The sequence below is a fragment of the Herpetosiphon sp. NSE202 genome, assembly GCF_042688385.1.
In the GTDB taxonomy this organism is placed as follows: domain Bacteria; phylum Chloroflexota; class Chloroflexia; order Chloroflexales; family Herpetosiphonaceae; genus Herpetosiphon.
On record NZ_JBHUPY010000010.1, the window covers coordinates 115,343 to 173,013 of the forward strand.

41 protein-coding genes (2 of these 41 running past the window's edge) are annotated in these 57,671 nt (G+C 50.0%); 20 read left to right on the plus strand and 21 right to left on the minus strand.

The genetic code is table 11. The features are described 5' to 3' along the window. Together ACFMKP_RS12665 and ACFMKP_RS12670 are read left to right on the plus strand one after the other, a co-directional pair. Positions 1-83 carry the final stretch of an SIMPL domain-containing protein gene (locus ACFMKP_RS12665; protein WP_382292342.1) on the plus strand. It extends 580 nt beyond the left edge of the window, so 83 of the gene's 663 nt are visible here — the last part of the coding sequence; its start codon lies off the left edge, out of view; its stop codon occupies positions 81-83. A gap of 100 nt (positions 84-183) precedes the next feature. After that, positions 184-600 carry a cyclic nucleotide-binding/CBS domain-containing protein gene (locus ACFMKP_RS12670; RefSeq protein WP_110514802.1) on the plus strand — a complete coding sequence of 139 codons (417 nt, stop codon included), beginning with the start codon at positions 184-186 and terminating at the stop codon, positions 598-600. Between the two features lie 141 nt (positions 601-741). Here ACFMKP_RS12670 and ACFMKP_RS12675 read toward each other — a convergent pair whose 3' ends face one another. Further along, complete coding sequence (locus ACFMKP_RS12675) at positions 742-951, minus strand: hypothetical protein (protein WP_382292345.1); 210 nt, start codon at positions 949-951, stop codon at positions 742-744. 270 nt (positions 952-1,221) lie between these two features. After that, positions 1,222-1,650 (minus strand): hypothetical protein, encoded by a 429-nt coding sequence (locus ACFMKP_RS12680; RefSeq protein ID WP_382292347.1) that lies wholly within the window; start codon positions 1,648-1,650, stop codon positions 1,222-1,224. A 194-nt stretch (positions 1,651-1,844) separates the two neighbouring features. Here ACFMKP_RS12680 and ACFMKP_RS12685 point away from each other — a divergent pair, with 194 nt between their 5' ends. The 3 genes from ACFMKP_RS12685 (at position 1,845) to ACFMKP_RS12695 (ending at position 6,078) form a co-directional block, all read left to right on the plus strand. Beyond that, the gene (locus tag ACFMKP_RS12685) at positions 1,845-2,408 is read left to right on the plus strand and encodes a Uma2 family endonuclease (protein ID WP_382292348.1); all 564 of its coding nucleotides are present in this window, start codon (positions 1,845-1,847) and stop codon (positions 2,406-2,408) included. A 784-nt stretch (positions 2,409-3,192) separates the two neighbouring features. Beyond that, complete coding sequence (locus tag ACFMKP_RS12690) at positions 3,193-5,028, plus strand: 2-oxoacid:acceptor oxidoreductase subunit alpha (protein WP_382292350.1); 1,836 nt, start codon at positions 3,193-3,195, stop codon at positions 5,026-5,028. 3 nt (positions 5,029-5,031) lie between these two features. After that, positions 5,032-6,078, plus strand: a complete 1,047-nt coding sequence (locus ACFMKP_RS12695; protein WP_382292352.1) for a 2-oxoacid:ferredoxin oxidoreductase subunit beta — start codon at positions 5,032-5,034, stop codon at positions 6,076-6,078. Here the strand turns inward: ACFMKP_RS12695 and ACFMKP_RS12700 are convergent. Next, the gene (locus ACFMKP_RS12700) at positions 6,075-6,329 is read right to left on the minus strand and encodes a hypothetical protein (protein WP_382292354.1); all 255 of its coding nucleotides are present in this window, start codon (positions 6,327-6,329) and stop codon (positions 6,075-6,077) included. The two genes, ACFMKP_RS12695 and ACFMKP_RS12700, sit on opposite strands and share 4 nt — an antisense overlap. Before the next feature lie 236 nt (positions 6,330-6,565). On the opposite strand from ACFMKP_RS12700, the gene ACFMKP_RS12705 reads away from it, so the two are divergent. Further along, positions 6,566-7,633 carry a type III polyketide synthase gene (locus ACFMKP_RS12705; RefSeq protein ID WP_382292356.1) on the plus strand — a complete coding sequence of 356 codons (1,068 nt, stop codon included), beginning with the start codon at positions 6,566-6,568 and terminating at the stop codon, positions 7,631-7,633. Between the two features lie 14 nt (positions 7,634-7,647). Then, a complete protein-coding gene (gene xseB / locus ACFMKP_RS12710; protein ID WP_382292357.1) occupies positions 7,648-7,854 on the plus strand; it encodes an exodeoxyribonuclease VII small subunit in 207 nt (68 codons plus the stop codon). A 364-nt stretch (positions 7,855-8,218) separates the two neighbouring features. Here the strand turns inward: xseB and ACFMKP_RS12715 are convergent, their stop codons facing one another. Next, a complete protein-coding gene (locus tag ACFMKP_RS12715; protein WP_382292359.1) occupies positions 8,219-9,523 on the minus strand; it encodes an alpha-L-fucosidase in 1,305 nt (434 codons plus the stop codon). 526 nt (positions 9,524-10,049) lie between these two features. Here ACFMKP_RS12715 and ACFMKP_RS12720 point away from each other — a divergent pair. Next, entirely contained in the window at positions 10,050-10,631 is a 582-nt protein-coding gene (locus ACFMKP_RS12720) for a TetR/AcrR family transcriptional regulator (RefSeq protein WP_382292361.1), read from the plus strand. A 32-nt stretch (positions 10,632-10,663) separates the two neighbouring features. After that, positions 10,664-11,782 carry a DUF418 domain-containing protein gene (locus ACFMKP_RS12725; RefSeq protein ID WP_382292363.1) on the plus strand — a complete coding sequence of 373 codons (1,119 nt, stop codon included), beginning with the start codon at positions 10,664-10,666 and terminating at the stop codon, positions 11,780-11,782. Between the two features lie 53 nt (positions 11,783-11,835). Here ACFMKP_RS12725 and ACFMKP_RS12730 read toward each other — a convergent pair whose 3' ends face one another. From ACFMKP_RS12730 to lysA, 4 genes are all read right to left on the minus strand, one after another. Then, positions 11,836-12,822: a TerC family protein gene (locus tag ACFMKP_RS12730; protein ID WP_382292365.1), complete on the minus strand. Its 987-nt coding sequence runs from the start codon at positions 12,820-12,822 to the stop codon at positions 11,836-11,838. 447 nt (positions 12,823-13,269) lie between these two features. Continuing rightward, a complete protein-coding gene (gene rpoD, locus ACFMKP_RS12735; RefSeq protein ID WP_382292367.1) occupies positions 13,270-14,472 on the minus strand; it encodes an RNA polymerase sigma factor RpoD in 1,203 nt (400 codons plus the stop codon). Positions 14,473-14,487: 15 nt separating this feature from the next. Next, positions 14,488-16,425 carry a DNA primase gene (gene dnaG, locus ACFMKP_RS12740; protein WP_382292369.1) on the minus strand — a complete coding sequence of 646 codons (1,938 nt, stop codon included), beginning with the start codon at positions 16,423-16,425 and terminating at the stop codon, positions 14,488-14,490. Positions 16,426-16,510: 85 nt separating this feature from the next. Further along, entirely contained in the window at positions 16,511-17,842 is a 1,332-nt protein-coding gene (lysA, locus tag ACFMKP_RS12745) for a diaminopimelate decarboxylase (RefSeq protein ID WP_382292371.1), read from the minus strand. Between the two features lie 186 nt (positions 17,843-18,028). Between lysA and ACFMKP_RS12750 the strand changes: the two genes are divergently transcribed. The 6 genes from ACFMKP_RS12750 (at position 18,029) to ACFMKP_RS12775 (ending at position 24,453) form a co-directional block, all read left to right on the plus strand. After that, the gene (locus tag ACFMKP_RS12750) at positions 18,029-19,891 is read left to right on the plus strand and encodes a hypothetical protein (RefSeq protein WP_382292373.1); all 1,863 of its coding nucleotides are present in this window, start codon (positions 18,029-18,031) and stop codon (positions 19,889-19,891) included. 585 nt (positions 19,892-20,476) lie between these two features. Further along, positions 20,477-20,773 carry a hypothetical protein gene (locus ACFMKP_RS12755; RefSeq protein WP_382292375.1) on the plus strand — a complete coding sequence of 99 codons (297 nt, stop codon included), beginning with the start codon at positions 20,477-20,479 and terminating at the stop codon, positions 20,771-20,773. Positions 20,774-20,995: 222 nt separating this feature from the next. Beyond that, on the plus strand, positions 20,996-21,661 hold the full coding sequence (locus ACFMKP_RS12760) for a pyrimidine 5'-nucleotidase (protein WP_382292376.1): 666 nt from the start codon (positions 20,996-20,998) through the stop codon (positions 21,659-21,661). A gap of 86 nt (positions 21,662-21,747) precedes the next feature. Continuing rightward, entirely contained in the window at positions 21,748-22,233 is a 486-nt protein-coding gene (locus ACFMKP_RS12765; RefSeq protein ID WP_382292377.1) for a PaaI family thioesterase, read from the plus strand. A 47-nt stretch (positions 22,234-22,280) separates the two neighbouring features. Further along, entirely contained in the window at positions 22,281-22,862 is a 582-nt protein-coding gene (locus ACFMKP_RS12770; RefSeq protein ID WP_382292378.1) for a macro domain-containing protein, read from the plus strand. 145 nt (positions 22,863-23,007) lie between these two features. Continuing rightward, the gene (locus ACFMKP_RS12775; protein ID WP_382292379.1) at positions 23,008-24,453 is read left to right on the plus strand and encodes a hypothetical protein; all 1,446 of its coding nucleotides are present in this window, start codon (positions 23,008-23,010) and stop codon (positions 24,451-24,453) included. 238 nt (positions 24,454-24,691) lie between these two features. Here ACFMKP_RS12775 and ACFMKP_RS12780 read toward each other — a convergent pair whose 3' ends face one another. After that, positions 24,692-25,381, minus strand: a complete 690-nt coding sequence (locus tag ACFMKP_RS12780) for a CvpA family protein (protein WP_382292380.1) — start codon at positions 25,379-25,381, stop codon at positions 24,692-24,694. A gap of 132 nt (positions 25,382-25,513) precedes the next feature. Then, positions 25,514-26,956, minus strand: a complete 1,443-nt coding sequence (locus ACFMKP_RS12785) for a tetratricopeptide repeat protein (protein WP_382292381.1) — start codon at positions 26,954-26,956, stop codon at positions 25,514-25,516. Positions 26,957-27,189: 233 nt separating this feature from the next. Between ACFMKP_RS12785 and ACFMKP_RS12790 the strand changes: the two genes are divergently transcribed. Further along, entirely contained in the window at positions 27,190-28,389 is a 1,200-nt protein-coding gene (locus ACFMKP_RS12790) for a M20 family metallopeptidase (protein WP_382292382.1), read from the plus strand. Further along, positions 28,386-29,333 (plus strand): M28 family peptidase, encoded by a 948-nt coding sequence (locus ACFMKP_RS12795; protein ID WP_382292383.1) that lies wholly within the window; start codon positions 28,386-28,388, stop codon positions 29,331-29,333. Before ACFMKP_RS12790 ends, ACFMKP_RS12795 begins: the two co-directional genes overlap by 4 nt. Positions 29,334-29,381: 48 nt before the next feature. Here ACFMKP_RS12795 and dnaA read toward each other — a convergent pair whose 3' ends face one another. The 4 genes from dnaA to ACFMKP_RS12815 all read right to left on the minus strand — a co-directional run bounded on the left by dnaA (position 29,382) and on the right by ACFMKP_RS12815 (position 38,680). After that, entirely contained in the window at positions 29,382-30,800 is a 1,419-nt protein-coding gene (dnaA, locus tag ACFMKP_RS12800; protein ID WP_382292384.1) for a chromosomal replication initiator protein DnaA, read from the minus strand. Between the two features lie 345 nt (positions 30,801-31,145). Beyond that, positions 31,146-31,343: a hypothetical protein gene (locus ACFMKP_RS12805; protein WP_054536618.1), complete on the minus strand. Its 198-nt coding sequence runs from the start codon at positions 31,341-31,343 to the stop codon at positions 31,146-31,148. A 275-nt stretch (positions 31,344-31,618) separates the two neighbouring features. Then, the gene (locus tag ACFMKP_RS12810) at positions 31,619-37,012 is read right to left on the minus strand and encodes a beta strand repeat-containing protein (RefSeq protein ID WP_382292385.1); all 5,394 of its coding nucleotides are present in this window, start codon (positions 37,010-37,012) and stop codon (positions 31,619-31,621) included. Between the two features lie 663 nt (positions 37,013-37,675). After that, complete coding sequence (locus tag ACFMKP_RS12815) at positions 37,676-38,680, minus strand: class I SAM-dependent methyltransferase (RefSeq protein WP_382292386.1); 1,005 nt, start codon at positions 38,678-38,680, stop codon at positions 37,676-37,678. Positions 38,681-39,226: 546 nt separating this feature from the next. Here ACFMKP_RS12815 and ACFMKP_RS12820 point away from each other — a divergent pair. Then, on the plus strand, positions 39,227-42,451 hold the full coding sequence (locus tag ACFMKP_RS12820) for a type ISP restriction/modification enzyme (protein ID WP_382292387.1): 3,225 nt from the start codon (positions 39,227-39,229) through the stop codon (positions 42,449-42,451). Between the two features lie 284 nt (positions 42,452-42,735). Here the strand turns inward: ACFMKP_RS12820 and ACFMKP_RS12825 are convergent, their stop codons facing one another. Further along, positions 42,736-43,035 (minus strand): PspC domain-containing protein, encoded by a 300-nt coding sequence (locus tag ACFMKP_RS12825; protein ID WP_382292388.1) that lies wholly within the window; start codon positions 43,033-43,035, stop codon positions 42,736-42,738. A 126-nt stretch (positions 43,036-43,161) separates the two neighbouring features. Between ACFMKP_RS12825 and ACFMKP_RS12830 the strand changes: the two genes are divergently transcribed. Then, a complete protein-coding gene (locus ACFMKP_RS12830) occupies positions 43,162-45,624 on the plus strand; it encodes a penicillin acylase family protein (RefSeq protein ID WP_382292389.1) in 2,463 nt (820 codons plus the stop codon). Positions 45,625-45,687: 63 nt separating this feature from the next. Beyond that, complete coding sequence (locus tag ACFMKP_RS12835) at positions 45,688-48,120, plus strand: hypothetical protein (RefSeq protein ID WP_382292390.1); 2,433 nt, start codon at positions 45,688-45,690, stop codon at positions 48,118-48,120. 212 nt (positions 48,121-48,332) lie between these two features. Here the strand turns inward: ACFMKP_RS12835 and ACFMKP_RS12840 are convergent, their stop codons facing one another. From ACFMKP_RS12840 to nuoL, 6 genes are all read right to left on the minus strand, one after another. Then, positions 48,333-48,803 (minus strand): hypothetical protein, encoded by a 471-nt coding sequence (locus tag ACFMKP_RS12840; protein ID WP_382292391.1) that lies wholly within the window; start codon positions 48,801-48,803, stop codon positions 48,333-48,335. Next, positions 48,800-50,713 (minus strand): protein kinase, encoded by a 1,914-nt coding sequence (locus tag ACFMKP_RS12845; RefSeq protein WP_382292392.1) that lies wholly within the window; start codon positions 50,711-50,713, stop codon positions 48,800-48,802. Before ACFMKP_RS12845 ends, ACFMKP_RS12840 begins: the two co-directional genes overlap by 4 nt. Positions 50,714-50,904: 191 nt before the next feature. After that, entirely contained in the window at positions 50,905-52,524 is a 1,620-nt protein-coding gene (locus ACFMKP_RS12850) for an NADH-quinone oxidoreductase subunit N (protein ID WP_382292393.1), read from the minus strand. An 11-nt stretch (positions 52,525-52,535) separates the two neighbouring features. Continuing rightward, entirely contained in the window at positions 52,536-54,050 is a 1,515-nt protein-coding gene (locus ACFMKP_RS12855) for a NuoM family protein (protein ID WP_204753619.1), read from the minus strand. A gap of 18 nt (positions 54,051-54,068) precedes the next feature. After that, positions 54,069-55,766: a NuoM family protein gene (locus tag ACFMKP_RS12860; RefSeq protein ID WP_382292394.1), complete on the minus strand. Its 1,698-nt coding sequence runs from the start codon at positions 55,764-55,766 to the stop codon at positions 54,069-54,071. Between the two features lie 12 nt (positions 55,767-55,778). Next, positions 55,779-57,671, minus strand: partial view of an NADH-quinone oxidoreductase subunit L gene (gene nuoL, locus ACFMKP_RS12865; RefSeq protein ID WP_382292395.1) — the 3' portion only. 318 nt of this gene lie beyond the right edge of the window; 1,893 of the gene's 2,211 nt are visible here — the last part of the coding sequence; its start codon lies off the right edge, out of view; the stop codon is at positions 55,779-55,781.

Sequence of the window (57,671 nt, forward strand, 5' to 3'; positions counted from 1 at the left end):
TGGCAATGGTGCATCGCCAACAAATTGAAGTCCAGGTACAAGTTACTTTTATTATTAGCCAAAATGAGAATTTTTCAATTTAGCGAATATTCGCTAAAAAGGACTTGATAATGCAGTGCGTCATGCTATAATAGCCAGCAATCGAACCTCGGCCAAACCTCAGAAATGCAAAGGAGCATGGCAATGACTGCTCAATTAACCGTTGGCGACACCATGAACGCAGCCGTAATCTCCTGTCGTACCGAAACCAGCCTGCGTGAAGCGATCACGCTGCTGCAAAGCAATCGCATTCAAGCCTTGGTTGTGGTTGATGGCCCAGGTTCTCTAGCGGGAGTCTTTTCGCAAACCGATGCGCTGGGCGCGTGGAGTCGCGGCCTCGATTATGAGCGCTCGATGGATAGCCCAGTTGGCGAGTTTATGACCCGCGATGTTATTACCTGTATGCCCCATGTTGATCTAAGTCGCGCCGCCAATCTGCTGACCAACAACCGAATTCATCGTTTGGTCGTGGTCGAGGAGCGCAACGATGGCCGAGTTTGGCCAATCGGCGTGCTTTCACAAACTGATATTGTGCGCAAATTGGGTCAAGAAGGGCAGTAACCAAAAGTCAGAAATCAAAAGTCAAAAGTCAGAACATTCGACGAGAGGTTTGTAGGAGAAATCAGAAACCACATTTTTAACCACGAAGAGCACGAAGGATCTCTAAGATTGATTACTTCGTGCTCTTCGTGAATTTGATTTCTATCTCTTTTTGATATTTCTAAATAACGCTTCAACAAGTTTTTTCTTTTCCGTAGCGTTTCTAATATCATATATCTTATCAACTGTAAATATTTTTTCTATTCGAGGGTAATCTTCTAATAATTTATTATCGCTAATAAAATTCTCTTGTAGTTTATCATTATTTCCCTTTCTTCCGTTATTATCATAATGTGGAATAAATACCGTCATCCCATCAAGCCACTCCTTTACAACTTCGTCTGGAATATACCCTTGTTGAAAATAAAATATCTCCTCATTACAAAGATCAATATACTTTTTATAGCCTCTAATTTTTGTTTTTCCTCAGAACTATCGATTAAATCAAGGATCTCTTGAAAACGTGTAGTACAGCTTGTGATGATCTCAAAGTTAAACTGTTTTTTGGATGTTTGATACTGGAAAATGGCATATAGGATACCAATAATTTGGACAAACCATACTCCAATTTCGATACAATCTTTAATTGACATAAAAATCCTTCAGTAAATGTATCTTTTGAGCAAATGATTCATCACCATAATCATCATACGATGGATGTGAGCCAAAACGGCCAGATTCGCGAAATTGCCAATAGTCGCGAGATCCATCTAGTTCACGCTGAGCACGATTATACTGAATTGTTTGTTCTTGCGCCTTGGTTGGAGCCATTGAACGCAAACTAGAATTGCGTTGTGCCTTGGGACGGTTAGAAGGTGGGGTAGTCGGTTTAGTAATAACTTTTTTTTGGTTTATTGTCATCAATTTTGATGGATTGCGTGCTTGAGTTGAGGCTGAATTTCCAATCGGATGTACCTTTCTCAAGTGCTTAGGTAGATTTTTATTTTTTACGTGCGCAGAACATTGAGGACATTTTGTGAGGAGATCTTTGTTGGTAGTGGATAAAGACATCAGCAACCTCCATATTGAGTACTATGGCTTTATTGTGGGATTTATAGATACAGAAATTGAATCTATGTTGCGATTAATCATAGCAATTCAATACAAGGAAATAAAGTAGCCTAAACGTCAGGATTCTTGGTTAGTACCGATCAAAACCATGTGCTATGATGCAAGGGCAATTGAATTTAGTGGATGGCAAGCCTATGAGTGCCGAATCAATTAGCCCAGTGACAATTGAGGAATATTTGGCTGGTGAGCGAACCAGCCCTGCCAAACATGAATTTCTGGATGGCCAGGTTTATGCCTTGGCTGGGGCAAGCCGCAACCATAACCTGATTGTGGCCAATCTGATTGCCGAATTACATAGCCAGTTGAAGCAGCGGTCTTGTACAGTCTTCCCCAGCGATCTCCGCATCAAAATTTCGGCTACAGGCTTGTATACCTACCCTGATGTATCGGTTGTGTGTGGCGAAACCTGGTTTGACGATAGCCATCAAGATACCTTGCTTAACCCCACGCTGCTTATTGAAGTGCTCTCGCCTTCGACTGAGCACTATGATCGAGGCCGAAAATTTCAGCATTATCGCCAAATTCCATCGTTACGCGAATATCTCTTGGTTGCGCAAGATCCCTATCATATTGAGCATTATAGTCGTCAGGCAGCTAATCAATGGCTTTTAAGCGAAATCAACGATCCGCAAGCGATGCTTGAGTTACGCTCAATTCAATGTATGCTTACAGTTCAAGAGGTTTATGCCAAAATTTAGAACATAGAACAAAGAGCATAGAACATAGGATTGGGGAGCAGGCTATAGGCTTTGGGCTAGCGGAACATGCTTCGTGTAATTCGTGCAATTCGTAGCGAAAAAGGCTCGCTTGTAACGCAGCGGCGCAGAGGAACGATGGCTATTGGCTATAGGCTTTAGGCTAGCAGGAATAAAATCCAAATAATCTGTGCCAATCTGTGGCTAAAAACTCAGCCTTTGCGCGCTTCGCGCGCTTCGCGGTTGCAACCTTCGTGTTCTTCGTAGATCAATTAATTCTTATCAATACCGCTGGCTGTTATTTTGATTTTTGCCTTCTGACTTTTGCTTTTATTTGCTACTTGACAAATAGCTCAACCTTGGATACACTACGCCCATCAATAAAAACTGATTTATCCGATAAAACAGTTTTTATTATGACGCAGTTCTGAAGCACTGGACATGCATCATTGGCAAAGCGTCAGCATTGATACGAGGGCGTAGCGGCAACTGCGCATCTCGGTGCTCCTCTCTCCCCTCTCCAGTTGGCACACCAGCCGCTCATGGCACAGAGCGGCTGGTTCTTCTTTTAGTGCTAAAATACAAAAGTGTGTTAAAAATCGGCTAAAACCCCTGTTCTCATAGACACGCTCTATGGATATAATAGATAGAATACATCGCAGCTAAAGTAATCACGGCGTACAATTATGGTTTAGAGACCGGCTTTGGTTGGTTGACGAACCATTGGGTTCGCAGTATCTTTAGAGGCTATAACCTGGCAAAGAAGCCAATTAAGGAGAATACGTTCATGGCAGTCGTAGATTATCAGACGGAGCAACAGCCCGCTGAAATCGCCCGTGAGGACGTGAATATTAACGACTTCGCGATTATTGTGGCTACTCCCAATGGTTCCGGGAGCCAAACCGCCAATAATACCATCCTCCGTGCTTGTTTCAACATGGGTATTCCGGTAACAGGCAAAAACCTGTTTCCATCAAACATCAAAGGGTTACCCACGTGGTATTCAATTCGCTTGAGCAAGGATGGCTATCAAGCTCGCCGTCACAAACGCGATGTTTTGGTGGCCATGAATCCAGCAAGCTTTGGCGATGACCTTCAATCGCTTGAGCCAGGTGGGATTTGTCTGTATCCTGATGATTCGCGCCAAGAGCTTTCGCGCAGCGACGTGACCTACTTCCCAATGCCAGTCAAGGAATTGGTGAAGAACTCAGGGGTCGATGCGAGCTTGCGCGATTATATTGCCAACATGGTCTATGTTGGGGTTTTAGCCCATTTACTTGGCATTGAAGTTGCCGAAATCGAAAGTGCTTTGAACAAGCACTTCAAGGGCAAGCAAAAAGCCATTGCCTCGAATATGAATGTGGTCAATGCGGCTGTGGCTTGGGCTGCTGCCAACATCACCACTCAATCACCATTCCGCGTTGAGCGCATGGATAAAACCAAGGGCATGATTATGCTCGATGGGAATGCAGCTGGCGCGCTTGGCTCGGTCTTCGGTGGCGTTTCATTCGTCGCTTGGTACCCAATTACGCCTTCAACCAGCTTGGTCGATGCCCTCAACGACTACTTGCCAGAACTGCGCATCAACAAAGAAACCAATAAGCCAACCTATGCAGTGGTGCAAGCAGAAGACGAATTGGCAGCAATCGGCATGATTATTGGTGCTGGTTGGGCTGGCGCACGCTCAATGACCGCAACCTCAGGCCCTGGGCTTTCGTTGATGGCTGAGTTTACCGGCTTGGCCTATTTTACTGAAGTTCCATGTGTGGTTTGGGATGTGATGCGCATGGGTCCAAGCACCGGGATGCCAACCCGCACCGGCCAAACCGACTTGATCTCAGCCTACTTCTTGAGCCACGGCGATACCCAACACGTTTGTTTGTTGCCTTCAAGCATCAAAGAATGCTTTGAGTTTGGCTGGCGCTCATTCGATTTGGCTGAACGCTTGCAAACGATTGTGTTTGTGCTCAGCGACCTCGACTTGGGCATGAACCAATGGATCTCTGAACCATTCGAATACCCAACCGAGCCAATGGATCGCGGCAAGGTGCTCGATGCCGATGCTTTGACCGCCGTCGGCGATTGGGGCCGCTATCGCGATGTTGATGGCGATGGCATTCCCTATCGCACGCTGCCTGGCACCAATCATCCTAAAGCAGCCTACTTTACTCGTGGTTCAGGCCACAACCAAGATGCCAAGTATACCGAACGCTCAGACGAGTGGGTCGCCAACTTGGATCGCTTGGCTCGTAAGTTTGAAACTGCGCGCACCATCGTGCCAACCCCAATCACCGTCAACGAAGAAAACGCCACGATTGGGATTCTCTCGTATGGCTCGAACGATCCTGCAATTATCGAAGCCTTGGATCGCTTGCGTGAAACCAACATCAACGCCGCCTACCAACGGGTGCGGGCATTGCCTTTCACCAAAGAAGTTGGCGAATTTGTGGCCAAGTATGAACGCATCTATGTAGTTGATAACAACTACAACGGTCAAATGGCACAATTGTTGCGGATGGAATACCCAGAATTAGCTGGCCGGATTATTGCTGTTGCAAGCTGCGATGGCTTGCCATTAACCGCCCGCTGGGTTACCGAATCAGTACAAAAAGGGGAAGCATAGGCCATGGCAACGACCAAAGCGACTCCCAAGCCAAAAATTAACCTGCTTGGGTTTGAACAAGGTGAATACAAAGGCGCACCTTCGACGCTGTGTCCAGGGTGTGGCCACGACTCAATCTCATCACGGATTGTGTCGGTCTGTTTCGAATTAGGTGTTCAGCCCTACCAAGTTGCTAAATTCAGCGGCATTGGCTGTTCATCGAAAACTCCGGCCTATTTCTTAGGTCGCTCACATGGTTTCAATAGCGTTCACGGACGCATGCCCTCAGTTGCAACTGGGGCAATCGTCACCAACCGCAATTTGGTTGGCTTGGCTGTGAGCGGCGACGGTGATACTGGCTCAATCGGGATGGGACAATTCAAGCATTTGGTGCGCCGTAACGTGCCAATGGTCTACATCGTCGAAAACAACGGCGTTTATGGCTTGACCAAGGGTCAGTTCTCAGCAACCGCCGATATCGGCCAAAAGCTGAAATATGCTGGCTTGAATGAACTGCCCCCAATTGATCTCTGTTCAGAAGCGATCATCGGTGGCGCAACCTTTGTTGCACGCTCGTTCGCTGGCGACCCACGCCAAGTTGAAGCCTTGCTCAAGGCTGCCTTGAGCCACCGTGGTTTGGCGATTCTCGACATCATCAGCCCATGTGTGACCTTCAACAACCACGAAGATTCAACCAAGAGCTATGCTTATGGCAAGGAACACGAAGAACGTCTGCACGACATGACCTTCATCCGCGCCCAAGAAGAAATCACGGTTGACTACGAAGAAGGCGAAGCAATTCCAGTCAAGATGCACGACGGCTCGACAATTGTGCTCAAAAAACTTGAGACCGATTACGACCCAACCAATCGGGTTGCTGCCTTGTCACGCTTGGATGCCGCTCGCGAAAACCAAGAGTTTATCACTGGCTTGATTTATGTGAAGCAAGACAACAATCGCACGATTCACGATTTGTTGCACATGGACGAACAGCCATTGAGCCACCTCTCAGCAGATCAACTCCGCCCAACCAAAGAAGCCCTCGATTCAGTCTTGGCTGACTTGTACTAATTTGGTTTTGGCCAACCACCCCAGTTCTGGCATTCGCTCAGGGCTGGGGTGGTCTTTTTTAAGGATGAAGGATGAATGCCAGAACATAGAGCAAAGAGCATAGAGCATAGGAATTTAACCACGAAGGTTATTTTAGCCACAGATTGTTTTGATAATGCTCCGATAGCCAAAACCCCATAGCCCATAGCCATTATTTCTCTGCGCCTCTGCGCTAAATACAAATCCTTTTTCTCCCCAAATAATATTCCCATAGCCATCGTTCCTCTGCGCCGCTGCGTTAAATACAGAGCATTTTTCGCCACCAATAATATTCCGCTAGCCAAAAGCCCATAGCCTCATTTTTGACTTTTGACTTTCATCCCTCATCCTTCATACTTCGCTTATGTTCTATGCTCTATGTTCTTTGCTCTATGTTCTGGTCTAGCCCATGCTATAGTTAAGCAGCCAACTGCTTCAGCAAATAAGCAGCCACTAGTAGATAGGAACGATGATGCCACGAATCCAAGCAATTGGGCTAGGCGTGCCACAATATTGCGTGCCCCAACGAGCCGTGCAAGATATGGTTGCCCAACGCTTTGCCGCAGCTTTTCCCGAAATTCAGCGCTACCTGACGATCTTTCGCCATGCCCAAATTGATACGCGCTACTTGGTACGCCCATTGGAATGGTGGCACGAACCACGCAGTTTTGCCGAATGCAACGCGGTGTTTATTGAAGCAGCGCTCGATTTGAGTTGCCAAGCAATCGAAACATGCTTACAACCGCTGGATCTTACGCCCAACGATATTGACCATATTGTGGTTGTCACGACCACTGGGCTAGCGGCTCCCAGCCTTGATGCCTTGCTGATGCAGCGGCTTGGCATGCCGCCCCAAACGCGTCGCACACCAATTTGGGGCTTGGGCTGCGCTGGTGGCTTGGGTGGCCTCAACACGGCCTTCGATTATTTGCGCGCCGAACCAACCCAACGCGTTTTGTTGCTCAATGTTGAATTTTGCTCGCTGACCTATCTCGCCGATGATTTCTCCAAACGCAATTTGATTGCAACTTCGCTGTTTGGCGATGGCGTAACGGCGGTATTATTAGAAGGCGATCAGGTAAAGCCACGCAATCAAGCCTTTGGCGAGATTGTCGCGACTCGCAGCCATCTCTACCCCGATAGCGCCGAAATTATGGGCTGGAATATCGTCAATTCGGGCTTTGAAGTTGTGTTTTCATCGCGGATTCCCTCAATTGTGCGCGAGCAGTTTCGGCCTTTGCTCGAACAGTTTCTGGCTCAACACGGCCTCAATCGAGCCGATCTTGGGCGCTATTTGCTGCATCCAGGCGGAGCCAAAGTTGTGCAAGCCTACCAAGAATCGTTGCAACTCAGCGATGCCGATTTGGCAGTTTCGCGTGATGTGTTGCGCACCTATGGCAATATGTCTTCAGCGACGATTTTCTTTGTGATGCAACAAGCTTTAGCCGCCAAACCGCTCGCAAAAGACGAATTTGGTTTGCTCGCGGTGTTTGGGCCAGGCTTTAGTGCCGAATTAGGGTTAATTCGCGGCGTGTAAAAAGGAGTGTCTATATGCCAACCAATCAAGCATACGAAACGGTGTTTCACGAGCTAGAGCAAACCGTCAATGCCTTGGAAGCAGGCGATTTGCCCTTGGAACAAGCTTTGAGCCATTACGAACGCGGCATGGCGCTCGCAGCCCAGTGCAATCAATTACTGCAAAATGCCGAGTTGCGCGTTCAACAAATTATCAACGGCCAGTTGGTTTCAGTCGAATAGTGGCGAGGGATGAGGGGCGAGTGGTCAGGGGTCAGGTTCTAAGCTGAAGTAGCTGTTTTGCCACAGATTTGGATGATTTTTCTTCAGTACCTAGAACCTGATCCCCGAACCCTGACCGTTATGATCTATGTTCTATGATCTATGTTCTATGTGTACTGGTACAATAGGTTGACCACCGCCTGATCCCCTCACCCCAACCCCTCTCCCGTGGCGCGGGCGAGGGTCTTTAACCTGTAGTTTTACCGCACGGCGTTGGTAAAAACGGCTGCTCCCCCTCGCCCGCGTTTTCGTGGGAGAGGGGGCTGGGGGGTGAGGGAACATGGTTGCTAACCCAATGAACTATTACATCTATGCTCTGTGTTCTTTATTCCAATTCTAAAGCTACGACGGTCGCGGTTTCGTTGGGCAATTTGGCTGAGGGCCAGTTCAAAAACAGGTCGTCAGCATAATCTTTGGCAATCCACGGCAGTTCAAGTTTTACTTCCGAATGATCGGCGAGCAAACGCGCCCGTTTAACGTTGCCATTCAGCCCGCGAAAGTTAATTGGGCCAATTCCACGCTCGTAAATGTGGGCATAGATGGTCGAGCCACGCTGGGTATAACGACCCCACTCTGGCTTCTCAAGCTGGCTGCGGCCACAGCCATAGATGCTTGCACTATGCTCAGCCATCCACGCCCCAACTTCGTGCAAAATCTGTTGGCAGGCTTGCGGAATGCGGCCTTTGGCATCTGGCCCGACATTCAGCAGCAGATTGCCATTTTTGCTCACACACTCGATAAGGCCATGCACAACCTGGCGCGCCGATTTGAAATCGCGGTCGCTGGCAGAGTAGCCCCAATGATGATTAAGCGTGATGCAGGCTTCCCATGGCACTGAGCGACCAAGCGCATCAACCAAACCAGCAGGCGGAATCAATTGCTCAGGGCAGGCAAAATCGCCAGCATAAATTTCGGGTGTTGACGTGCCAAAGCTCGCGTTGCCCTCGCCGCTAGCAGCCAAACGATTATCAATAATTAAATGTGGTTGAATTGCCCGCGCTTGATTGATTAGCTCGCTGGCCCGCCACGCCTCGCCACTTAGCTCGCCATACGAAAAATCAAACCACATAATATCGATTTTGCCGTAGTTAGTTAGCAATTCCTTGATTTGGCCATGCATATAATCCAGATAGCGCTGAAAATCCCTTGGCTGGTCGCGATAGGCCTCATTGCCCCGCATTGGGTGATACTCATCGTCAAAGGCCGGATAATCGGGGTGATGCCAATCGAGCAGCGAATAATACAAACCAACCTGCAAACCCTCGGCTCGAAAGGCCTCGACATACTCACGCACCAAATCGCGCTTGGCTGGCGTATTGGTCGATTTATAATCGGTCAATTGGCTATCGAAGAGGCAAAAGCCATCGTGATGCTTGGCAGTCAGCACGGCATAGCGCATGCCAGCAGCCTTGGCCAGTTTGGCCCATTCGCGCGGCTGATACTCGGTTGGGTTAAATTGCTCAAAATAGGGTTGATAATCTTCGTTGCTGATTTTCTCAAGGCTGCGCACCCACTCGCCTCGCGCAGGAATTGCATACAACCCCCAATGGATAAACATGCCAAAGCGCGCATCTAAAAACCATTCGGTGCGTTGATTGCGCGCCGTAATCAGCGGATGTTCATTGCTCATTAAACGTGTTTCCTTTGCTACTCACATTCGTGTGATAGCGTTATCATAGCTAATGTTGGGCTTTGGTTACAGCCGCAAACATGCAGAAATAGTTGATAAAGTCAGAAGTCAAAAGTCAGAAATCAAAAAATGAGGCTATAGGCTGTAGGCTATCGGGGAGCAGGAACAGAACCCTAAAAGTCAAAGTTCAAAAGGCAGAAAAGAACATAGAACATAAGGATAGAAGATGAGCTTTGAGCTAGCAGGAATAGAATCCAAATAATCTGTGGCAAAACAAAGGATGAGGGATGAATTATGAAGGATGAAAATCAGAAATCAAAAGTCAAAATGATCAGGCTATGGGCGTTCGGGCCATCATGGAATATTCTCACCATGTTCCGATAGCCAAAAGCCCATCCTTCGTGCCTCTTCGTGCTCTTCGTGGTTACACATAGCTTTGTAGATCACCCTAGACAAACATGATTTTTTCTTTTAGAATGCGAATGAACGTTCATTCGCATTTTCCTAGCTAGGAGTTTACGAGGGTATGAGCACAAAAGCCGAGGCACGGCAGCGCCAAATATTAGCAGCAGCAGCAATCTGTTTTGCTCGCAAGGGCTTTCACCAGACCACCATGGACGATATTTGTCGCGAAGTTCAGCTGAGTCCTGGCTCGGTCTATCGCTACTATCGCAGCAAAGAGGCGATTATCGCGGCCTTTGTTGAGGACGATAGCCGCGATTTAAGCGAACTCTTGCAGCACGTTAGCCAGCAGCCAGATGTTTGGCAAGGGCTTGATTGGCTGATCGACCAATTGTTAGCAGCGATTAGTTCGCCGTTATATGCAGAGCTTAGCGCCGAAATTGGCGCGGAAACCATGCATAATCCAACGATTGCAGCCTTGATGCGCCAAAGCGATCAAGCAAACCTGCAAGCACTCATTGAAGTTTTTCGCTTAGCCCAACAACGCGGCCAACTTAGCGCAACGCTTGATTTGGCAAATACAGCCAATTTAATCATTGCGCTGATCGATGGCCTAACTTGGCGCAAAGGGCTTTACCCTGATGATGATTTAAGCAGTTATGCCACGAGCATTAAATCCATGATTAAGCAGCTCCTGAGCGCTTAATTCGGGGAATTTGCATTGGCTGGAGAGGTACTATGGCAGTTACAACAACATATAAGACCACAAATGTGGTCAATCAAGCACAGCGAATTATTGGCTATGATGTTGCCCGCGCTTTGGCGATTTTGGGCATGGTGATTGTACACTTTAGCCTGACGTTGGTGGTAAGCGACCAGCAGAGCGGTTGGTTGGGCTTAATTGTGGAATTTTGCGAAGGGCGGGCAGCGGCCTTATTTGTGGTGTTAGCAGGCGTTGGCTTGAGCCTCATTGGCCGCAACAACCCAGACGCTGAGGCTGCGGCAATTCAAGCTAAACGCTGGACATTGACCAAACGGGGCTTATTTTTGTTGGTTTTGGGCTTGATCAATCTCACAATCTGGCCAGGCGATATTTTGCGGGTTTATGGCATTGCGTTTTTGCTGATTGCATGGCTATTTCAAGCCTCAAATCGCGTTTTGCTTGGCCTAGCACTTGGCTTTGTACTAGCCTTTGTAGGCTTGATTCTGCGGTTCGATTTTAACCAAAACTGGAACTGGGCTACGCTTGAATATCATAATTTATGGACGCTTGCAGGCTTGCTACGCAACCTGTTGTTTGATGGCTTTCGCAGCGTTTTTCCATGGGCGGGCTTGATTTTCTTTGGCATGTGGCTGGGGCGGCAAAACGTGCAGGCTGCCCACGTTCGGCGGCGCTTGTTTTGGCTTGGGATAGGTATGGCGCTTGCAGCCCAACTTGGATCAATTGGCTTAACCCATGTTTTCAGCCAAACATGGCCGATTTTGGGTAAGCCCGATGCAGCAATGTTGTTCAGCACCGCGTCAATTCCACCGATGCCGTTGTTTATGCTCTCGGCAGCTGGCCTGAGCTTAGCAATTATTATGGGCTGTATTCAACTGAGCCTTGGATTGAGCACCAGCCGCATCATCAATAGCTTAGCAGCAACCGGCCAATTGGCCTTGACCTGGTATATTGGGCATATTGTGCTTGGTTTGGGTGGCCTGACCAGCCTTGGCTTGTATCAAAATAGCAGTTTGGCAACGGCCCTGTGGTTGGCGCTTGGCTTTTTCGGCGTAGCGGTTGGCTGTTCGGTCTGGTGGAAAAAACATTTTAATCATGGCCCATTAGAAGCACTGCTGCGTTGGGCAACACGCTAAATCAACAAAGCCCCCAATCGCTTACACGATCAGGGGGCTTGAATTCAAACATTTTAGATTTGATTATCGGGCTTGATCACTGGTTTATTGGTCACTGGATTATCCAAGGGGGTATCGACCCCTTCGAGGCGTTTGGCACGGCGCAACGAAGCGATAACCGAAATAGCCAACACGCCGAGAATCACCGCCAACGAAATATAGGTTGGCATATGATAGCCCAAAGCAATAACCAACATCTTGGCACCAACGAAGGTCAAGATCACGGCCAAGCCAAACTTGAGATAGTAGAATTTATCGACAACCCCAGCCAAAACGAAGTAGAGCGAGCGCAAGCCAAGAATTGCAAACACATTCGAGGTATAGACCAAGAAGGTATCAGTCGTTACTGCGAAGATTGCAGGAATTGAGTCAACGGCAAAAATCAAGTCGCTAGCTTCGACCAAGACCAAGACCAAGAACAATGGCGTGGCCATCAATTTGCCAGCGTGGCGGGTAAAGAAGTGCTCGCCATCATACTGGGAAGAAACCGGCAAAACTTTGCGTACCAATTTGACCACTGGGTTATTATCGGGATCAAGGTGAGTTTCACCTTGGCGAAACATCCGAATCCCGGTATAAATTAAGAATGCGCCGAAGACATAGATGATCCATTCGAAGCGTTCAATCAAGGCTGCCCCGACGAAAATCAGGATGGCCCGCATGACCAATGCGCCGAACACACCCCAGAACAAAACGCGGTGTTGATATTTAGCTGGCACTTGGAAGTAGGAGAAGATCAGCACAAAGACGAAGATATTATCAACGCTGAGCGATTTCTCAATGATATAACCCGTTAGGAATTTGAGGGCAACATCGCCGCCCTGCCAGAAATACAACCCAACGTTAAAGGTAAGTGCCAGCGAAATCCAGACCACACTCCAGATTGCTGCTTCTTTGACTGAGACTTCGTGCGAATTGCGGTGGAACACGCCTAAGTCGAGTGCCAACATCGCGAATACAAAGACGGTAAATCCAACCCACGGCCAAATTCCAATGTCCATTCGTGTCCTCCGCTGCTTGCTTTAGCCTGTGGTGCGGGGCATAAAAAAACGCCGCGCAAGATCCACACGGCACGGTTAAAAAGAAACGTGTCGTAATGGTCTTGCCGACGTGAACATTGATTGCTCACGTGCAAATAGCCGGGAGCTGTTTGGCTCCGTACTGACGACTATTTGCCCCGAAAGGCGGGTGGCTACTCCCCATGCAGTTCGTTATTTAGCTACTCAACAACTCTACATTGAGTTTTGGTTGATGTCAAATTGGCTATGCAAGCGCTATGCCATCAAAAGAGCATAGAACAAAGAGCAAAGAACAGAGGATTGGGGATTGGTTGATGGGGGCTGGGGATTGGGAGTAACCGACGAGATTTTTTTAACCACGAAGAACACGAAGAGCGCAAAGTACTTATCTTCGTGTTCCTTCGTGCTCTTCGTGGTTAATATTTCAATTTATTCGAGGTAATCGCGCAGTTTTTTGCCAAAGCGAGGGTGGCGCAGCTTGCGCAGAGCCTTGACCTCGATCTGGCGAATCCGTTCGCGGGTTACCCCAAACTCTTTGCCAACTTCTTCGAGCGTGCGTTGCGTGCCGTCTTCTAGGCCAAAGCGCAGTTTCAGCACCCGCTTTTCGCGTTCGGTCAACTGATCGAGCACTTGGGCCACTTGTTCGCGCAACATCTGGTGCGAGGCCGCATCGGAAGGCGCTTCAAGTTTCTCGTCGGGCAAGAAGTCGCCAAGCTGGCTATCTTCCTCTTGACCTACAGGCGTTTCCAAAGAAACTGGCTCCATCGAGGTTTTGCGAATTGCCCGCACCTTCTCGACGGTCAGGTCGAGTGCTTGTGCCAGTTCTTCATCGCTTGGCTCGCGGCCATTCTCTTGGGTCAAACGGCGGGCAGTACGCATCATGCGGTTGATCGTCTCGACCATGTGGACGGGAATCCGAATTGTGCGTGCTTGGTCGGCGATGGCCCGCGTAATTGCTTGGCGAATCCACCATGTCGCGTAGGTTGAGAACTTAAAGCCCTTCAAGTAGTTAAACTTCTCGACCGCACGAATCAAACCAACATTGCCTTCTTGTATCAAGTCGAGCAATGAAAGCCCGCGACCGATATATTTTTTGGCGACGCTGACCACCAAACGCAAATTGGCAGTGGTCAGATGTTCGCGCGATTGATGGCCGCGATCAATGCGGCGGCGCAAGGCAAGGCGTTCAGCATCGGAAAGCATATGATCATGTTCGATCAATTCCTGTTGCGCTTTATCGCCATCTTCCATGGCCTTCGCCAACTCGACCTCTTGCTCGCCCTTGAGCAAAGGCACTAAGCCAATTTCGCGTAAATACAAGCGCACCGTGTCGTTGACACTAATGCCCTCGTTGGAAAAATCGGCTTCGGGGTTTTCGCTGACAGTGATTTCATCATCGTCATCGCCGGTTTCCTCGACCCGAATATTGGCTTTTTGCAGGCTATCGCGAATTTCTTCGAGTTGTTTATCTTCATCACGTTGTGAATCGATAATTTGTTGAATTTCGCCCGGCGTAACATAACCGCGTTTTTTACCGGTGGCTAAAAGATCGCTGAGTGTGCGTAAAGCGGGAAAATCGTCCGTTTCATCGCCCGCAAGCTCAGAGTCGAGGACTTCATCGTCAAGAGCCATCTGTTCCTCCTCTAATTATTTGAGCGAATCACGGGTATCAAGAAAATAGCTGCTACGGCGTGGTTCTGATGTTGCACGCAAATAATGTTGTAAAGCCATGGCTTGCTCCAGCAATCGTTCCTGTTCACCAGGTTCGGCGGCGGCAATCATCTGTCCAAGGCGTTCGCTCCAGCGCTTACCCAACCGGTAGCGCAATGGGCGCAAACATTCCTCGGCCTCACGAGTCACACGGAAACTACGGGTTGGTGGAGCATGATCCCAATTAAGTAGGCGTTCGCCATGGGCTTGCAGTTCGGGTGGTACCGTTTCAAGCCATTCAATAGGATTGGGAGTAGCCATCGCCTGGGCTGAGCGCCACAGATCCCATAATACACGATTTTCGACTCGTTCAAATAGTTCGCTCACATCGCCATTCCACAACTCACGCAGGGTTGGCGCTGCGGCTAAATCATCACGTAACTGTTCGCTCACCACCGCATGCACCTGCGGAAAGCGAATTAATAACGATAAGAGAAAATCTTCGCGCCGTGCCTCCTGCTCGAGAATTGAAAATACTGGCGGTGGCGCTGCGGGGCGGCTTTGGCGTTGATTAGGCTTGCGCTGACGCTCTGGTTGTTCACCGCTAATCGTGCCTTCAATTAGCCGCTGATCAACCTTGATTTGGTTGGCGAGCCGCTGAATATAGTGGGCGCGCTCAACTGGGTCGGCAATTTGATTGAGCAATGGCGTAAGCCGCTCGACTGCTGCCGATTTGCCCTTGGCACTTCCCAAATCTAAGCCCCTGGTTAAGGTTGCAAGATAAAAATCCATCAACGGCTGGGCATTGGCAATCAGCGCCCGCCAATCATCAGGATTGTTGCGCACAATATCGTCGGGGTCGCGGCCATCGGGCAGCAGGGCAATCGCGATTGTTGCATCAAGCTCACGCTCCCAACGTAGCAAACCAGAAGCAGTTGGCACAGGCCGCACATGGGTATCGAGGGTTTCGCGCAAGGTTTCAAGGCCACGCAAAGCCGCCGATTGACCAGCAGCATCGCCATCCATCGCCAAGGTAATGCGCTTGGTCATTTTATTTAACTGACTGGCGTGAATATCGGTTAACGCAGTGCCCATTGGGGCAATCACATTGCGAAAGCCAGCCTGATGAGCCATAATCACGTCCATATAGCCTTCGACCACAACCACGCTATCGCTGCTGCGAATAGTTTCGCGGGCTTGATACAAGCCATACAACAGGCTACTTTTATCAAAGAGCAAGGTTTGGGGCGAATTGATATATTTGGGGTGGCCATCGCCCAAAATCCGCCCGCCAAAGCCCACAACCTCGCCCTTGGGATTATGAATTGGGAACATCAAGCGCCCGCGAAAACGATCGTAATAGCCACCATTCTCACGCTCCAAGGCCAAGCCAGCCTCGGCAACTTCGCTTGGCTTTGCACCATGGCGATCGTGCAAATAGCCCAACAAGCTCGACCAATCGTCGCTGGTATAGCCCAACTGAAATTGCTCGACGGTTTGCGGCAGTAGCCCACGTTGCTCAATATAGCTGCGAACATGGGCGGCCTTGGGCGATTGTAAGAGCTGATGGCTCCAAAACTTGGCAGCGGCAGCATTCAACTCGAACATTCGCGAGCGCAGCACATCTTCCTGTTCGTCTTGGACGGTGCGTTGGCGCAATTGTACGCCAGCCCGCGCCGCCAGTTGGTTCAGCGCCTCAGGAAAATCGATGCCCTCGCGTTGCATCAAAAAATCAAAAATTGTGCCGCTGGCTTTGCAGCCAAAACAGTGATAGCTGTTGCTTTCGGCAAACACCGTAAACGCTGGCGTGCGGGTATTCGAATGGAATGGGCAAAAGCCCACCCAATTGCGCCCCGCCTTGCGCAACGGCACATAATCGCTGATGAACGACACAATATCGATGCGTTCTTTGATGTCTTCAATTACTGAGTTCATAAGTATTTAGAGCATAGAACATAGAGCATAGAACATAGCCAAGCCACTCTCAATCTCTGCGTTAAAACCCAGCCCCTGACCCCAATCAAATATCCCGCGCCATCAAATCGGCGTAGGTTTCGCGGCGTTGCAGCAGCGTTGCTTGGCCTTGATCGAGCAGCAACAACGCTGGGCGTGGCACTCCATTATACGCGCTTGCCATACTTAGGGTATACGCGCCAGCGACAGGCACTGCCACAAGCTCACCAACCTCGGCGGCAGGCAAGGCAACCTCGCGAATTAAGACATCGCCAGACTCACAAAACCTTCCGGCCAATTGCACAGGCGCAATCGGCGGAGCAAGCGGACGGGCAACCAACGCAGCGGTATACTGAGCATTGTACAACGAAGGCCGCAAATTATCGCCCATTCCGCCATCAATATGCAAATAATTGCTGCCGCCAGTCACCGTTTTGTGGCCAGTAACACTATAAATTGCTACGCCAGCCCGAGCCACCAACGATCGGCCTGGCTCGATAATTAGTTTTGGCAGGGGAATCTGATAGCGCTCACAGCCAGTTCGCACTGCATTGGCAATCGTATTGGCGTAGGTTTCAATATCGCCAGCCTGCTCGTTGGGCATGTAGGCCACCGCCAAACCGCCACCTGGGCTTAATTCAGTTAATAGCCAACCGCGCTCGCGGCGTTGCTGATCAGCAAATATCAACAAGCGACTGATCATCTCGCGCAAGGCTGCCCAATCGCGCATTTGCGAACCAATATGGGCATGCAAGCCAACCAAATTCAAGCCAGGCGCTTGCAAGGCGAGGCGCACAGCTTCGGCGGCGCTTCCATCATCAAGCGGCAAGCCAAATTTAGCGCTGGCTGCACCGGTGCGAATATGGGCATGCGCGCCAGCAGCCACATCGGGCGCAATCCGCAATAAGATTGTTTGCGGCGTAGCGCGGTTGGCGCAAAACTCGGCCAAAAAATGCAGCTGATCAAGATTATCGACCACAATTCGGCCAATGCCTGCCTCAACCGCTTGAGCTAATTCGGCTGGTGGTGTACCATTGCCGTGCAAATGAATATGATCAAGCGGCATTCCGGCTCGTTGCGCAATCGCCAACTCACCACCAGACACCACATCCAACCCCAAGCCCAAGGAATGCACCAAGCGGGCGACCCCGACATTTAGTAAAGCTTTGCTGGCATAGTGAATGCTGACAGGGCCACCATAGGTATGGCGCAAGGCGGCACTATAGCGCATTGCAATCGTGCGAATCGTCTCAGCATCCAAGACATAGAGCGGGGTTCCATATTCAGCAGCAAGCGCCGATAGATCGCAACCAGCAATCTGCAAGCGATCGTGAATAACGCTGGCACTCATTGGCCAAATATGGGCATTGGGCATGCGGCGAACTTCGGCGTGTTCCATTGGCTAATCCTCGTGGCATGGTTAGATGAATTTTAGGCGGTTAAACTTTATCAGGTTTAACAAGCATTTATGACATATATCTCAGATCTGTACAATTTGGTTCACACGATGACCATTGTATAGTAGAGCCAGATACCGCAGATGACGGATCGAGAAACTGGTTCTTTTGCTTAGGAGGAAGTCGCAATGTCTCGATTGAAGGTTCGCCTTACTGGTTTGCTTAGTGCTTACGTGATGGTCAGCACATTATTCCAAGGAACGGCTAGTGCTGCTCCTTGGGCCAATCGTTCGGCCTTCGTCTCACCCAAATTCGAAGAAGTGTGGCGACGTTCGGATGATCCACGGGTTCGTGATGGACGCTCATTGTATTGGGGTTTCGGGCCATGGTTTGATTATAACGAATATTACCGTGAATCGCCAAATGGCCTGCGCCGCGTGCAATACTTCGATAAAGCCCGCATGGAAATCAACGGCATCAACGGCAATACCGACGTAACCAACGGCTTGTTGGTGGTCGAATTGGTTTCTGGTCAATTGAAAACTGGCGATAACGCCTATGACAACGCTTTTCGCAACGCCGCCGACCGCGTGCCAGTTGCCGGCGATGGCTATCAAACCAATAGCAATTCGCCAACCTATGCATCGTTCGCAGCAGTTTCGACCTTCAACAATAACGGCTACCGCGATGCAGACCGCCGCGATCAATCGGTTGCCGATGCAATCGACAAATCGGGCAACAAATCAACCCGCAACGATTTACGCGATGCCTACAAAGATCAAACCAAACTTGTGGTCTACAACGCCACAACTGGCCATAACATTCCCCAAGTCTTTTGGGATTTCTTGAACCGCACCGGCCCGATTGTGGTCAACGGTCAACGCACAACTGGCTCAATCGTCGATTGGACGAGCGCAATGGGCTTGCCAATCAGCGACCCATACTGGGTCAAAGCAACGGTTGGCGGGGTTCAAAAAGATATTTTGGTGCAATTGTTCGAGCGCCGAATCTTGACCTACACCCCAACCAACGATGCAGCCTATCAAGTTGAAATGGGCAACGTCGGCCAACACTACTTCCAATGGCGCTATACCCACCTTGGCACGCCATGGAATAGCTCAGAGCCAAGCTTACCAATTGCCTTTGGTTCAAAACGTGATGGTGGCGCAGAATGGGATACCTACACCATGAACGGCGACGGCACCAGCCAATTGTTGTATGGGAGCAACGATAGCAAAGAAACCGTGCCATACTCGTGGGTACGCTCGTGGGACCCAAGCAAAGTCAAATTGTTCGTCGATTCACGCCGTGGCAATGGCGCAAATCGCCAAATCTGGACGGTCGGTGCTGATGGCGCAATGACCCGCGTGACCTACACCGACGGTACGCCCACCCCTCCAGGTGTGCCATACCAAGGCTATGTTGGTACTCCATCGAACGATTACAATGCTTCGGTTTCGCCCGATGGCAGCAAATTGGCCTTTGTTTCAGACCGTTCAGGCAAGCCCCAAATTTTTGTGAGCTATACCAACGGAGCCAGCCAAACCCAAGTGACGCTTGATGATTGTGTTAATGAAACGCCAAGCTGGAGTGCTGATGGCCGCTATCTCTACTGGGCAGCAAACTGTGGCACCAGCGCCAAGTACAACGTCTATCGCGCCGAATTGAACTGGCTGGCCGACCAACCAACCAACGATTATCCATACCTTTCGTTGGAATTGCGCAACAAGGTCAATTTGACCAACAGCACGACCAGCGATAACGGTTTCCCACGGGTCTCACCCGATGGCAGCAAGATTGTCTTCACCTCAAACCGTGATGGCAACAGCGAAATCTATGTGATGAATGCTGATGGCAGCAACCAAACTCGTTTGACCAACAGCAGTGCCGAAGATGGCGCTCCATCGTGGAAGCTCGACGGCACTAAAATCGCCTTCGATAGCAACCGCGACGGCAACTGGAACATCTATGTGATGAACACCGACGGCACTGGCCAATCGCAATTGACCAACAACAGCGCCGACGACCGCTGGAATGTTTGGGGCCAATAAGCTTGAATCGTTTCTAACCCGAACCTCTCTCCTGTAACGGGAGAGAGGTTTTTTTGTGCGGATTAGGTGAGTGATTCCCTCACCCCCCAGCCCCCGACTTACGGGGGTAGGTTTTGAGCGATTGGTCGGCGGTGGAGCGTTCCCTCACCCCCCAGCCCCCTCTCCCACGAAAACGCGGGCGAGGGGGAGCCGACCAGTGTTTCCCAAGAACTGCGTCAGAACCACCCGTTTAAAGCCCCTCACCCACGCCACGGGAGAGGGGTTGGGGTGAGGGGATGTTTCACCACTTACCCGTATAAGCCCACTGAACGCGGGCGAGGGGGAGCACCTGTTTTTAGCAACGCATTGCGCAAGAACCATGCTATTAAAGCCCCTCGCCCACCGAGTGGGAAAGGGGTTGGGGTGAGGGGCCATGAGCACGTAGGCTTTGGCGGAATGGCACTTGCTATAGCTATTGCAGGTTGAATTATTGGCATTGAGGGTCAATTGGGTTGCCATGATAGGCAAAAATAGGCTACTATACCCAATGCAATACACGTTTGCACCCTCTGGCCAATCCTCAACCCTATGCATAAGGAGCAACCAATGATGCAAGAATATGATTTAAGCTATCAACGCCAGCACGATCTGCTCGATCATTTGGCGGAGCTAGCAACTTGGTGGCGCGCTGCAAATATCGCCCGTCGCCCAATGTTGGTTGAGGCTTATCATGAAACCCTCGATGAATTGTATGGCGCTGGCTGGAACGCCGAATTAGCGCCACAGCAATTGTTGCCACCGTGGCTCATGCCCGATTGTTATCTGGCCAAATATCCTCACCCATGTGCCACCGATGCCCAATCTCTCCACGATTTGTTTGGCGAGCGCGATTGCGCTGCCTAACACGGCTTTGGTAGGACGTTAATCTTCTGCACCGCTGCAACTCCACGCTTCATCAGTAGCATGGCAAGGTTTAGCCAAACCAATGCCAATTCTTAACATGCCATTTACACAAGCCTCTTGATCTGCGTGCTAGACTATTAAAACCCTCTGAGCGAGGGTAGTAGATGATCGCTTATCGTTGAGGTATTGAAACCAGCACTGATGTTGTCGAAGGAGGCTCCAATGACGCTTCGTTTTGCTTTGTACGATTTAGATAACACCCTTTACGCTGACTCATCGGGGCTGATGGAACAGATTAATGATCGGATTGGGTTGTTTTTTCAGGAACATTTGCAGTTAGATGCCGCCGAAGCCCATCGCTTGCGCCAAAGCTATTATGAGCAATATGGCACAACCTTGGCGGGCTTGCAAAAACACCACGGCGTGGTCGAAACCGAAGATTATTTGACGTTTATTCATCAATTGACGCTTGATGTGTTGTTGCCTGATGATGGCACGTTGCACGTCGCGTTGCAAGCTTTGCCACTGCAAAAAATCATCTTCACCAACTCGCCACGCGAACATGCGGTACGCGTGCTCAATCAATTGGGCTTGCACGACCATTTTGAGCAAATTTTTGATATTCGGGCCTTTGAATTTTTGGCCAAGCCCGATCTCAATGCCTATCATACGGTGTTGCACGCGCTCAATGCCCAAGGCCACGAATGTGTGCTGTTTGAAGATACCATGGCCAACCTTGCTCCGGCCAAAAGTTTGGGCATGACCACGGTGCTGATTGCGCCCGAAGGTACGCAGCATCCATTTGCCGATATTATTGTGCCAAACGTCCTCGCAGGCACGTTAGCCATCCACGAACGTTGTGGCGTGCCACTCAATCTTGCGGCCTAGCTCACGCATTCTGTGCTACATTAATCAGCAAATCTTGGAATATTTCAAGCCTATGGGAGTGCCATAGGCTTGTTTGAGGTTGTGCAATGACAACATTTTTGGAGCAAGCTCAGCAGCTTTTGGCCCAAATGGACGAACGCGAACAGCAATTGGCCTTGACCATCATTCAGCGCATTAGCAAACATCAAGGCTATGGCGCAGCCTTTACCTGGAGTTTGGGCGTGGTCTACGAGGATGTGCAGCCAGGGCGCTCGCGCTGCTCAATGCAAATCGACCCTGGCCATTACAATCCTGCTGGCATTGCCCATGGCGGCGTTGCCTACAGTTTGCTCGATACTGCGATGGGCAGCGCATTTTGGACGGCGCTGGAACGACCATTGGGTTGTGCCACGCTCGAATTAAAAATTAATTACCTGCGGCCCATTGTTGACGGCAATATTATTGCTAGCGCCGAACTGGTCGAACGCACGACCCGCTTTGGAATTTTGACTGGGCGGGTCGTCAACGAAGCTGGTGATTTGTTGGCATTGGGTCAAGGCACATTTGCAATTATTAATTATCCTAAGGAGTAACCGATGCAGATTATCTTGGCCGATGTGCAACCAGCTATGGTCGCCGCATGGCAACAAATTTGTGGCGATTGCCGAATGTTAGCATTCAGCATGGCTCAATTCTCGATTGCACAACTGATGCCGTGGTTAGCCCCGCCAATAGCTTTGGCTTTATGGATGGCGCCATCGATATGCTATACAGTCGCTTTTTTGGCTGGCATGTGCAAGAGCGCTTGCAAACAATCATTCAACAGGAGCATTTTGGCGAGTTGTTGATTGGCAAGGCGGCGCTGGTGCCAACCGATCATGCCAAAATTCCATTTGTGATTGCCGCGCCAACCATGCGCGTGCCCATGATTTTGCAAGGCACGGTCAACCCATATCTGGCCTGTCGAGCGGTATTACTGCTGATCAAACATGGGCAATTTGCTGGCCAAGCAATTGCTGAATTGGTCAAAACTGTGGCGATTCCTGGCTTGGGAACGGGGGTTGGGCGGGTTGCGCCACAAGTTTGTGCGCGCCAAATTCGGGCCGCAATCGAGGAGGTTTATGGCGCAGGGCCGCAATTTCCCAGCAGTTGGTGGGAGGCGCAAGCCCGCCATCAATGGTTGTATGGGGCCGAACCGCGCGATTTACAACGTGAAGGCTAAGCAGCATCCTCACCAAGGATGAGTGCAAATCACCCGAAAAAACACCCATGCAGGTTCCCCCAAAAGTTTTTCTTTTTAATCTCTTTATGCTAGCATAGGGTCAATCTTTACGACCGCTATTCGTATTCTTGGAAAGGACGTAGCAATGTCGCGAATCCGCGCTTCATTCCGTATCGCCATTGTTCTATTGGCACTGTTGTTCCTAGTTGGGCCTGTTTTTGTTGCCCGTGCCCAAACGAACCCAGCTCAAGCCCCAGTTCAAAGCGCAGCAATTCCCAACGATACCCAGTATCTTTGGATTGCAGGCAGCTCGTTTCAAACCCGCGACTCAACCACGGCCTTTGAAACAACCCGCAACACCAATAATCAACCAACTGGTTGTATTTATGCCACCAGCAGTGGCGAATTTACGGCTCCGGTTGCAGTGCCCAACGGCGCAACCATCTTAGGCTTGGATTATTATCTCAACGACACGGGCACCAGCCAAACCAAAGCTGAGTTGACGCTTAACGACAGCGATATGATTATGCCTCGTGAATTGATCACGGTGGAAATTTCAAGCTCGATTGGTTTGACCAACACCTATGCGCCAATTCGCGCGCCATATGCTCCGTATGTGGTCAACATGCAAAATCGCGGCTTGTTCTTGGAATGGTTTCCCCGCGTAACCAATGCCTCGATGCAATTGTGTGGCGTGCGGATTGCCTACACCGCGCCAGCAGAGCCACGCCCAGCGACCGATTATTTGTTTATCGTTGGTAGCACCTTGGTCAACACCAACTCAGCCACCGAACATGGTTATGCTGGGGCTGGCTGTACCTTTGTTAAAATCAATGGTCGCACCTTGAATGCTGATGTCGACTTACCTCAAGGCAGCCAACTAACAGCGGTGCGCACCTATTTCCGTGATGTGAACAGCGCTGATCTGACGGTAAAACTGATCGCCTCAAATGGCCAAGGCGTAACCAATACGCTTGCCACCTTGACTAGACCAGTTTCCGATACAGCATTGGTCAACGCCGATCAAAACTTGAATTACACCGTCAATGAAAGCAACGAATCGTTGAGCGTGGTTGCTGATTTTGCTGGGGTTTTGAGCAATCAACTGCGCTTGTGTGGGGTTCGGTTCCAATATAGCAACCCTACGACCGAGCCAACCCAAGATAGCCGCTTCATCACCGGCAGCACCTTCGTGCCACGGCGCTCGAACGTCAACTACAGCAGCGATGCTAATGGCTGTGTCAACGTCAGCAACGAAATCGAAGATTTGACCGCCAACGTCACCGCGCCAGAAGGTGCGAAGGCCGCCCGCGTCACCTTCTACTACAAAAATGCTGCTGCTGGCCCAACCCTCAACTTGTATAGCTTTGTTGGCAGCGGCGAATTTACCCAAATCACCAGCGTCCCAGTGATGGGTACAGGCACGCAAAACTCAGTCAGCATCAACTACCCAATTGAGAACACCGATCAAGGCTTAGCCTTGGTGTGGGATGCTTCATCGGCGAGCAGCGAATATGCCTTGTGTGGAGCCAAGATTGACTTCCTCTACACCCAACAAGTGTTCTTGCCAATTGCCTTGAACAACTACTAAAGCAACCCTTAAACAGCATTTGTACTGGTTCGTTGCGTTAACGACGGTTTGCCACCTCACCCCCTAGCCTCCTCTCCCGCCCGCGGGAGAGGGGGAAAACCACGAGACCAGCGCTCCCCTCGCCCGCGTTCAGTGGGAGAGGGGCTGGGGGTGAGGGCATGCCGCTGGTTGCCAATCCAATGAACCAATACAACGCTTAAACAGCAATGGCCGAAGTAATTTCGGCCATTGTTGCATTTTAGGCAGGTGGTTTATCTTTTTTGATCTCAGCCAAAATCAAATCGCGCAAGATCGGGTTGTTGACCGTATCGGGGGCTGGTGGTTTTGGTTCTGGTGGTTTTGGGGGATCTGCTGGTTTTTCTTCGACCTTCTTCGTTGCTTCTTTTTTAGTTTCCTTGCCATGGATTTTGAAAATCAAGCGTTGCAAGAGCCGCAAATTGACCAGCACAGCAATCGCCACAACGCCAAACAGCAACATTGTGGGAAAGCGCTCGATAAACACCATTGCCACGCGGCTACTCGCCGCCCACGGGCTGAGCATCAGATCATTATTATAAACATTGCCATAGCGCAAAATCAGGCTGAGCAGCAAGATGCCATTGAACAAGCCAGCGCCAGCGCCAAACCAACGCGAGCGACCCAAGGCCAATTGCTTGCGCGAAGGCAAAAGCAAGGCCCCGCCATAGCCGATAAAAATCGTGCAAATAAGCAGCAGAATAATCGAGATCCACGCAGTCGTATCGGCAATATCTTGATTGAAGCGGGTGGCATTATTTGGCCCCCAAATTGGCCCCCAAAGCTCAGCCAGCAACGCTCCCAACAAAATGCCGATTAATGTCATGGCCTCGCGCTGAATCCCCCGACTCGCGCCTAAAATGGTCAAACCCAGCGGGACACCCAGCAACAATCCATTGAAGACTAGACCCACAACAACCTTCCTTTTGTGCTGATGGTTTTGCTACGAGCTATGATAGCACAGCCCTTGCCTGATTCGCACAACCAAAAGCGGCCTTTCGAACCTCGAAAGACCGCTTTTGTACCGCTGATTGATTAGGTTTACTTATTGCGAGTTAGCTCGCACATAGTAGCCTTGATCGAGATATTGTGGGCTGAACAACACCAAATCGGTTGCATCAGGAGCCACATCAAAGACCAACGCCGTGGTGAAGTTGCCACCTGGCGCGGTTTGTTTTTGGTTGATGTATGGGAAACCACGATTAACAAAATCGGGGTAGACATTGGTTACTGCTTCGGAAGCATCAAGGTTGGCGCGATACACGCGGCCTTGTGCATCTTTCAACACAACCAAATCGGCAGGAATGTTGCGACCACCAGCAGTGTCGGCCATCAACAAGCGCACCGCAATCCAACGGCCTTGAGGCTGAAGGTTAATCGCATTGCCATCGGCAACCAAATTGCCACCAGCATAGTTGAAGAACCAACCATCAACATTCAATGGAATCGTGCCATCAGAAGGCAACAAGGCTGGTTGAGCACTGCCCAATTGTTGATCGACTGGGAAGGTGTTGGGATCAACGATTGGTGGTACTGGGGTTGGCTGTGGCACATTTGGATCTGGCGTTGGCTCAACGATTGGCGTTGCCAAGGCCAAATCAGCGGTTGGCGAAATTGGCTGGGTTACGCCGCCACCAATTGCGGTTGGCTGTGGGGTGTTCAAATTGGCAACTGGATCAGGATCGCCTGAGAAAATGAACTTCCAAGCCAAGAAGCCCAACAAGAACAACAGCACAACCCCAACCACAGCGCGGATTAAGGCGCTGTTGCCTTGGTTGGTTTTGCGTTTGCCGCCACGGGGCGTAACATTATTGCTTTCTGCAGTTGCAGCCGACAAGGTTGGTGAACGGCGAATTGGTTTTTTCGCTTCTTCGGGCTTGACTTCGATTTGCGAAACATCGACCCGTTCGCGGTTCATGTAGGCATCGAGGTCGAGATCATCGCCAAAATCTGGAATATCGAAATCGACCGATGAATCGTTGCCACTCTTTTGGCGATCGCTCATGGCGTTTGAATAACTGCCCAGCGAATCCAACGACATGGCAAATTCTTCATCTGGCGTTAGTTCGCGGGTTCGTGCAGGCTCTGCTTTGGCAGCAGGTGCAGGAGTTGGTTCAACAGCACGCGGGCTTGGTTGCCCCCAATCGACATCAAAATCATCTAATGCGGTAGTGGTTGCTGGCTCCACAAAAACTGGTGCAGGTTCTGGGGCAGGCGGTGGTGTTTGAACAGCAGGCTTAGCCGTAGGGCCACCAAGTGCCTCTAAACCTTGACGAGCCAATTCATTCGACGGATCGAGTTCGGTGACTTTCTCCAGCGCAGCACGCTTTTCCTCGCGATCCTCGGCAACCCCAGCCAACCACAGCCATGCTTGGGGGTCAGATGGAGTTTCGCGGGTCAGCAAACGGAAAAGTTTCCGCGCCTCTTCTTTGTCACCCGCACGCGCAGCTTCGATACCGAGCTGCAGGATGCTCTCTTTGTCTGCCATGCGGTCTCCTTGCCTGCACGTATTGTTCCAGGCACTAGCGCACAATTTGTGCCATAAGAGAGGGATACAACGGTATTGGGCGTTATTGTATCACACGCCTTAGATGCGGGCAAAGCCTATTATTCAGCGTTATGGGTGATTTTTGGTAAACTAGGGGTTTTGTCAAAGATCAAAATCTGTGTAGCATGACGGTAGTGGTCTTTTCACCCAAGCTCAGCATGAAGGAGTTGTCTATGGCTAGTCGTCCAGATTTTCGTTATGTTGCCCACACGTTGGTGGAGCAATTGATCACTGATCGCCGTGATTTACACCAGCACCCTGAACTTGGCTTCGAAGAATTTCGCACTGCCAAAATTGTGGCCGATCGCTTACGCGAACTGGGCTACGAGGTGACGGAAGGGCTGGCCACAACTGGCGTTTTAGGCCATATTCGAGCCCAACCAGGCGGCAAAGTTGCCATGCTGCGCTTCGATATGGATGCCTTGCCAATTCACGAGCAAAACGATGTTGATTATCGCTCAACCATTGATGGCAAAATGCATGCCTGCGGCCACGATGGCCACGTTGCAATCGGCTTGGGCGTTGCGGCAGCCTTGATGCAAAACTGCGAAGCCCTTGGCACTGGTGGGATCAAATTGCTGTTCCAGCCAGCAGAAGAAGGTGGCGGGGGCGCGCAAAAGATGGTCGAGGCTGGCGCGATGGAAAATCCTCGGCCTGATATTTCGCTGGGCTTGCATATTTGGGCACCAATGCCCTTGGGCACGGCCAATGTGCGTTCTGGGCCAATTATGGCTTCTGCCGATACGTTTAATGTGGAAATTACCGGCAAGGGCGGCCACGGCGCACAACCAGAAACCACCGTCGATTCGGTCTTGGTGGCTTCGCATATGGTCGTGGCCTTGCACTCAATTGTCAGTCGCAATATTCACCCTGAACAACCAGCAGTGCTATCGGTTGGCTCGGTGCAAGCAGGCACAGCTCACAACATCATCGCCCACAGCGCCACCCTGACTGGCACGATTCGTAGCTACGACCCAGAAGCCCGCGAGCGTTTGAAGCAACGGGTGCATGAAGTCGTACAAGGTGTAGCCGCAACTTTTGGCGCAAGCGCAGTTCTCAAATACGATGAAATGTGCCCAGCGACGATCTGTGATCCTGCGGCCACCGCCTTGGTACGCGGCGCAGCCGAAGCAATTTTGGGTGCTGAAAATGTCGATGATAGCATCCGCACCATGGGTTCGGAAGATATGTCGGTCTTGTTGAATGAAGTGCCTGGCTGCTACTTCTTCTTGGGTGGCCAAACCTTGGAGCGTGAATTGGGCGCGCATCCCCATCATCACCCAGCATTTAGCTTTGATGAAGGGGTTTTACCCTTGGGTGTAGCGATTTTATGTGAAGCTACCACCCGCTATCTCAATGGGGGCAACCAATGAGACAGCGCGTTTGGTTACAACGCTTCTTTCAAATTGGCATGATCTTTAGTTTGGCTGGCTGTGGGGCAACTGCCAGCACGCCAGTGCCCGAGCCGGTTCAAACTGTCACGCCAACAATTGTGCCCTTGCCCAAGCCAAGCCTCAGCGATAGCCCGCAATTCAACGGGGCCAATGCGATGGAATTTGCCAAAACCCAGATGCAATGGATTCCCCGCGACACTGGCACGCCTGGCTGGCAAGCCAACGGCGATTGGATTATCCAAACCTTACTTGAATATGGCTGGGATGTTGAAGAGCAATTTTTCAACGTGCCCGAAAATAAAAAAGGCCGCAACATTATTGCCAAACGTGGCACAGGGCCACTGGTGTTGCTTGGCGCGCACTACGATGCCCGCCGCTACGCCGATAATGATCCCGACCCCAATAAGCGGATGCAGCCAGTGCCAGCCGCCAATGACGGAGCCAGCGGGGTTGCCGTGCTACTTGAATTGGCGCGCGTGCTCAAGCCAGAACGGCTGAACGAGGAAGTTTGGCTGGTGTTTTTCGATGCTGAGGATAATGGCATCATTGGCGAGTGGGGCTGGACGCTTGGCTCAATCGACCTTGCACCCAAGCTCGAAACAGCACCTAAAGCAGTGGTGATCGTCGATATGATTGGCGATGCAGACCAGCAAATTTACCTTGAGCAAAGCTCTACGCCAGCGTTACGGGCCGAAATTTGGCAACAAGCAGCAGATTTGGGCTATACAACCTTCATCTCGGAAACCAAACATCATGTGCTTGATGATCACACGGCCTTCTTGCAGCAAGGCTTTAGCGCTGCCGACCTGATCGATTTTGATTACCCGCATTGGCACACCACCAATGACACAATCGATAAACTCAGCGCTACGGCACTAGAAGCAGTTGGGCGCACGCTTGAAGAGTGGCTGACCAAAAATTAACCATGATTAAACCCAAAGGCCACGGTTGCTCGACCGTGGCCTTTGGGTTTAACGGGCGTTTTCGCCGTAGAGCCGTTGGCGCAGCGAGGTGATGTCGTTGCGCAAACGAGCATCGCTATTAATTTCGTCGTTGATTTTGTTATAGCCATGCATCACGGTGGTATGGTCGCGACCGCCGAGCAATTCGCCAATTTCCACCAGCGAGGCATCGGTTTCTTCGCGCAGCAAATACATCACAACTTGGCGCGGCAAAACGACGTTGCGCGAGCGGCCACGGCCACGAATCGCGCGTTGGTCGATGCCATAATGCTGTGAAACTTCGCGAAAAATATCATCAGATGTGACCCGTTTGCGGCGACTGGTATCGAGCAAATCGGCCAAGGCCGCAGAAGCAACCTCAACCGTCACTGGCGTGCGATTAAGATTGGCATAGGCAATCACCCGATTTAAACAGCCTTCCAGCTCGCGAATATTGCTTTGAATGCGTTGGGCCAAAAAGTCGATCACATCGGATGAAACTGGCACCTGCAAAGTTTCGCCTTTGGCGCGCAAAATTGCCGTCCGCGTTTCGAGATCCGGGTTTTGCACATCGACAATCAAGCCCCATTCAAAGCGCGAGCGTAAGCGTTCTTCGAGGGTTAAAATCGCTTTTGGCGGGCGATCGGAGCTGAGTACGATTTGCTTGCCAGCGCCATGCAAGGTGTTGAAGGTATGGAAAAACTCTTCCTGCGTGCCTTCTTTACCAGCGATAAATTGAATATCGTCGATTAGCAAAATATCGATATTGCGGTAGCGAATGCGAAACTCTTCGGTTTGTTGGCGACGAATAGCGTTGATCAAATCGTTGGTGAATTTCTCCGACGACACATAGAGCACATTCACTTCTGGATTGCGATCCAAGGCATAGTTGCCAATTGCCTGCAACAAGTGGGTTTTGCCCAACCCAACGCCGCCATACAAAAACAGCGGGTTATAGGCTTGGGCGGGGTGTTCGGCCACCGCCATACAAGCGGCATGAGCCAAACGGTTGGAGCTACCAACAATAAACGACGAGAAGGTATAGCGCGGGTTGAGCACCGATGAGCGATTAGGATCGCCCAAGGGCAATTGGTTGAGCATCGGCGCAGGTTGGTTGAAACTGGCAAAACTTGGCTCAACCACCTCGGCTGCTTGGCTGGGTTCGGCTGGCGTGGGCGTGGCAGGCTCGCTTGGCGCAGCAGGAGCACTGCTGATAATCACCCTCACATTCACTTGATAGCCCAACACCTCGCCTAAAGCACGGCGTAACACACTCATAAAACGATCTTCGATCACCTGCTTGGTCGTGACATTCGGCGCGCCAATCACGGCTAAATCGTTGGCAAGCGAAACCAGGGCTGTGGTTTTGAGCCAGGTATCATAATCGTAACGAAGTATTTGGTTTTGCAAAGTCCCGAGGGTTGTCAACCAAATCTGTTTTGTATCCAAAATTAAAAGCTCCTCTGTGCTGGTGGGTCGTCCAACTCGCCGTTGAGTTCATCAGCCCACAGGAGAGTAAATCGTATCGATGTAGGCATAAATGTAGCTTGCATGATAGCGGATAGTAGCGTTTCTTGGCAAACTCGCATGGGTGCTGCCAACAGGGTGTGGATAAGCAAATTTGTGGATATGTGGAAAACCATGTCTAGCACTAGAGTAATAGCCATATTTTGCTGATTAGAATGGGCTATTTGCTGCCTACAACGCTCTTGAATAGCATGTTGATAAGCAGTGGAACGCTGTGGAAAACAGCCTAAAAACGGAGACATTATAGTCTCCGTTGATCATGGTCGTTTAGGCAGCGCGTTGATCATTTTTGCTACGATTGGGGTTATTGCGGCGCGCAAGATTGGTTGAGCCACAGGCATGGCATTTGGCATTATGCGGCAACGGCCCTGAGATTTGCATTTCATGATTGCATTTTTTGCAGACCAAGGCCTCGGTCGCGAAATCGCTCACATCTTCGTAGCGGCCTGTTTTGATCATCTTCATTGAATGCCTCCTTCGGCATGTGAGTTGCTGCTTTTCACTATAGCTAGCTACCCGCCGCAAGGCGACCCTTGAAGATGACAAATCAAGGACATTTGCGAATGAATTGGTTGTTAATGATGAAGATACGTTCCCTCACCCCAACCCCTCTCCCGTGGCGCGGGCGAGGGGCTTTAACAGCGTGGTTCGCTCCCAATTCCTTGGTGCATGAACCATGGATGCTCCCCCTCGCCCGCGTTCAGTGGGAGAGGGGGTTGGGGGGTGAGGGATCTTTTTCCCTATTTCACGACGTATGGCAAATAGACCAGCCACTCGTCGTCGTCGACAATCGTGACTTCGATGCTGGCAGTGCCAAGCGTGAGGTTGCTTGGATTGCTCAAGCCAATGCTAAAGGTTTCGTTTGGCTCTTTAATGCGATCGCCAACAATGCTGATGCTGACCACTTTTTGGGTTTCGCCAGCAGCGAAGTTGAGGGTCAGGTTTTGGCCAACGAAGTCGCTGCCAGCGCTAGCAGTGCCCGCAGTTGTGGCTATTTGCACGCTGCTTGCGCGACCGCTGGCCGTCGAAAGGGTCACGGTAAATTGCAAGGTCGTGGTGATGCCACTGCCTTCAATCACGCTGTTGAGGCCACTCAAAGCCACACTTGGCGTTGGGTCGTTATCAACAATCGTGACTGCGCCAGCAGTGCCGAGGGTTGCGCCACCTGTTGCGCTGCTCAGTACGAGGGTAAAGGTTTCATCGGCCTCATCCAAGAGATCGCCAAGCACCACGACGGTTACGGTTTTGGTCAGTTCGCCTGGCGCAAAATTGAGCGTGCCAGCGGCAGGCGTAAAGTCGGTGCCGCTCAAAGCTGTGCCCGCCAAAGTTGAGTAGTTGACGCTCACAGCGGTCGCGCTAGGGTTGGATAAGCTGACGGTGAAGGTTGCATTGACGCTGTTGGCATCGCCTTCGGTGACGCTGATAGTGTTGGCGTTGATCGTTGGCGCACCATCGTCGTCAATAATCGTGCCAATTGCATTGGAGTTCAACAAGCTCGCATTTTGCGGGTTGCTGACGGTGACGGTAAAGGTTTCGTTGCTTTCGTCGATCAGATCGCCATTGACGTTTACAAAGATGTTTTGGCTCAACTGACCTGCGGGAATTGTTAAGGTGCCGCTGATCGCGGTGTAGTCGCTACCAGCGGTTGCGGTGTTGTCGAAGGTGGCGTAATGCACGGTCACAGCTTGGCCGCTCACTGCTGAAAGGGTTGCAGTCACGGTCAAAGGCTTGCTGCCCGTATTGCCTTCGAGCACTGGAAAGCCAGTAAGATCGAGCATTGGCGCTGCGTCATCATCGAGAATAACGACCGTGCAAGCACTGCCAGCTGTGGCGTTGCTTGGGTTGCTCAACTCAACAGTAAACGATTCATCAGTTTCATCGATCAGATCGCCCAAAACTTGCACATCGATGGTTTTGCTGGTTTCGCCTGGGGCAAAGCTCAGCGAGCCATTGCTGCTGGTGAAATCAACATTGGCGGTGGCCGAACCAGCGACGGTTGCATAATCAACCGTGATCAGGCTGCTGCTTGGGTTGCTCAGGCTCACATTCAGGGTCACGGTTACGCTGCCGCTGTTGCCTTCGCTCACTTCGCCATTCGCCACTGTAATAACTGGCGTTGCATCATCGTCGAGAATCGTGGCAACTGCTTCATCGTTGCTAATCGTGGTGTTGACAGCGTTGCTCAGCGCCACGTTGATCGTTTCGTCTGGCTCGTCGATCAAATCGCCAACCGTAGCAATATCGATGGTTTTGCTGGTTTCGCCTGGGGCAAAATTGAGCGTGCCAGTAATTGTGGTGTAATCGCTGGGAGCGCTCGCCGTGCCATCGATGGTCACAAATTCAACGCTGATTGGCAGATAGCTAGCATTTGAAAGCGTGACTGGCACAGTAATTTGGCCAGGTGTGCCACTACCTTCATTCGTGCTAGCAGCATTCACGCTGATGGTTGGTGCGCTGTCGTCATTGGTAATGGAGCCAATGCCTTGGCCATCGCCAATTGCGGCGTTGGTGGCGCTCAACAAATTGATAAAGAAGCGTTCGTTAAGTTCAAATTGGCTATCGCCATGAACTTCAATCGTCACTGGCACGCTCAAGCTATTAGCTGGAATCGTGGCGGTGCTGCTGGCGGCGGTGTAGTCTGCTGGCGCAATCGCCGTATCATCAGCGGTTACATAGCTCACAACCACTGGGCTGGCACTGACCGCCGATAAGCTCAAGGTAAAGTTCAGATTGGTCGTGCCACTATTGCCTTCGACCACCGTTACATCGTTGACGCTGACGCTTGGCAAGTTGCCAACCGACGAACAGCGTGAGAATTCCGAGGTGTTGCCGTTGGCATCAACCGCCGTTGCGGTCACCCGTTGGCCCAAAGCCACGGTCGTGGTCAAATTGGCAGTGTAGGAAATTGCGCCTGTTGCGCCGGTATTGATCGCGTAGGAGCCGATGTAGGTTTGGCCTTCGCCAAAGTTGCTTGGATCGCACGCACCTTGGCCATAGAAATCGAGGGTCAAGGCCGCATTTGGTGCGCCAATATACGAGCCAATAATTTGGGTTAAGCCACCACCAGAGCTGGTCGATTCAACAATTGGATAATTGAGCAAATTGTTTGGCCCAGTATCGCTGTCGTTGGCATCATTGGCGGTTACGCCATCGCCGTTGGCATTATTATCGGGGCCAAGGTCGATGCCCAAGCGATTGTTGCTAAAAATGCTGTTGCGCTGAATCCGTTGGGTCGTGGCAACTGCCGCACCTTGGGTAATCAGCACGCCATTCTTGGCGTTGAAGGCAATCACGTTGCCAGCGCCTTGGGCCGAGCCGCCGATGGTTGTGTTTGTGCCAGCAGCCACCCGCACGCCGTTGAATTGGTTGGCGACCCCAGTTGGGCTGGCAGGAGCAATAAAGGCATTGGTGCCAATGTAATTGCCTTGAATCACATTCGCTGCCGAGCTTGCAGTAAAGATGTTGATCCCGTTATTGCCGTTGCCCGAAATCACGTTGCGCTCGCCGATGGTCAAGCCACCAATTTGGGTGTTGCGCGCGCCGTCGAGCTTGATGCCATCACTCACATTGCCAAGCGCTGCATTACCATTGAGCGTCGTGCCAATGTAGTTGCCCTTGATGATATTGCCAATCGCCGAGCCGCCGCCAATTACAATCCCGTTGCTATTGGCTGAGATCAAGTTGCGTTCGGCGGTGGTTGTGCCACCAATCGTATTGCCGCCAACATTGAAGATATAAACCCCAGCCGAGCTATTGCCCAAGGCCGAGCCACCGCCATTGTTGGTGCCGATGTAGTTACCAGAAATTTTATTGTTGGTTGCGCCAGCCTCGATAATTGCCACGCCATCGCTGTTGTTGCCAGAGATCACGTTGCGTTCAGCGGTTGTGCCGCCAACCAAGGTATTGGCGCTGCGATCGATAAAGACCCCGCGTTGGCTATTGCCAATATCGAGGGTTGCGCCAATGTTGGTGCCAATAAAGTTGCCTTGAATGCGGTTGCCCAATGGCGCTGAGGTAACGTTGACCAGCACGCCATGCTCGACGTTGCCAGAAATAATGTTGCCCAGCGTACCAAACGTACCGCCAACTTGATTGTTATCGCTGCCGATGCGCACGCCGCTCTTGCTATTGCCAAGCGCTGCATTGCTGTTCAGGCTGGTGCCGATGTAATTATTTTGGATGGTTGTGGCATTTGCCCCAGCCACCAGCGTAATCCCATCGCCATCGTTGCCAGAAATTAAGTTGCGAGCATTCGAGCCGCTGCTGCCACCAATTAAGGTGTTGGCAGATTCGACGCGTACACCCGACAGGCCATTGCCAGCATCGACTGTGCCCGAAGGATCAGTACCGATGAAATTACATTCCAGCGTGTTGCGGCCAAGAGTTGCCAAACGCACGCCATTGCCAGCAAAACGATTAATTACCAAGCCGCGAATAAGGCTATTGCCGCCAGTTACATCGAGGCCATTAACGTTTGCGCCAGCCAACGAGCCGTTTAATTCGATCACCGGAGCGTTGCATGCAGCGCCAGCTTGGCTCAAGCCATCGAGAATCACCGGAGCGCTGATCGTTGGCAAGGCTGCGGTTGGCGAGATTGTGCGCACGCCGCTACCAAGCAAATTAAAGCGAATCGTATCGGTTTGGGGCGTGGTGTTAGCCAATGTAATAGCTTCGCGCAACGAACAATTGAACGTCGTACATGCTCCATCATTTGTATCCAAATTGGTGCTAACCAAAATTGGCGAGGTTTGGACGCTGTTGCTCGCTTCAAATGCGCCAATATCCAAGCGGCCTTCGCGCACGCGCACAAAGCCAGGCCCACGTTGATCGGTGGCTGGCAAGCCAATTGGCGCAGGATCGCCAGCGTTATAGGCTGGGCTATTTTGTAACACAGCTGCGGTTGGCGTGCCGCCGCCGTTGTTCTGCACATCGCCAATTGCAGGGTCTTGGCCAGTAATATTGCTGGCGGTTGAGCCACTAAATACCGCGCCGCTGGGCACAGTTTCAATCAAGTTATAGCCATTTGAGGTGATGGTTTGGCCAGTGCCAACCCCAACATCGGCGCTGGTCAAGGGTGTATTGGCAGCTCGTTGGGTATTGTTGGCCACAATCGTGTTATACAAGCTAACGCGTAAACCAGGCTGGCCGCTAGTTGTAAACCCGTTAACAACCCCACCAACGATCGAGCCGCTACTATTTGAAGCGGCATTGTAGGCAATTGTGCTGTAGTAGACATCGATAATGCCATTGTTATCGTTGTAAATCGCAGCGCCCGCCTTGCCACGGTTGTAGGCAATCGTGGTGTTGGTGATTGCCGTGGTCAAGTTGGCAGGAGGATTTTGAATATTAACGTGGTGAATCCCAGCGCCCAAGCCTGAGCCGCTGGTGATGCCGCCAGAGGTGCTGGTGACGGTATTGCTCAAGACAGCGCTATTGACAATCGTGGTGATGCTGCCGCTGGTGCTAAATGCGCCACCATTAGCGGGCGCAGTATTGCCCATAATCACGCTATTGTAGACCCGCAAAATCCCAGCAACACCGCTGGTGCGTTGGTTGCGCAATGCACCGCCATTGCCGCTGGTGCCAGCAGTATTGGAAAGCACAGCCGTATTGCTGATAACAACCGTGCCACCTTGGTTGAGCACAGCGCCACCGTTGGCAATGCCCGTATTTGGGGCTTTACCACGTTGCAAGGTCAAGTTGTAGATTGCAAGATTGGCAGTTGTCGCCGTAACATTGAAGAGGCGCACGCTATTGTTGCCATCGATTTTCAGGCCAGGCGCGGCGGCTCCATCAATCACAACCACCCGCGCAACGCTCAATTCAGCAGTTAATGTGATCGTTTGGCCTGCCAAACTTGGGTCAAACACAATTGGCGAACAGCTTGCGTTGATCAAGGCTGCCCGGAGCGAACCAGCTGGCGGCGAGGCTGCGTCGCTGGTGTTGGTAACCGTACAAACCGCAGTTGGCGCGCTGGCAGAACGGGCTTCAGGAAGCTGTGGTGCTGCAATGCGTGCTGCTGTTGGTTGAATTGGAACAACAAATAATGCCAACAAGAGTGCCAAATTAAGCACCAATGCACGACGACGAACCTGCGGTTGCAAAGTTCGCCCTTGATCAGGGAATTGGAGCATACAAACCTCGTACTAGACTCTCGAAGAGCAACCCTGCGCTGAGCATCATTACTCTTGAGGCCAATTAAGTGGAGACGATCAGCATAGCTTCAGCCGAGCTTAAGCCATCACCAACCTATGCCGCTGGTTAGTACGAAGCGGAGCAGTAAGTTATGACTAAGGTACTACTGAAGTGCATGGCGATTATATGCCAAGGTTATAGCAATTGCTAGGGAAAAATTTATTAAAATTGCAGTTAATAGTGGTTCCAATTTTAACCAATTAATATATTTTTATGACTAAAAATGAGGCTCTTGTATAGCGAAACCGCGAAGGACGCGAAGCACGCGAAGAGCGAGGGATGAAAAGTGATCATTCGTGGAATTCGTGCAATTCGTGGCAAAAAATGTTCATGGCTATTGGCGATTGGCGATTGGGAAATGAATCTGTGGAATGTGAGGCAATTGGTGGCATGCCCTCCCCCCCAGCCCCTCACCCGTGGCGCGGGCGAGGGGAGCGGACGCTTTTTTACCACGCATTGCGGCAGAACCACCAAGTTAAAGCCCCTCGCCCGCGCCACGGGCGAGGGGTTGGGGTGAGGGGAATCGTTCTTCGTGGTTAAATAAAGCTTTATGGATGGTTAATCTGGTTTTTTCATCCTTCATCCCTCATCCTTCATCCCTTTTAAAATCCTCGGCGGCGGGTTTTCAAAATGGCAATTTTGGTCGAATGATTGAACGGCGCAGGATTGGTCACCGGCTTGCCAGCCCGCGTAGCCGGATAGCCCGTGAAATCTTGGCCAATATCAATAAACTGATCAATCGTGACATAGCCATCGGCACAAATTTTTTCGAGCAGCTCGATATATTCAGCACCGCTTAAAAACAGGGCGTTGTTGATCGCGATAATCGTGCCGTTATGCTCCATCAGTGGCCGCACCCGATTTAGCACCTTGGTATAATTTTGGGCCAAATCGACAACGCCATGGTCGGTGGCAGCAAACATTGGCGGATCAACAATCACACAATCAAATAACTCTTCTTTGCGCTTAAACTTGTTGATTTGCAGCCAAAAGTCTTCAGTTTGAAAATCGGCTTTGTTAATCGGAAAGCCATTCAAGGTATGCGAGGTTTTGGCAACATTCAAAAAGCGCCGATTGCGGTCGGTTTGTACCACTCGTTTTGCGCCTGCGGCAACCGCGGCCACGCCCAAACTGCCAGTATAGGCAAAGGTGTTGAGCACAGTTTTATCAGCCAAGTTGGCCAAAATCCACTCGCGTAGGTTGCGCGTATCCAAGTAGAGGCTTGAATCGCGGTTCATGGTCAGATCAAGCGCATACCAAACCCCATGCTCGCGCACGCGGGTGGCCAGCTTTTCGCCATAGCGCAAAACCCCATTTTGGGCAGTTTCATCATCGGTATTGCGGGTTTTGACCAAAATTGATTCGAGCCATGACAAGCGAGTTGGCAACCAAGCCAGCACTTGCTCAACCAAGGCCTCGCCAGCCTTAGCAGGCTCTGCGTAGTTATGTACAACGGCGGTTGTCGCATATACATCAATCACAATTTTGGGTTCGCCTTCAAGAAACCCATTGAACAAGCGTAAACCAGCTTGATGGCGTTCGTCAAACAAACTCTCGCGAGCAACAATCGCCCGCTCTATTCGATCAGTCAAATTCACGACTGGCATATTGTATCCTTATTGTTGCCAACAGATCATTAGCATTATGCTATTTTAACCGAAATCGCAAATAAGGATCGAATCGAAGCAAACAGTGGTTTGGAATTACGAAGCATTTAGCCCTGAACTTTATAAAAGCAACTCTACAAAAGTAGTTTTGTCCGCCTATGACCTGATGAACAAGCTATAAAACATATTGCTCAAGGAGTTGTTGATAACGAATATATGTTTCTCCTGAGTGAAGAGCATATCGATTTGCGGTCATGCGACAAGTGCGGAACGCTGAACTTAAGTCGAAGGCAATATAATTGATTCCATCAAAATGCTACATATCGCTACTAATAATGAGGAGTTTTGCCAATTAACTTTCAAATGCGCCACCAGCAGTGTTAAATTAAAATACAGCAAGCATTAGCTTAATTTATGCTGCGGCATTGAGATCAAACAGTGCTGGCCGCAGTGCTTGATTTACAGACTAACGATCTAATCGATTAAGAAACTCCTAGCTAATATGCTAAAATAATTCTCGTTCCTGCTGCTTACGGGGAGAATTTCATGACCATTACAACATTCCTCAATGATATTTCCAAACTTCTTAAGACTAGTTCCGCTACCGAACACAGCTATCGTCCAGCGCTGCAAGCGTTATTTCAAGACGTGTTGAAGGTTGAGGCAATTAACGAGCCGAAGCACGAGAAATATGGTGCACCAGATTTTGTAATTATGCGTGGCGCAATACCAATTGGTCATGTGGAAGCAAAAAACATTGGCATCAAACTAGAGTCTGTTATTCGAGAGAGTGAAGAGGCCGAACCCAAAACAAAAAATGCCCAGCAACTTCAACGCTATAGATCAGCTTTACCCAATTTGCTATATACTGATGGGTTGGTGTGGTATTGGTTTCGTCATGGAGTCCTGCAAAACACTGAACCGGTTATATTAGCTACTTGGAACGATATATCTAAAAAACTTATACAAACTTCAACCGGAATAAATGATCTCTTAAAATTATTAGCCCAGTTTGGAAACGATGTAAGTTCGAACATAACGAATCCGCGTGATTTAGCAGAACGTTTGGCAAGAATTGCACAATGGTTGCGTGATGATATCCAAGAGTTATTTAAAGAGCAGACTTCACAAGGTTCATTGCATCAACAGCTTGAAGCATTTAGAAAGACTTTACTACCCGGTTTGAAATCAGATCGATTTGCTGATATGTATGCTCAAACAATAGTATATGGCTTATTTGCAGCAAGAGTTGCACAACCAACCAATACTACATTTAGTCGTTTTGATGCTGCACAAACTATTCCAAAAACAAATCCATTTCTAAGATCATTATTTCAACAAATTGCGGGCTATGATCTTGATGAACGGATTGCATGGTTAGTCGATGATTGCGCGGCGCTCCTAGCATATACTAATATGACTGAGGTAATGCGTGATTTTGGTAGAGCAACGCGCCAAGAAGATCCAGTTTTTCATTTTTATGAAACATTTTTAGCTGCTTATAATCCAAAAATGCGTGCAGCTCTCGGTGTTTACTATACACCAGAGCCAGTTGTAAGTTTTATGGTACATGCAATTCATCGAATTTTGCAAACAGAGTTTAACAAACCTATGGGGTTGGCAGATGAAAATACTATCATTCTTGATCCTGCTGCTGGAACCGCTACCTTTCTTAACGCCGTAATTCAAAAAATTCATCAGGAGATTGTCGCCCAAGGTTTGGCTGGTACTTGGGATCAATATGTTACTGAAAAACTATTAAACCGAGTATTTGGCTTTGAGCTACTTATGTCCCCCTACACCATTGCACATTTGAAACTTAGTTTGATCCTTAAAGAACTTGGTTATACTTTTGGCACAGATAAGCGGCTTGGTGTTTATCTCACTGATACGTTGGCTAATGCACCATCATTACAACAGGCATTTGCCTTTGGACAAACAATCGCTGAAGAAGGCCATGCAGCTAACGATGTAAAGCATAATAAGAACGTAATGGTTATACTTGGAAATCCACCATATTCAAAATCATCAAAAAATCAAGGATCATGGATTGAAGGATTGATGGACGACTATAAGAAAACAGTACGTTCTGAAGAAACTCAAATACAAGCATTATCTGATGATTATGCTAAATTCATACGTTTTGGTCATTGGCGTATTAAACAATCAAACTCAGGAATTTTAGCTCTCATAACAAATAATGGCTATCTCGATGGACCTATATTTAGAGATATGCGAAGATCATTATTGGATGATTTTGATGAAATTATTATCATCAATCTTGGTGGTGACTCGAAGAAAAACAGAGGATCTAGTAAAATTTCAGATCAGAATGTTTTCAATATACAACAAGGAGTATGCATATCGTTATTCATTAAAAACTCAAAAGAAAAAAAAGGTATTTCATATTATGAAATTACTGGAGATAGGAATAGTAAATATGAATTATTAAATAATAGTAACATTGAATTTCTTGCCGAATCATTTATTAAATTCACACCTAAAGAGCCTAATTTTCTATTTATACCTCTCAATTTTAGTAGTGAATTAAATTCAGAATTTCAAGAATACAGAAAATTACATGATATATTTGGCACAGGAAATCCAAAGAATGATAATCATAATTTATACGGTACTGCATTTTTAACACAACAAGATAGTTTTGCTATCTCTTTTGATATTCATACTCTTCAAGAGAGAATGAAAGATTTCATAAGCAATAATAACGAAGAGGAAATGAGAGAAAAGTATAATCTTTGTACCACAAATCAATGGAATTACGATAGAGCAAAGTCTGAAATACCAAATATTGATATTCTAAATTCCGTAAAAAAAGTGGCTTATAGGCCATTTGATTTCAGATATACTATTTTTGATAGAAATATATGTACAATTATACGTAAAAGAATAACTGATAAATTCAATAATCCTAATATTGCTCTATTAACAACTCGTAGAATAACTAGAGATCCATTTAATAATATATTTGTAGCAGATTCTTATCCTGAATATAAAATAGTGTCTCATGATAGAAATACAAGTGTATTTCCTTTATACATTTACACTGAAAACGAATTAGAGCAAGCTCGTATGCCTATTGAATTAAATAACAGTAATATTAAGCGCCGTTCTAACTTTAATATTACATTTATCAGAGATTTCGCAAATATGATCAACTTAACTTGGGTTGAGGATGGTAAGGGAGATCTTGTTAATACATTCGGTCCAGAAGATATATTTCATTACATATATGCAATCTTCCACAGCCCTATCTATCGTCATCGCTATGTAGAATTTCTAAAAATGGATTTTCCACGATTACCATTAACCAAAAACAAAAATCTATTTTCCATTCTTGTTGAACTAGGTGCCCAGCTAGTCGATCTCCACTTATTACGGTTGCCAGGATCTAGTGGTATAGGCGGCGCTGGAGGTGTAGAAATATTGAACCAGCCTTCAAAACAAGGAATAAGCTTCCCTATAGGAGGTAGTAGCTTGATTGAGAAGGTAACATACCTCGAAACTCACGATGGCTATTTTGGCGAAATCCAGATCAATGCCAAGCAAAAATTTATCGGTATTGATCCAGAAACCTGGAACGTACAAATTGGAGGCTATAAACCACTAGAAAAGTGGCTCAAAGACCGTAAAGGACGCACACTATCTACAAATGATATTACACACTACCTTAGAATAATTATTGCTCTTCGTGAAACACGACGGCTGATGAGTGACATCGATAAAGCGATTGGTAAATGGCCAATAGAATAGAATCGAGGGTTATGTATAAAATTATCTCTAATAAACAACATATAGATACCTTTATAACTAACGCACGAATGTTGTGATTATCCCCTACAAAGATAGATGGGGATAGATTTTATGATTGAGCAAAGCCAAGAGCTTGGGAGAGATGGACAGATTTAAATTTAGGTATAACACAATCGCATAACAATCGAGTCATAGATGACGCTACACATTTGTTAAAAACGGGCACCGGTTAAATAAAAAAATGGCGCAGTTTTGAATCACTGCGCCATCGAATCAGTTAAGTTTTAGTTGCCGCCAAACAAAAGTTGGAATGGCAATGAAATCAAGAAACACATAAAGGGAATGCCGAAGAGCAACAAGGCAATGATAATTGGAGCACCAGCCCGTCTGCCAGTATAATCAGGCATAACTGCCCAACCAATTAAGTAGGCCAAAATCCCTGAGCCACCGAAGAGGGTGAAAATAACCAAAGCAACCCGTACAACGGTTGGATCGATGCCAAAATAGTTAGCCAGCCCAGCACAAACCCCAGCCATAACCCGACCTTGTGTCGGACGAACCAATGGACGTGATTGATTTGACATTCTATCGCTCCTAAACACACACGAACTGTTTAATTTTATACTATCTCAATCTATCTGACGAACTTGCGTGCGAGTAAGACGCAGGATCATCGTAAAAGGTTTCAGCTTGGACAAAGGAGTCTGCTCGTGGCAACACCAGCCAAACGCTCATTACGCGATCGTCCACCCTTTCAGCGTTGGTTAATTCTCTTTTCGCGCTTTTTGTTAATTGTTGTCCTAATCCTTCTCCTTGCCAGTGGCGGCGGCTATCTCTATTTACGCCGTTCGTTGCCAACTACCGAGGGCACATTAACCCTCACTGGCTTGAGTGCGCCAGTCGATGTGCTACGCGATAGCAATGGCGTGCCACATATTTATGCCCAAACCGAATCCGATGCGCTGATGGCCTTAGGCTATGTGCACGCCCAAGATCGCCTGTGGCAGATGGAGTTTCAACGCCGGATCGCCCGTGGCACGCTTTCGGAAGCCTTGGGCGAAACCACGGTCGAAACCGACCGCTTTTTGCGCACACTTGGCGTGTATCGCGCTGCCGAAAGCGCCTATGCCAACCTCGATGCAACCGCCAAAGCAGTGATTGATAGTTATGTCAGTGGAATCAATGGCTTTTTGGCTGAACACAGCGGCGGCCAGCTTTCACCCGAATTCAGCTTAATTGGAGTCGAGCCAGAGCCATGGGTTGGCGCTGATGTGCTCGGCTGGGCCAAGATGATGTCATGGGATTTGGGCGGCAATTATTCGACCGAATTATTGACCATGGAATTGATGGCCAAACTAGGCAGCGAAAAAACCAAGGATCTCTTGCCTCATTACCCGAGCACTGGCCCACTGATTTTGCCAACCCCCGTTGGCGGCCAAGCCCAACAGCTCTTGGCGCTCAGTCGACGGGTTGAGCAAGGGTTGGGCATTGGCGGCGGCAATATTGCTGGGGTTGGCTCGAACAATTGGGTGATTGGCCCAAGCAAATCGGCCACAGGCAAGCCGTTATTAGCCGACGACCCGCATTTGAGCTTTCGCACGCCTTCAATTTGGTATATGGCCGAGCTTGAAGGCGGCGAGCTACACTCAGTTGGCGCAACCATTCCCGGCTTGCCCGGGGTGATTGTTGGCCACAATCAGCGCATCGCGTGGGGCATAACCAATACCGGCCCCGATGTGCAAGACCTGTATCGCGAAACGCTCGACCCAACTGGCACCAAAGCCATGTTTAAGGGCAATTACGAACCCTTGACAATCATCAGCGATACGATTCGGGTCAAAGATAAAGGCCTCCTGCCACTGACGATTCGGGTTAGTCGCCACGGCCCGTTGATTTCTGATGCGCTGAATGCCAATAACGCCGACGACCCCGACGCGCCGCAACGCGAGGCCTTGGCCTTCCGCTGGACAGCGCTCGATGAGACTGATAGCACGCTCAACGCTTATATTGCGATTAACAAAGCCCAGAATTGGCAAGAATTTCGGGCTGGCTTAGCAAGCTATGTTGCGCCAGTGCAAAATTTTGTTTTTGCTGATGTTGATGGCAATATTGGCTACATTGCGCCTGGCAATATCCCAATTCGGGCCAAGGGCGATGGCACGTTGCCAGCAGATGGCGCTTCTGGCGAATACGAATGGACAGGTTTTATTCCATTTGAGCAATTGCCCCAAAGCTACAACCCGCCTCAAGGCTATATTGCCACCGCCAATAACAAAGTGGTGGCCGATAGTTACCCATATTTTCTCAGCCACGAGTGGGCCACGCCATTTCGCGCCGAACGCATTACCAGCATGATCGAAGCCAAACCAACCTTAACCATGGACGATATGGCAGCAATTCAAGCTGATGTCCATTCGAGCTATGCAGAGGAATTTCTGCCTGTGTTGCTCAAGTTGGTGCAACCAACTAACGATCAGCAACGCCAAGCAATTGCCATGCTGCAAAACTGGAACTACAGCACCGCCGGCGATCAACCAGCGGCCAGTATTTTTCAAGCTTGGGCCTTCTATTTGACCGTGCCAATTGTTGGTGATGAATTAGGCGAAAGCTTGCTTGAAACCTATGGCCAACGCCGTCAACTGATCGATCTGGCGATTCCGGCCATGCTGCAAGACCCTAACAACCCTTGGTGCGACGACGTAACAACCACTGGCGCAACTGAAAATTGTAATGCGATGGTGACCCAAGCGCTCGATGTGGCGCTCAAAGATTTAAGCTTCCGCCAGAAGGATGCGCCGATGGAGCAATGGCGCTGGGGTCGATTGCACCTTGCCTTGTTTCCGCACAATCCACTTGATGCCATTGGCCCGTTGCGCGGCTTTTTCAGCAAAGCGATCGAGAGCCAAGGCGATGGCAGCACGGTCAACGTCGGCCATATTGCCGATGATGGGCCGTTTGATCAAGATCGTGGCCCAATTTATCGCCATATTATCGATTTGGGCGATTTTGCCAACAGCCGCATGATCAACGCGCCAGGCCAAGCAGGCCATTTTCTCTCGCCGCACTACGACGATTTGCTTGAACGCTGGCAGAAAGTTGAGTACATTCCAATGCTTTATGGCCGTAGCGCGGTCAACACTGGCGAAGTGAAAATGTTACAATTACAACCCTAGAGCCTTAATTCGGGCTACTGGCTGCAACACCAGTAGCCCGCCAATCACGCTACGGAAGGTATGATGAGCCGAGTTTTTTGTTGGTTGGGATGTTTATTAATTGGCTTGAGCTTCGTGCCAAACCCAAGCACCAAGCTGGCGAATGCCCAAACCACGAGTTACCAAGTGCAGGCCGAGTTTCAAGAATTTTGGCAGGCTAATGGTGGTGCAGGATTAATTGGTGAGCCAATTAGCGAGGCGTTGTGGTTCGATGGGCAGTTGGTGCAATATTTTGCCAATCAACGCCTGCATTGGGTCAACAATCAAGTTGTGCCCGCCAAGCTTGGGCTTGATCTGTTTCAAGCTAGCCGCCGCACCTGGCAAAACCAACGTCAGCATTTGCCAACCAAGCAATGTTTGTGGGTTGAAAGCAGCAAACGCTCAATCTGCGAACCATTTCTCAGCTTTTGGCAAGCCAATGGCGAAGCCAACAGCCTCGGCAATCCCATCACCGAAACCGTCACTGAAACCAACCCCTTGACGGGCAAAATCGCCACGATGCAATATTTCGAGCAACAACTGCTGGCAGTTGATCCAGCCAGCCAACAAACGAAGCTTAGCCCGCTTGGGCAGTGGCAAGCAAGTTGGCTCTTGAATGGCACACGCCAAGCAAGCCCAATTCGGGCCACGCTAAGCGGGCCACAAGCAGCATTAACACCACTTGAGCAATTGATCATCCAAATCGATGCTGGCACGTATGTTGGCCCTGCCAGCCTACGCATTGTTGATAGTGCAGGCCAGCTTGAAACCAGCCAAAACTTGAACCTCACTGGCCAAAGCCAAAGCCTCAAACTGCAAGCCCAAGGAGCTTTGGGCCAACATTATGCCGTGTTGCTAATCGAAGGCAAAGTAGCGGCAATCAACAGCAGCATTTATCAGCTTGATGCGCGCACCAGCATTCAAACCGGGGTTGCCGCCTACGACACCATGCCCAGCAAAGTTGAAGAATTTCTGCGCAACGATGTTTCGAGCTACGAATACAATGGCTACCCGATTCGCGGCTATCGCTCGCCCGACAGCTACCTGATTTGGCTGCGCGACCATGTGCATCAAGGCTTGGGCTATCGCTATTTTGAGCACGATATGACCAGCACACTTGATTATTTTCGGCGTGAACAAAAAGCCAATGGGGCCTTTGATGATTATTTTGCCATGGTCAATGGCGAGCCAGTCCAAGGCCGCATCGAGGTTGAGGCCGATTTAGAATATCTGTTTGTGCAAGGCGTGTATCAGGCGTGGCAAGCAACTGGCGACAGCAGTTGGATGCTTGAGCAAAAACCAGCCATGTTGCGAGGTATCAACTACAGCCTCAGCGATCCACAACGCTGGAATCCAGACCTGCAACTGATTCGCCGCCCCTATACGATTGATACGTGGGATTTTGAATATGGCGGGCCGACGATTGCTCCCGATGGCAAAAGCTCACCGCGCCATTGGATCGATGCAAAAACCCGCTTTGGGATTATGCATGGCGATAATACTGGGATGGCCCATGCGCTAGCGTTGCTTGGCAAACTCGAAGTAAGCCAAGCCAATTTTGCGCAAGCCAATGAGTGGCTCATCCGCTCACAACAACTGACCAAGCAGCTTAACCAAGTTGCATGGAATGGTAAATTCTACATTCACAATGTTTTAGAGCAGCCATTTGATATTCCAGAGGTTGACGAGGCGCGCCAACTTTCGCTCTCCAACTCGTATGCGCTCAACCGCTATGGCATGGAAGCCAGCCGCGCCTTGGCGATTATCGACGAATATTATCAACGCCGAGTAGCCGATTCAAGCAACCTTTCCTCCGAATGGTTCAGCATCGATCCGCCATTTCCAGCAGAACGCTTTGGTACAACCCCGGGCTGGGGCAATCAACCAGGCGAGTATGTTAATGGTGGGCGGATGCCGTTAGTTGGCGGCGAGTTGGCACGTGGAACCTTTCGCTGGGGCCAGCCAGCCTATGGCTTTGATATTCTACGCCGCTACGCTCAAATGATCGAAGCCCAAGGCGGTAGCTATTTATGGTATTACCCTGCTGGCAATCCTGGCGTTTCTGGCCCGCAGACGCTGGCGACCGATGGTTGGGGCAGCACCGCAATGCTGGCAGCACTGATCGAAGGCGCGGCGGGCGTGACCGATCAAGCTGCTCTCTATCAGCATGCCATCCTTAGCCCGCGCTGGATTGTTGAGCCAGAAGTGCAGCAAGCGCAGGTTACGGCCCGCTATGCAGCCTCGCAAGGGTATGTAAGCTATCGCTGGCAACGCCAAACAAATGGGTTTCAACTTGATTTTACTGGCAGCGGCCAAGAAACCACGCTGCAATTATTCTTGCCCAACGATGCGCCTGCAAACGTCAAGCTGACGATTAACGGGCTAGTCTCATTTGGCCATGAGCGCAGCATTGGCCCAAGCCGCTACCTCGAAGTGCGTCTAACCAAGGCCACAGGCACCGTTAACGTAAGTTGGTAGATACCCATCACCCCAGCCCCCTCTCCCGTGGCGCGGGCGAGGAGGCTGGCTTACAGGGGTCGGTTTTGAGATCCCCTCACCCCAACCCCTCTCCCGTGGCGCGGGAGAGGGGCTTTCATGCCGTGGTTTTTGCACAATTTGTTGGTAAACACGGGTGCTCCCCCTCGCTCGCGTTCAGTGGGCGAGGGGGCTGGGGGTGAGGGAATCGTTGCTTATTGCGGAATCGCTTGTTTGAGGGTTTGCAATTCGCCAAACAAATTGGCCAGAATTTCTGGATACTCAGCGCCATCAATCGTGGCGATCGATTTATTGCCCGTGGTCAGCGTATAGCTAAACATATCGCAGCAACTCCCCAAATTGCCATAGCTAGCAGCAAGGCTGGCAAACTCAGGATCGTTCAAAAGCGCCTGAATTGAACTCAATTGGGCGGGTGTGGCCTCGCCGACGCGCAAGGTGCTTGAGGCGCTAACGCTGGCTAACTCCAACTTGCCATCGCTCCAAACGGTCAGGGTTTCGTTGATGCCAGCGATCCCACCAGTTTGGGCAAAGGTCAACAACACCTCTGGATTGGCCGCGGTGGTTGCGGTGGCAGTAGTTGTGGCCGTAGCAGGCACCCTGGTTGGCGTTGCTCCGCCACAGCTTACCAAAAAGAGCAAGATCAAACCAAGCCATACATGTTTCATTCAATCGTTCCTCGAACAAAAGTCTCATGACGGGCAATTTTATATTCACCCGTATTGATCAAGACACTCCCCTCGAAGCGCGCAGTCGCATCGGGCGATAACGTGCCATTGCTAGGAGTCAGCATATCAAGCCCAATCACTTCATCTTTATCGTTGTACGAAACAAGATAAATTGTGACACTACGCGTACGTTTTTTACCTGTGTTGGTAATCTTGCCTGATGCTTCATAAAACAAGCCATCAGGCTTAATTTCCAAATCGTCAACCCGCAGATCAGGATATTCAAAGGCATTTGCATATTTGCTATCGTTGCCAAATACTTCATACTTAAGCGTTTCATACTCAGGCGCTTCATTAATTGCTAAAAGCCATGGCGAACGTTCACCAGGGCCAATCACCGAGATAATTGCATACGCCGTTTCAAACTCAACCTCTTTATCACCAGCCAAAAAGCTAACATCAATCCGAATAGCACCTTTGGGTGTATTGGTCTTATTGGTGATCATGCCAAACATCAATAAGGTTGAGCCAGCTCGCCGCGAGCCAACATTGGAAATAGTGAACTGATTAGCAGTATCCGGGGCAACGGTTGGCTCAGGCTTCTTGTAGGGAGTTATGGTTGGACGTTTATTACCCTGAGGATTTGGTTCAGGCGCTGCAATCGTCACATTAGGAATTTGGGCCACAGCCCCTGGATTTTTGGGCGACTGCTCTTTAAATGCCGAATTGATCGTGTAAATGCCCAATCCACCAATAATAAAGACCGATAACAAGGCCAACCAAAACCATGGCGAGATACCGCGTTTGGCTGGCTGACCAATCAGCACTGGGTTCGCTGGCGGCATTGAGCCATGTTGGGGCTGAGTGTGTAAATTGCTGCTTGGTGGCATGCCGCCATAGCTTGGTTGGCTGGGATGGGCTGCGCCTTGGCTTGGCTGATTGCTATAGTTGCCATAGCTTGGTTGACTCGGGTGGCCAGCATTATAATTTGCTTGGCCCGGGTACGAAGCATAGTTGGCGGGCATTGGCTGTTGCGGGCGCACAACCGCTGGCCCAGCAGGATTTGCATAGCCGCCAGGAGTTGCTGCATTATGCATAATCGAGCGCAAAACCCGCGCAACTTCGGCCATACTTGGCGGACGTTGTTGCGGTGCTTTGGCCATCATTGCCATAATTAAGTTATCGAGGGCTAGGGGCAAAAATGCGCCAGTGGTGCTTGGCGAGGGCGGCTGCGTATACACATGGCCAAACATAATTTGCGGCGTATCGCCTTCAAATGGCAAACGCCCAGTAACCATTTGAAACAGCAACACACCCAAGGCATAAATATCGGTACGCGCATCAAGCTGCTGAGCTTGAATCTGCTCAGGAGCCATATACGAGAGCGTGCCAATAATCATGCCACTTTGGGTCAATTGATGCTCTTGCGATTCGCTATTAGCTAAGCGTGCCAAACCCAAATCAACCAACACGGCGCTGCCATTTGGCCGAATCAAAACATTGGCTGGTTTAATATCGCGGTGCAAAATCCCTTGGCTATGCGCATATTCCAAGGCATCGGCTAATTCGGTGGTAATTTTCAAGACTTTTTCTAAGGGCATGCGACCTTGACGCAACTCATCGCTCAGGCTTGGGCCTTCGATCAGTTCCATCACAATAAAGGGCATACCTTTATCTTCATCAACATCAAACACCCGCACAATATTGGAGTGCGATAGCTGCACTGCCACTTGAGCCTCGCGCAAAAAGCGCTGACGGGCATCTTCAGTTGCATTGCCTAAGATAATTTTAATCGCTACAGCCCGCCCAAGCTGAGGATGGATGGAGCGATAGACTGCGCCCATGCCACCAGCCCCCAAGGGTTGACCAAGGGTATATTTGCCTAAGGTTGTGTTGGTTAAGTCTGTCATGATCGCCTCTTATTGCTTGCACCACGCCGATTTATCTTAGCACACCATAGCAAGAGTTTATGAATTAAATGCTCATGCGCAACCGCTATTCTTTCACTATTGACGTTTGGATAGCGGGTTGTGTTTCCCTTAAAAAGCAATCGCCCGCTGCGCACAAGGCGAGCGAGCGATTTTGGGTTGAGTCGCGACGTTTAGCGCGCGCCAATCCGAATTGTTGCTTGTTCAAGCACGCCATACAACCAAGTTGGCACAATCCCCAAACCAAAGATCAACAAGGTCAGGGCGGTCATGACAATGCCAGGCCCAAACCCAACCTTGATTGGTTCTTCGGTTTCCGCAGGCGCGAAATAAACGGCCTTGAGGAAGCGCAAGTAGTAGTACAAGCTGATGACGGTGTTGCTGACTGCGAAGATTACCAACCACTTCGCGCCTTCTTGCCAAGCGGCAATAAAGACATAGAACTTCACAAAGAAGCCTGAGAGCGGTGGAATCCCCGCCAACGACAAGACGGCAACCGTCAAAAGCAAGGTCAAGCCAGGTGAACGCCGACCCAAGCCATTCAAATTGCTAAAGTCGGTGCCACCAACGTTATCTTCGACCACGGCCAAGATCCCGAAGGCTACCAAGTTGGTGACAGTGTAGGCAACCAAATACATCAAAAACGAGACGCTGCTATCGCGTTGCGTACCAACCAAGCCCAACATCAAGAAGCCAGCTTGGGCAATTGATGAATAGGCTAGCATACGTTTGGCGTTGGTTTGCGGCAGAGCTGCCAAGTTGCCAACCAACATCGTAATCGATGCCAGAATTGCAACTAAGCTCGTCCAACCACCAAAGCTCGTAGGTGCTCCAATCGCTGCCGTGCCCATAATGCTTGGTGCATCGAAGCCGGTTACCAGCACCCGATACAGCAAGAAGAAACCAGCAGTTTTTGATGCCGTCGAGATAAAGGCAGTCATCGAGGTTGGTGCACCTTGGTACACGTCTGGCGACCAAGCGTGGAATGGCACAATTGCAACCTTGTAGGCCATCCCTGCAAGGATAAATAACAGGCCCAGAATCGCAACGCCTTGGCTTGGGCCTTCAGGGTTGGCAAATGCCAATTCAACTGCGGTTTTCACCGAGCTTAAACTGGTTGGGGTAGCGTTCATGGTCTGACCATTCATCAAGGTCAAGCCCAAGAGCAAGCTCATGCCAAACAGCAAAATTGCCGATGAAAGCGCGCCGAAGATATAGTATTTGGCCCCAGCTTCGCTACTGACAGGGTCGCGGCGGAAGTAGCCAGCCAACACATACAGCGGAATACTGGTCAACTCAACGCCAAGGTAAATCATGATCAATTCGCCGCCAGCGGTCATGAAAATCATGCCAAGAGTTGCAAACAAGATCAAGGCATAGAACTCGGCTGGGTTGTTCGAAGGTCGGGCCTTGCCAGTCAAAACCACCGTCACAAAAGCTGCACCGATAAAGATCAAGCGGCCAATGTGGGTCAGTGGATCAACCACAAACGCACCGCCAAGAATACTGCCATCAAGGCCGCTGGTGCGCAGATTTTGGAAAATACTGAAATTGTAGAATTTCCAATCGCCAATCTGCACCCAACTGAAGAAGCCACCTTGGATTAAGACCATCACGAAAGCTAAGCCCAAGCCCATCAAGGTCATGGCAATCGCTTCGCCCGTGCGTTCAGCTAAGGCTTCCTTGCCCTTCGACCAGCGCGTCAGAACATCGCCAAGCAACACCAAGGCCGCAATCGCCAGAATCAAGAACTCAGGGATGAGCCGCGTAAAATCAGCTATTTGAAAATTCACGTCATTCCTCCCTAACGTCCTGCTAGATCAATCATGCGCTGGGCGATTGGCTGGACACCGGTTGCAATGTAATCCATGATGATGCTTGGGAATAAACCAACCCCAATCACCACGATGGCCAAAACCGTGCCTGAAAATTTCTCTTGCCATGTCAGCGGTGGCAAATCATGGTAGTGCGGGTCTTTGACCTCGCCCATAAATGCCATATAACCAACCCGCAAGACATAGGCGGCAGTAATCGGAATCGACAAGGCCGCGACAACTGCAACCAAGGGATATTGGTTCATTACGCCAGTAAAGATCGTGAACTCTGCCATAAAGCCAGCCGTGCCCGGCATCCCCATCGACGAGAGACTCGCGATGATAAAGACCACAAAGGCAAATGGCATCACTTTCATCAAGCCACCAAGTTCGGGCAATTGACGGGTGTGAGTCCGTTCATAGACCATCCGACCAACCACCGCAAAGAACAAGGCGGTCATCACGCCGTGCGCAAACATTTGCATCACTGCGCCGTTGAGGGCGGTTTCGTTCATCGAAGCCAAGGCCAACATCACCAAGCCCATGTGGCTCACCGATGAGTAACCGATCACATACTTGAAGTCTTTCTGGACCATCGCAATCGATGCTCCATACACGACGTTCATCAAGGTCATGACCGCAATCCCTGGCAACCAGAATTGGGCGCCATTGGGCATCAACCAGAGCGCTGCCCGCAACGCGCCATAGGCTCCCAGCTTCATCAACACCCCTGCGTGGAGCATCGAAACCGCTGTGGGAGCGGCCACGTGACCTGTCGGCGACCAGGTATGGAAGGGGAACATCCCTGCCAAGACCGCGAAGCCAACAAAGACTGGCAAGAAGAAGATTTTTTGGAATTCGAGGCTGAAAACGCGTTGTGAAAGCTCGACCATATTAAAGGTACCGCCCACAACATAAATCGCCACCATCCCAATCATCAAGGCTGCCGAACCAACCATCAAGTAAATGGTAAGTTTCATCGCGCCATATTCCTTGCGCGTCGAACCCCAAATCCCGATCAGCAGGTACATTGGCAACACAGCCAATTCATAGAACACGAACATCAGGAACAAGTCCAGCGCCATAAACACGCCGTACACGCCCACTACCAACAAGAGTAGCAGAACGAAATATTCCTTGACCCGATCTTCAATGTTCCACGAGATGAACGTGCCAGTGAAAATCACCAGCCCGTTCAAAACAATCAAGGGCAAACTGATCCCATCAGCGCCGACCAAATACGACATGCCGAGCTGCGGAACCCAATCGAGCTTCTCGACAAACTGCATCTTCGTGCCCATATAGCCCGCTGCGTTGGGGTCGTAGGCAAAGAAGACCAACAAGCCGAGGCCAAACGAGATCGTTGCAACCACTGCCGAGATAATCCGCATGGCTTGTTTTTGCTCTTTGGGCAAAAACATAATCACCAAAGCCCCAAGTAAGGGAACTAACCAGATGAGGCTCAGGTACGGAATGCCCGCTGGCAAACTTTCGATCAAATGCATCGTTTAACTCCGTCCACGTTACAGGCTTGTAAAGACCTGAGCCATCACCGTGGCTGCGTAGTTTGATAAATCCATCAGTGGCTTAGGGTAAATCCCAAACACCAACAGCACAATAATCAACGGTAGGGTCACGTTGAAGGCCCAATCACCAACTTTAATGTCAGGCAAATTGGTCAGCTTGTGGTTGACTGGTCCGTAGAAAATCTTTTGATACATGCGGATCAGCACCAAAGCGGTCACAATCAAGCCCAAAACGGCAATTGTGGTGATAACTGGCTGCGTACCCCACGCGCCACGGAAAATAAAGAATTCGCCGACGAAGCCAGCCAAACCTGGCAAGCCAAGATTGGCAAACATCGCCACACCCATAATCCCAGCGAAAATTGGCATAACTTTACGCAAGCCGCCAAATTGATCAAGCTGGTAGGTTCCAGTCCGCTCGTAGAGTTCGCCCGCAAGGAAGAACAAGGCAGCGGTGCTGAAGCCGTGGGCAACCATCTGTGCTTGCACCCCGTTCAAGGCCGAGATGCGAATATTGAGGTCTAAGTTGCCCAAGCTTTCTGGCGCTGCCGAAGCTGCTGCCGCCAAGCCAAGCAACACATAGCCCATGTGGTTAATCGATGCGTAGGCAATCAAACGCTTGAGGTTGGTTTGAGCCAAGCCAGCGTATGCGCCAAACAAGATGCTCGCCAAGGCAAAAATTGCCAAAACTGGGGCAAAGTAATTGGTTTGTTTGGGGAACAGCATAATCATCAAGCGAATCATGCCATATGCGCCCATTTTCGACATTACTGCCGAAACAATCATCGAGCCACTGGTTGGAGCGTTTTCGTAGGTGTCTGGCTGCCACGTGTGCAACGGCCAAACTGCCAATTTCACCGCAAACGCTACAAAGATACACCAGAAGATAATCGCTGCTGGCGTGCCATTGCTATTGCCCAAAATGTTGGTCAAGCCAACATCTTCGACGGCGCTGAACAGCATCGATTGCAGGGTTGCGCCATTGCTATAGCCAGCACCTAATTTTGGTGCAAGCAAGCTTGGGTCGACCGGCAAGCCCTGCGCCAAGCGCGAGAGCACCACCAAATCAAAGGTCCCAGTTGCCAAGTAGATAAATTCGAAAATAATCAACATCCCAACTGAGCCAGCCATCGTGTACACGAAGAACTTGAAGGCTGAGTAGCGGCGGTTTTCACCACCCCAGTTGTTGATGATAAAGAACATTGGCACCAAGCTGAATTCCCAGAACAGGAACAACAGCAAGAAGTTGAGCGATACGAAATAGCCCAACATCGCCGATTCCAACAACAACATCAAGGCCAAATAGACGTTTTGGCGTTGTTTGATGCGGAAGGCCGCCAAGATACAGACTGGTGTTAGTGCAGTTGTCAAAAACACCAAGGGAAAGTTCATGCCATCAAGGCCAACAAAGTAGTCAGCATTGAAAAACGGAACCCAGCGCACCCGATCCACTTGCTGGATCATGGCTTGATCGCCAGTGACCGAAGCGAGGGCTGGATTAAAACCACCGCTTAGCCACAAAAAGAGCGTGAGTCCGAGTGGCACCAAGCTCCACGCAAACACCCCCCAAGCGATGGTGCGGCTGTTTTGGGCTGGCTTGGGAAATACCAACGCCAGCAACATCCCCACCAATGGCGAAAGGGCAATTAGCGTGGTGATGCTCCAATCACTGAATTTGATAAATTCGTTCAGCATTCGCTCACGCTCCTAGAAGGCATACATATAAATCAAGGCCAACAGCACCACGCCACCAAAGATGTAGGCACCGTAGTCTTGAATCTTGCCCGTGGCCGATTGACGCACGCCGTCGCCCACCGTAATCGTGCCTTCGCCAATATCGTCGGTGACGGTATTCAGCGAGAAGTCGTCGATGATGAAGTTGACGCGGCCAATAAACAAGGTCACCAAGCCAGTCAAGTTAACAACCCGATCAACCACATGGCGGTCGATCCAGTTCAACAACCAGCCTGCGCCGTAGGTCAGGGCAATAAAGGTTTTATCGTAAATCTGGTCGATGTAGAAGCGATTTTCCAGCGCCGTCCAGATTGGCCCCAAAGCGCCAGCCAAGGGGTCGCGATCGTTGGCATTTTTGAAGGCGTTGCGATAGGTCAAGAAACCTAAGCCAGCACCTGCCAAGGCTACCACCGTAGCAATCAAGGCAATCACTGGATCTGGAGTAGGAATAACGCCCTTTGGATTCACATAATCACTGAACCAGTGAATACCCAAGAACCCTGCATTGACAAAGCCAGCACCCACTGCAAACAAGCTCAAGATGATCAACGGAATCGTCATCGAGCGTGGCGATTCGTGGGGATCATGGGCTTCGTGATGGTGATGATGGTCGTCGTGGTCGCCATGGCCGTGATCATCATGCCCATGGGCCGCAGCGTGGGCCAGTTTACGTGGTTCGTAGCCACGGAACTTGCCAAAGAACACCACCACAATTTGGCGGGTCATATAGAACGCCGTCAAGAAGGCAGCGGCGGTCAATACGCCATACACCACATAATGGTGATGCAAGAAGGCATCGAGGATAATTTCGTCCTTCGACCAGAACCCAGCAAACGGTGGAATCCCAATCAAGGCCAAGAAACCAGCCATATAGGTCAAGAAGGTGATTGGCATGAACTTGCGCAAGGTACCCATGTTACGAATATCTTGAGCTTTATCAGGATCATGGCCAACTGTTGCTTCCATCCCGTGGATGACCGAGCCAGAGCCAAGGAACAAGAGCGCTTTGAAGAAAGCGTGGGTCAGCAAGTGGAACAACGCTGCAACCCAAGCGCCAATCCCCAACGCCGCCACCATGAAGCCAAGCTGCGATAAGGTCGAAAAGGCCAGAATGCGCTTGATGTCATATTGGGCCACCGCAATTAGGGCTGCGAACAAGGCCGTGAATGCGCCAATAAAGGCGACCACTGGCAGCACATCGCTCACCGCAAAGATTGGGAAGGTTCGAATGACCAAGAACACCCCAGCCGCAACCATGGTTGCAGCGTGAATCAGCGCCGAAACAGGCGTTGGGCCTTCCATCGCATCGGGCAACCAAACGTGCAGCGGAAACTGCGCCGATTTGCCGACCGTGCCAAGGAACACCAAAAACGCCATCAATGAAGCAGCGCTAACCCCAGGAATCAAGCTCGCAGCAGTTTTGATGCTTTCCAAAAATTCGCCGTTGTAGATTTGGCCTGCTTCGTGGCCGAAGGTTAGCGAGCCAGATTTGTTGTAGATGTACATCATCCCCAACATCATGCCCACATCACCAATCCGAGTGGTGATAAAGGCTTTTTTGGCAGCTTCGCGGGCCGAAGGCTTGAAGAACCAGAAGCCAATCAACAAGAACGAACACAGACCCATCAACTCCCAGCAGATAAAGAACAGCAATAAGTTATCTGCCAGCGTCATTCCCAACATTGAAGCGGTAAACAACGCAATATAGGAGAAGAAGCGCGATTGGCGTTGGTGGCCTGCGGGGAATTCGTCGTGAGCCATATAGCCCACTGAGAAGAGGTGAATACACCACGCAGCCAGTGTGACCATCGCCAACATCAGCACGGTTGCACCATCTAAGCGATAGCCAAAGTTGAAAAACCCTGA

Bases quoted from the DNA above. Each gene is read 5' to 3' on its own strand.
- ACFMKP_RS12670 (WP_110514802.1), top strand. From the start codon at position 184: ATGACTGCTCAATTAACCGTTGGCGACACCATGAACGCAGCCGTAATC.
- ACFMKP_RS12675 (WP_382292345.1), bottom strand. From the start codon at position 951: ATGACGGTATTTATTCCACATTATGATAATAACGGAAGAAAGGGAAAT.
- ACFMKP_RS12680 (WP_382292347.1), bottom strand. From the start codon at position 1,650: ATGTCTTTATCCACTACCAACAAAGATCTCCTCACAAAATGTCCTCAA.
- ACFMKP_RS12685 (WP_382292348.1), top strand. From the start codon at position 1,845: ATGAGTGCCGAATCAATTAGCCCAGTGACAATTGAGGAATATTTGGCT.
- ACFMKP_RS12690 (WP_382292350.1), top strand. From the start codon at position 3,193: ATGGCAGTCGTAGATTATCAGACGGAGCAACAGCCCGCTGAAATCGCC.
- ACFMKP_RS12695 (WP_382292352.1), top strand. From the start codon at position 5,032: ATGGCAACGACCAAAGCGACTCCCAAGCCAAAAATTAACCTGCTTGGG.
- ACFMKP_RS12700 (WP_382292354.1), bottom strand. From the start codon at position 6,329: ATGGGAATATTATTTGGGGAGAAAAAGGATTTGTATTTAGCGCAGAGG.
- ACFMKP_RS12705 (WP_382292356.1), top strand. From the start codon at position 6,566: ATGATGCCACGAATCCAAGCAATTGGGCTAGGCGTGCCACAATATTGC.
- xseB (WP_382292357.1), top strand. From the start codon at position 7,648: ATGCCAACCAATCAAGCATACGAAACGGTGTTTCACGAGCTAGAGCAA.
- ACFMKP_RS12715 (WP_382292359.1), bottom strand. From the start codon at position 9,523: ATGAGCAATGAACATCCGCTGATTACGGCGCGCAATCAACGCACCGAA.
- ACFMKP_RS12720 (WP_382292361.1), top strand. From the start codon at position 10,050: ATGAGCACAAAAGCCGAGGCACGGCAGCGCCAAATATTAGCAGCAGCA.
- ACFMKP_RS12725 (WP_382292363.1), top strand. From the start codon at position 10,664: ATGGCAGTTACAACAACATATAAGACCACAAATGTGGTCAATCAAGCA.
- ACFMKP_RS12730 (WP_382292365.1), bottom strand. From the start codon at position 12,822: ATGGACATTGGAATTTGGCCGTGGGTTGGATTTACCGTCTTTGTATTC.
- rpoD (WP_382292367.1), bottom strand. From the start codon at position 14,472: ATGGCTCTTGACGATGAAGTCCTCGACTCTGAGCTTGCGGGCGATGAA.
- dnaG (WP_382292369.1), bottom strand. From the start codon at position 16,425: ATGAACTCAGTAATTGAAGACATCAAAGAACGCATCGATATTGTGTCG.
- lysA (WP_382292371.1), bottom strand. From the start codon at position 17,842: ATGGAACACGCCGAAGTTCGCCGCATGCCCAATGCCCATATTTGGCCA.
- ACFMKP_RS12750 (WP_382292373.1), top strand. From the start codon at position 18,029: ATGTCTCGATTGAAGGTTCGCCTTACTGGTTTGCTTAGTGCTTACGTG.
- ACFMKP_RS12755 (WP_382292375.1), top strand. From the start codon at position 20,477: ATGATGCAAGAATATGATTTAAGCTATCAACGCCAGCACGATCTGCTC.
- ACFMKP_RS12760 (WP_382292376.1), top strand. From the start codon at position 20,996: ATGACGCTTCGTTTTGCTTTGTACGATTTAGATAACACCCTTTACGCT.
- ACFMKP_RS12765 (WP_382292377.1), top strand. From the start codon at position 21,748: ATGACAACATTTTTGGAGCAAGCTCAGCAGCTTTTGGCCCAAATGGAC.
- ACFMKP_RS12770 (WP_382292378.1), top strand. From the start codon at position 22,281: ATGGCAACAAATTTGTGGCGATTGCCGAATGTTAGCATTCAGCATGGC.
- ACFMKP_RS12775 (WP_382292379.1), top strand. From the start codon at position 23,008: ATGTCGCGAATCCGCGCTTCATTCCGTATCGCCATTGTTCTATTGGCA.
- ACFMKP_RS12785 (WP_382292381.1), bottom strand. From the start codon at position 26,956: ATGGCAGACAAAGAGAGCATCCTGCAGCTCGGTATCGAAGCTGCGCGT.
- ACFMKP_RS12790 (WP_382292382.1), top strand. From the start codon at position 27,190: ATGGCTAGTCGTCCAGATTTTCGTTATGTTGCCCACACGTTGGTGGAG.
- ACFMKP_RS12795 (WP_382292383.1), top strand. From the start codon at position 28,386: ATGAGACAGCGCGTTTGGTTACAACGCTTCTTTCAAATTGGCATGATC.
- ACFMKP_RS12805 (WP_054536618.1), bottom strand. From the start codon at position 31,343: ATGAAGATGATCAAAACAGGCCGCTACGAAGATGTGAGCGATTTCGCG.
- ACFMKP_RS12810 (WP_382292385.1), bottom strand. From the start codon at position 37,012: ATGCTCCAATTCCCTGATCAAGGGCGAACTTTGCAACCGCAGGTTCGT.
- ACFMKP_RS12815 (WP_382292386.1), bottom strand. From the start codon at position 38,680: ATGCCAGTCGTGAATTTGACTGATCGAATAGAGCGGGCGATTGTTGCT.
- ACFMKP_RS12820 (WP_382292387.1), top strand. From the start codon at position 39,227: ATGACCATTACAACATTCCTCAATGATATTTCCAAACTTCTTAAGACT.
- ACFMKP_RS12825 (WP_382292388.1), bottom strand. From the start codon at position 43,035: ATGTCAAATCAATCACGTCCATTGGTTCGTCCGACACAAGGTCGGGTT.
- ACFMKP_RS12835 (WP_382292390.1), top strand. From the start codon at position 45,688: ATGAGCCGAGTTTTTTGTTGGTTGGGATGTTTATTAATTGGCTTGAGC.
- ACFMKP_RS12840 (WP_382292391.1), bottom strand. From the start codon at position 48,803: ATGAAACATGTATGGCTTGGTTTGATCTTGCTCTTTTTGGTAAGCTGT.
- ACFMKP_RS12845 (WP_382292392.1), bottom strand. From the start codon at position 50,713: ATGACAGACTTAACCAACACAACCTTAGGCAAATATACCCTTGGTCAA.
- ACFMKP_RS12855 (WP_204753619.1), bottom strand. From the start codon at position 54,050: ATGCATTTGATCGAAAGTTTGCCAGCGGGCATTCCGTACCTGAGCCTC.
- ACFMKP_RS12860 (WP_382292394.1), bottom strand. From the start codon at position 55,766: ATGCTGAACGAATTTATCAAATTCAGTGATTGGAGCATCACCACGCTA.